Raw genomic sequence first — 56,515 nt, forward strand, 5'->3', positions numbered from 1 at the left:
GGAGCCAGTAAATTACTGCTTCCATCGCCATTTTAAGTTCTTTTGATAAACTTAGAGGGTGGACAAAATGTGTTGGTAAAAAGTCCCAAACCCCTTGATTTTACTGGCTTCAATAAGGTTATATCTTCTTAGAAAATCGTGTTCTAAGTGGAGGGAATAATCATGCTGGTAAGATGTATAAATTGTGGATTTTCTTGTCAAAAATATGGGAAAACTAAAGCTGGATCACAACGATGGCATTGTAAGCAGTGTAACATCACCTTTACACAAACTATTGATAATACTACTAAATGTTTTCATCGATTTCTAAATTGGTTATTTAGTAAAGAAACACAACAGGACATGCCTGGGCAGGGCCGTACATTTCGTAGACAGATAGCTGATTTCTGGCAAATATGGCCTATGCCGCCCAAAATTGAAACCTCGAGAGATGTGGTATTCGTTGATGGTATTTACTTAGCTAAAAAAGCTTGTATTTTGATCTGTTATGATGGTGAATATGTATTAGGGTGGTATTTATGTAGGTCAGAACAGTCTCGCTCATGGCAAGCTCTTATGCAGCGAATAGCGACACCCATTGTGGTCGTTTCTGATGGTGGACCTGGTCTTAGAAAAGCATTAAAAAAAGTTTGGCGTACCGCCAAGCTTCAACGTTGTATTGTTCATGCCGTATGGCAAGTGCATCGCTACACTACTAGACGACCTAAGACGTTAGCAGGCATTATGTTAAAAGATTTAGCAAGCGATTTATATAGTGTAAAAACACAGGAAGATGCACAAATATGGATTCAACGATTATTTAATTGGAGAGTGACTTTTAAAGAGTTTCTAAGTGAAATGACACGTGATAGTAATGATAATTTAAGAGCTACGCATGAACGCTTATTAAAAGCCTATAACTCTCTAGTGGTGTTAATTAATACAGAGACAATGTTTCGATATTTAGATGAAACATTGGTGTTAGATAAAGAATGTCCGAGGACTAATAACCCTATTGAAGGTGGGGTAAACGCACAACTCAGACGTTTATTGCGGTACCATCGAGGGATGTCTGTAGAAAAACGCATAAAAGCGGTCTTTTGGTGGTGTTATTTACACTCACCAAGACCGCTTCCTGCAAAAGAAATACTTAAGGTAATGCCAACTGATGCGAGTATTTCTAAAATATATAGATCTATGAATGAAAGAGCCCAACTTCAAGGCATAATTCCAACTTGGGGGGATGCCATTTCTTGGGGTGATTTGCATAACTATGACAAATTATCTTTCAATGATTGGGATTAAAGTACCAACACGTTTTGTCCTATAACCCTTCATAATCCTACTGGCGCGGATTGTGAAGGTGTTTTTCTTAATTAGTTACTACTAATGATAGCAGTGTATATACTTTCATTTTTGTTATTGCTTGATTTCAGCAGATGTATGCGCTGTTTTACTTATAAATCCAACGATAGCTGTAACGACAAATGCCATTGTAAAGGCTGGTAATGTAGCACCTATTGTACTTTCACTATGTAACATATAGTGGTATAAACCAACGGATACGGCCCAAATAAGACCTCGTACGAGATAAGCGGATAATGTTTGTACTTGTTGGCGATTGATAAAGTAGTCTGCCAATAAGATGGCAATCATCGGTGCAAATACAGAGCCGATGAGGTATAGGAAGTCTGTAATATCATCCATTGGATATAGAATAGCTGCAATAGTGCCCACAATAGTAACGATGACAGCGATACCTTTACTAGATGCACCGTTATAGATAGTCGTACTAGATACGCCTGCAGAGTAAGCGTCCATAAAGGTTGTAGTAACGGTAGAGAAGATGATAACGATGAGTCCAGCAAGGCCAAGTCCTGCATTCATCATGATAGTAATGATGGAATCACCACCGCCAAAGATAGCGGCACTAAGACCTAAGGTGTACATAACGATACTTGTTACAGTGTAGACTGTAGCACTTGTAAGTGATGCGGAGAAAGGTTTTTTACTTTCACGGGTATAATCACTGATGAGAGGTAGCCAAGATAGTGGCATGGCAATAGATAACTCAAGAGCAGCGATGAAACTCATGTTTCCGCTAGTTAGAAGGATACCTTCACTAGGCCACTGCGATATCATGTGCGCGCCCATGTAGAGGGTGAGCCCTAGCAATAGAACAGATACGATGGCTTGAATATAGCCCGTATTGTGGAGGCCGATGAAAAGCCATAAGATGACAAGTGATCCGATAGCTATCGTCCAAATTATAGGGGATAGAGGTGCTAGCTCTTGTAAGGCTAGCATGGCATCGTAGATCATGATGCTAGTCCAACCGATAAGTTGAAGCATATTTAAAAAGGCAAAGCCTTTAGCTCCTAGTGGTCCAAAGCTGAAGGCGGTTGTATTCATACTGCCTTGCCGTAAACGTCCACCAATGAGTCCTGCTCCAAAGAGCAATATACCGCCGATGATATGCCCCAGTATGATAGCATATAGACCTTGAGTGAGCCCTAAGGGGGCCAGATAAGTTCCTGTCATAATTTCCGCTATAGATAGAGCGGCACCAAACCATATCATGGCGAACTGTGGTTGTGTAATATATGTATTTTTCATACGTCCTCCTTGCCAGGAAGTCATAGAAAAAGCCGAGTTCATAGGAACTCGGCTTTTAATCCTCTATGTTCCCTACGTTGGCATTATCCAAATCAGGTTATGGGTTAAAGCGATAGCTTACTCTCAGCCCACTCTTGTGAGCACCCCGTTATGGCTTCATTATATGCGGATAATAGGAAACCGTCAATTCTTTTTGTTGCATAGATTGTATAATGATGTTATAACTAGAGTATAAAAATATATTGCCACTAGGGGTGCTTTTGCTGAGATTGACCATTCAAAACCCTAGACCTGATCCAGATAATACCGGCGTAGGGAAGTGGAGTGCAACATAATACTAAACTATTACGAGACCATTCCATTTGGAGTGGTCTTGTTTTATATGTTTGGAGGTATTATGAAAAAACTGATTATTGCTAGCATATGTGTGGCCTTAGGCGTAGTGTTATCTACTACATCAATTCCTGTTGGGCCGGCTCGTATTTTTCCGTTTCAACATATGATTAATGTTATTTTAGCCGTTGTGGTGGGGGCAAGATTTTCCGTAGGTGCTGCCTTTAGTACATCTTGTTTACGCAATGTATTGGCACTAGGTTCTCCTTTAGCCTTTCCTGGCAGCATGATTGGCGCTTGGTTATCGGCTTATTTATATAAGAAATATAACGCTCTATGGGCGGCGGCTCTAGGCGAAATCATTGGTACTGGCCTTATCGGTGCTCTCGTGAGTTATCCTATAGCCAATTTCTTGTTAGGTAAACCTTTGGCATTGTTGACTTTGATTACATCCTTCGCCATGAGCTCTGTAGCAGGTGCCTTTATTGGTTTCATAGTATTACAAATCTTATCTCGTCGTCATCTATTACATAAGGAGGCATAATGAAACTACATACTGCATTGACAATTGCTGGTACTGATCCTAGCGGTGGTGCTGGTATTATGGCCGATTTAAAATCCTTCCAAAGTCGTCACGTATACGGCATGGCTGTTGTTACCTCTGTGGTAGCCCAAAATACGACGGGCGTACATCATGTAGAACATCTGTCGCTAGAGAGTATTGACCGACAATTACACGATGTGTATTCTGACATTGAACCTCAAGCCGTTAAGACGGGCATGATTGCCTTGCCGGAGATGATGGATCTTATCTATCCTTATGTGAGTAAACCAATTCCTTATGTAATGGATCCCGTTATGATTGCCACTAGCGGTGACCGACTCGTATCAGATGAGGCAGTAAATTTCTTAAAATCCAAACTCATTCCGACGGCTACAGTGATTACACCAAACCGTAGTGAGGCTGAGGTCTTAGCGGACATGTCTATTGATTGTGAAAGTGACATAACAACGGCTGCGAATCGTATCTTACAGGACTTAGGACCTCAAGTAGTTATCATTAAAGGCGGTCACATCGGCGAAGATGCAACGGATTATGCTTTCACTAAAGATGGTAGTGTCCGTACTTGGACAAGCCCAAAATATGATACGGTGCATACTCATGGTACAGGCTGTACCTTCTCCGCAGTGATAACGGCGGAGCTCGCTAAAGGGCGTGATGTAATGGATGCCATTGGTATTGCCAAGGACTATATTGCACTTGCTATTAAACATAATCCTGGGCTGGGAAATGGATGTGGTCCCGTTAATCATATGGCTTATGGCCTGTTATCTAATGGACCTGAAACGATGGATGAGCTCTTGAAAAATGACGAGAGGAGATAGTGATATGACCTATGAAAATCCATATATGAATGGTCAAATTTGGCCTAAACTCAATATATTAGAAATCTTGCGCCAGAGAAACCCTCTCGTTATTTGTATTACCAATGATGTGGTGAGGACCTTTACGGCAAATGGTTTACTCGCCATTGGCGCATCACCGGTGATGAGTGAGTGTAGTGAAGATTTGAAAGACCTCATCATCCATGCATCGGCGCTACTCATCAATATTGGTACTCTTACACCAGACAAAGTTAGTTACTATAAAGAGGCCATAGCACTGGCAAAGAAATATGAGGTTCCTATCGTTTTAGATCCAGTGGGTTGTCATGCGGGGGCTTATCGTTTATCTGTAGTGTTAGACTTGATTAAGACTGGTGAGATCTCATTAGTGCGAGGTAATCAAAGTGAAATTAAAGCTATATACGATGCTTTAAGTCCTAATAATCAGGCAGATACATCCACTACCGGTAAAGGTGTAGATGGAGGACAGATCGAGGATAGTGCTGTTATCGCATATCGTCTAGCCCGCCTTATCAACTGCCCTGTTGTAGCTACTGGCGAAGAGGATTATGTTTCTGATGGAACTCGGGTATTTGCCGTTCCACACGGACACCCTATTATGACGGCTGTAACGGGCACGGGCTGTCTATTAGGGGCTGTATTGGCGGCTTTCTTCAGTGCTTATTATCCATGTAAAAACAGACTATCTATTGGTGAGTTTCTTGCCTATGCATTGGCTTACTATGGTTTGGCCGGTGAAAGTGCAGTGCAGGTAAGTGGCGTACAACCTGGTAGTTTTAGTGTAGCCTTTATGGATAGTTTATATACCGTCGATGATGCAGTGCTTATGTCTGAAAATCGTATACGGCCTGTGGTGGCACCTGATCAGTTACAAGTATATTTCATTGGTGGCACTCAAGATGTAGGCCTTAATGAAAATCGCTTGCTATCTGTCGTAGAGGATGCTTGTCGAGGCGGTGTGACTTGTTTCCAATTTAGAGAAAAGGGCGCAGGTACCTTAGTGGGGCAACAGAAACTAGAGTTAGCCCAACAGTTAAAACAAATCTGTGCTAAGTACAATGTGCTGTATGTTATTAACGATGATGTAGACTTAGCGATGGCCGTTAATGCTGATGGTGTACATGTAGGTCAAGAAGATATGCGTCTAGAAGAGGTGCGTAATCTTGTGGGCCATAAGGTGGTTGGTATTTCTATTCACTCTGTGGAGGAACTCCATAAGACCGATGTAATCTACGCTGATTGTGTAGGTGTAGGACCTATGTACGCTACAAGTAGTAAACCTGATGCACAAGAGCCGTGTGGACCAAATCGAATTACTGAGCTTCAAGCAGAAGGGCTAACATTACCATGTGTAGGAATTGGTGGCATCACTTTAGATAATGCGAAACCTATACTACAAGCAGGGGCCTCTGGTGTAGCTGTAATTTCTGCTATTGCTCATGCAGATAGTCCTTATGAAGCGGTGCAACAATTTAAATGTTTAGTTGATGGTATTAAGTAGTTAGTATATTAGATAATAGAATATACTCTTTAATAGTAAATAGAACACAAAAAAGACGATGACTTGAGTCATCGTCTTTTTATTAAGGAAGTTGTCAGTACTTACTGTAAGATTAAGTGTACTTACATGTATAGTTTCATTAAAATCTGTACTTACAGGTTGTTAGTTTAGTTAGTGTAGTACTTACAGATTAGATGGATTCAACGAAACGGTGGAAGAAAGCTTGTGGGTGAGCACATACTGGGCAAACTTTAGGAGCTTCTTCACCAACGTGTACATAGCCACAGTTAGCGCAGATCCAAGCTACTGGTTGGTCGTTGTGGAATACTTTGTTACCAGATACTTGAGCTGCTAATGCAAGGTAACGAGCTTCATGACGAGCTTCGATTTTACCAACTTCGCGCATTTGGTAAGCGATTTTTGCAAAGCCTTCTTTTTCAGCTTCGTCAGCGAAATCTTTGTACATTGTAGTATGTTCGTAGTTTTCACCAGCTGCTGCATCACGAAGGTTAGCTTCGATATCGGAAGATACGTCGCCACCATGAAGAGCTTTGAACCACAATTTAGCATGAGCGGATTCGTTGTGAGCTGTTTCTTCGAAATAATCAGCGATTTCGTTCATGCCAGCTTTACGAGCTGCTGCTGCGTAGAAAGTATATTTTTGGAATGCTTGGGATTCGCCAGCGAATGCTGCTTGAAGATTTTTTTCAGTGTTTGTACCTTTTAATTCAGCCATTTTAATACTCCTTTGTACTTACGATAATTTTCAAATTTGTTACTTAACTTATATATTCATAACCACTTGGTTGTGAATTCAAATAATAGAATACTTATTCTACAATTTTCGTGGGCGACTTCGCCTTGGTAAGAAAACTTATTCTTAGATCAAATAGACACTTGTCTAACTCTTAAAATAGTACTTACTTATTTGTGTTTTTCGGCACTTGCCGTCTTAACAGTTTTATATACAATGTGCTATCCGTATACTTAACGAATAATCATTGTTGACTATATTGTAACATACTAAATGAGAAATGCAAGTGTTTTTGTAAAATTTATTTCGAAAATTTTCTAAATGATAAATATTATCAACGTAGTAAGAATGCGGTTTCTTAAAGAATGAAAAGTATGGGATTTACAAAAAATAGTCATTTTGATATTGAGAATGATAACTAAATGAAAAATCATTATTGATTAGTTGTTGATATTATTTTCTTTAGATGTACTAATAATTCCTCATAATATAGAGCTTGTTAGCCAAAATTATTTTTGGCTTATAACTATAAAATGTTAAATATAATTACTGATCAACAGGTAAGCGACATATAAATCAAAGTTAGAAATTGTAAAACAGAACAGAATAAACTAAATAAGAACGGTAAATAGAATAAATAGAATAAATAGTATGTAGTTATCTATAAGATGGTTGAACTATAGAATTAAGACATATTTATAGAATCAATTGATTTATGTATAATAAGTATATACATACTAACGTAAAAGGAGGCGCTATGGCATTTGTTAGATATTATGTAGGCGATGTGGTGAAGATGAAAAAATCACATCCTTGCGGTAGTGACGAGTGGGAAGTGAAGCGTATTGGCACGGATTTTCTCATCGTATGTAACGGCTGTGGTCATCAACTGCTGATGCCGCGCCCTAAATTTGAAAAGGCTGTCAAGAAAATCGTTTCTCGATTGCCAGAGAATGAGTAAGGAGGTCTTATGGTACGACTTACCGACTATGTGACAAATGGGGGCTGTGCGTGTAAGATTGGTCCGCATATATTAAATCGTGTTTTGAAAGCAGTGACACCTGTTACAAATGATCAAGTCTTAGCCGATATGACCGGTTCTGATGATGCAGGTGTATATAAAATTTCTGATACATTAGCATTGGTACAGACCTTAGATTTTTTCACTCCTATGGTGAATGATCCCGTTTTATTTGGTAAAATTGCCGCTGCCAATGCATTAAGCGATGTATATGCTATGGGTGGAACTCCATTGACTGCTATGAACATCGTAGGCTTCCCAGTACCTCTTGTTGAGCAAGGAATATTAACAGACGTGTTAAATGGCGCGGGTTCAATCGTTGCCGAATCTGGTGCAGCTATCGTAGGTGGTCATAGCATAGAAAATAAAGAGCCTATCTTCGGTATGTCTGTGACAGGGCAAGTGAATCCTAATTGTATTTGGAAAAATAAAGGTGCCCAAGTAGGGGATGTATTGGTGCTAACAAAACGTATTGGAACAGGTATCATGAATAATGCGCTGAAAGCAGATTTATTCCCTATAGGCACAGAGCAAGCTGTCACTAGCATGAGTACGTTAAATCGGGTGGGAGCAGAGGTGGCTCACAACTATACTGTGCATGCTTGTACTGATGTGACTGGTTTTAGTCTTATGGGTCACTCTGTAGAAATGGCTAGTGCCTCTGATGTGACAATACACATTAAGGCTTACGACATTCCTCTCTTTGATGATGTTATCGAAGCGGCTCAAATGGGATTAGTACCAGCCGCATCCTATGGGAATCGAAAAGCTATAACAGACGTTCAAGTAGATCAGGCTTTGGACCCTGTATGGACGGATATTCTCTTTGATCCACAAACTTCTGGGGGCTTACTCTTCTCCGTACCTGCTAGCGAAGGGACTCAATTAGTTGATTCCTTACATCAGGCTGGTATCGACTGTGCGGCTATTATTGGTACTGTTGAAAGTTTCAGTGGGCTAGCGGTACGTGTTACAGAATAGATTTATAAAAAATACGTTTTTTACCATTGGCAAGCGATATTTAATTACAATATCATTAGCTGATAGCTGATAGGTAATACTTTTACAAAATATTTAATGTATATAATATAGAGGTGTATGATGAGCAATACAAATGAATTAACTGTAGATGTACGTGGTAGCTTGTGTCCAAAACCTGTGATTGAAACTAAGAAGGTTAGCGATGCGAATCCAGATGCTGTTATTACTACTATTGTAGATAATGAAGTGAGTCGCGATAATGTAGAAAAGTTTGGCAAGTCTCGTGGTTATGGTGTGGCTATCCGACAAGACGGTAAGGATTTCTACCTCACTATGACCCCTAATGATAATCCAGTAGCAGATGGTAGTTGTGAACCAATGAGTTATGGCAACCGTGTCATCTTGATGACAAAAGACTATCTTGGTGAAGGTAGTGAAGAATTAGGCCGTAACCTAATGAAAACGTTCTGGGTATGCATGCTTGAAGCCGATGTAAAACCATCTAAAATCTATTTCATCAACAGCAGTGTTAAGATGGTTGTAAATGATTCTGTTCATTTAGAAAATATAAAAAAACTAGCTGATCTTGGTGTTGAAATTGCAGCATGTGGCATTTGTCTCGATTATTTTGGGGTAAAAGAAGAGCTTGGCGTAGGTAGTATTACAAATATGTACGCTATTACGGACTCTATTCTTGGGGAGAATTTAGTTAAGTTATAATTCTTATCACTGATTTTTAACAGACAGATTTAGACGAGATACCTTAGCTTTAAATGGATAGTCAATGTTATAACAATGTAATGGTAGATGCTATGATAGGAGGTGAGGCCTTGGAAAATAAAAAATTGCTAGTCGTCTTTACGTCCTATTATTTTGGCGATAAAGCAGACAAGATACTAACAGAATTAGCGGTGCCTCATCAATTGATGGCTACACCTCCAGAGCTTTACGATATGTGTGGTTTATCTGTGCAAATAGATCCAAGTATTGTAGAGCAGGTTCAGACTATTTTAAAAGAACATAAGATTAGTACATCTGGCCTCTTTTGGTATGAAAAAGGTGAGCTAGCTGTACCATATAAAGCCTAGACATCGTCTAGGCTTTTTCTTGTTTTTTATTAAAATTTTCATTCTTCTGTAATTTAACGGCTAACTATGGTACTATAAATATATGATATTTTTTATCATTATGGAGGTATATATGAGCAAGTATGAAATAGAAAATGTAAAATTAACAGCCCCTAAATTGGATCGTAACGATTTAGAGTACGCTATGACCTATCGCTATGCTTGTAAGAAGTTTGATAGCAATAAGACAATCTCTGAAGAAGACTGGAATGCTATTTTAAGAGCAGCTCGTTTGGCACCTACATCCCTTGGTTTTGAGCCTTTTGAATTGCTAGTTATTCAAAATCCAGAAATTCGGGAAAAAATGAAAGCTCATGGCTGGGGCATTCATGCGGGCCTTGAAGCAAGTCATTTTGTGGTATTCTTAACACGTAAAAAGGTAGATTTAGAATTTGATTCTCCCTATGTACGTTATATTCAAGAAGAGGTTAAACAATTACCTGCTGAAGTAGATGCTATTTATAAAGAAAAATATGCTCAATTTACTACAAGTGATTATAAAACATTTGAGTCTGAACGTGCTGCTTTTGATTGGGCCTCTAAACAAGCGTATATCGTTATGGCGAATATGATGACTATGGCAGCGTATGAAGGCTTAGATTCTTGTCCATTAGAAGGCTTCAATCAAGATGACATGACAGAACTCTTAGGTGATGAACTTGGCCTATTCGATACTAAACACTTTGGCATAGCTGTAATGGCTGCCTTTGGTTACCGAGACGAAGAACCACATCGTAATAAAACGCGCCGTACTTTAGACGAAATTGTAACAGTAGTTGAGTAGATCATATATGTAGAACTAAATCGAAATTCTTCATTTAATCTTTAGAATTGAATGCTATATTATAAATATACAATAATTCTAAAATATTTATAAAAACTGCATTATTTGATAGGATTTATGAATATTTTGATTGAATAGGAAGGAGTGATTGTATGTTATGGTCAATTATTGTTGGTGGTTTTATCGGGTTCCTAGCTGGTGCCATCACTAACAAAGGCGGTGCAATGGGCGTTATCGCTAACGTTGTTGCTGGTTTAATTGGCTCGTCCGTAGGTCAGTCCCTATTTGGTACTTGGGGTCCTAGCTTAGCAGGAATGTCCTTAATTCCATCTGTATTGGGTGCAGTAATTGTTGTTGCTGTAGTCTCATTTTTCTTCGGAAAAAAAGGATAGCCCTTTACTTATAAAAGTAGATTTTATATGGTTAAACGTGATTTTACATGAAAGGAGTCACAATTATGGCATTAGATGATAAATTAGATCAAGTTAAAGGTGCAGTAAAAGAAAATGTTGGCAAATTAACTGATGACAAACAAATGGAAGCAGAAGGCGTTGTTGAAAATACAGTAGCAAAAGTAAAAGACGCTGCTAATGATATTGCAGATGATGTTAAGAAAGCTGCAGATGATGCTAAAGATGCTGTAGAAGGTGCGATTAGTGGCCTTAAAAATGCATTGGGCAATGATGACAAATAAAATTAAATAAAAGCTTTTTGTAGCATTAAAAAAACCAGTAAATCGTTCGATTTACTGGTTTTTATTGTTATTAATTTGTATTATACGTTGAAGCGGAAGTGTGTTACGTCGCCGTCTTTCATAACGTATTCTTTGCCTTCTAGGCGTACAAGGCCTTTTTCTTTAGCCGCATTTTGGCTGCCACAAGCTTGTAAGTCATCGAAGGATACGATTTCAGCACGGATAAAGCCTTTTTCAATATCGGAGTGGATTTTGCCTGCCGCTTGAGGCGCTTTTGTGCCATTTACAATTGTCCATGCACGAGCTTCCATTTCACCAGCCGTGAAGTAGTTGATAAGACCTAATAGTGCATAACTTGCTTTAATAAGCTTAGTTAAGCCGGATTCTTCAAGACCAAGATCTTCAAGGAATGCAGCGGATTCTTCGTCGGATAATTCTGCGATTTCAGATTCGATACGGGCGGAAACAACTACGATGCCAGCACCTTCAGCTTTTGCGTATTCTTCTACGCGTTTTACATGTTCGTTAGCGGAGTAATCAGCTACTTCGTCTTCGGACACGTTAGCAACGAAGAGGGATGGTTTAGCTGTGAGCAAAGTTAATTCTTTGATCATTTCTAATTCGTCTTCGTTAAGACCTTGTGCACGAACTGGTTTAGCTTCGCCAAGACCTTCGATGATGCGGTCTAACAATGGCAATTCAGCACGAGCATCTTTATCGCCAGATTTAGCGATTTTTTCAATACGTTGTTTGCGTTTTTCTACGGACTCAAGGTCAGCAAGACAAAGTTCAGTATTGATGATCTCGATGTCGCGGATTGGATCGATAGAACCTGCAACATGAGTGATGTTAGGATCCTCGAAGCAACGAATAACTTGAGCAATGGCGTCTACTTGACGGATGTGGCTAAGGAATTTGTTACCTAAACCTTCACCTTTGGACGCACCTTCTACGAGGCCTGCAATATCTACGAAGCGCATAGCAGCAGGAAGGATGCGTTTAGAACCAAACATTTCAGCCAATACAGCTAAACGGTTATCTGGAACGTCAACGACACCTACGTTTGGCTCGATTGTACAGAATGGATAGTTGGCAGCTTCAGCGCCTGCTTTTGTAATGGCGTTGAATAATGTACTCTTACCAACATTTGGAAGGCCTACGATGCCTACTTCTAAATTTGTGCTCATGGTACCACCTTTTATTAACTAATTGATTTCGTTCTTTGTGAAAGTTTCCGTAGAAACTCTATCAAATAAATATTATATCATATAGACGCTATAAATTTGTACTAAAAAAGTGACACCATTAGTCACATAGGTGACTAGTAGTGTCACTAAATACATTTACAGAAAGATTGATAAATAATATATTGATGTCGAGGCCTCTAGATGTGTCAGTTCTTGCTAATTAATCGCTACCATTATCATGGCGGCAAAATAGACTGACTATCTAGTACACCTAGCTTTCTACCGCTAGAATGAAAAAGGGCCTGACCCAGTAGAATCAAGCCGTTTCTTCAAATTTTTACCTATAGAAACAAGGCTGACGCTACTAAACATCTATGCCTCACTTCTTGTAATAGTATACCATATAAGAAGACAAAAACCCACACTGAGGTGTGGGTTTTTTGTTATATTTCTTATAGAGAATGTGCTCTCAAGTCCGCAGCAGATTGTGTAGAAATCCAAGCTGGTGGAATGTCGAATACTGTGTAGCAACCTGTTCCGCCGTGTTTAGCAAGGCGGTAGAGGCCACGTGCGTAAGCAACGAGGGCAGAACCTGTGAATTCAGGGTTGGAATCAAGTTTCAAAGAGTACTCGATAACGTGACGAGTGCCATCTGTACTTTCACCAGATCGAAGAACGAAGCCACCATGTGGAATGCCTTTGTGGTCGCGATCAAGTTCTTCTTGAGAAATGAAGTGAACTACAGTTTCGTAACCTACGAAGTAGTTTTCCATAGTTTTGATTTCGTTTTCAATTTTAGCTTTGTCCGCATCAGGAGCCGCTACTACGTAGCACTCACGAAGGTGACCTTTATAGCCATCAACGTCAGGAGTTTGACCGTTGCGGATTTCGTCTAAGTATTGTTCTTTAGGAACAGTGTATTGACGAGCATCAACTACGCCTTCAAGACGACGGATTGCGTCGGAGTGACCTTGGGATACGCCGCGGCCCCAGAATGTGTAGGATTTGCCTTTTGGCAAGATTGCTTCAGCGTAAACGCGTTGCAAGGAGAACATGCCTGGATCCCAACCACATGAAATCAATGTAGCAGTTTTAGCTTCTTTAGCTACTTTGTCTACATTAGCAAAATGCTCAGGGATACGTGCATGTGTATCGAAGGAATCGATACAGTTAAAGTATTTAGTTACCATTGGTGTTTGTTCGATAAGGTCTGTTGCGGAACCGCCACAAAGAACCATTACATCGATTTTACCTTTGAAATTAGGAATATCTTCCATAGAGTAAGTAGGTACACCAGACACAGTTTCAATACCTTGACGGCGAGAGAATACGCCTACGAGCTCCATATCAGGTTGTAATTGAACGGATGCTTCTACGCCACGAGCCAAATTGCCGTAGCCAACGATACCAATACGAATATTCATATTAGCCTCCTATATTAATCGATAAATTTAATAATTAACATAACTATTATAGCACAAAATAAATGTATTTAATATTTTTCTATAGAATTCATCAATCTAGATTGTAAAAGTAATATATCTATCAATATGACCATACATTTGAAAATCAGTTTAAGTTTAACTATATCGATACATTGCGTTTTGTTATAAAGATCAAACTAAATAATAATATATATTAAGGTATAGAAAAGACCGATTACCTTCCTATTATGGGATTGTAATCGGTCTTTTTATTTTATAGGTATTAGAATTGTAACGTTTTGATTCTTTCAACAGCGCGAATTGTATTTTCACGGCTACCAAAAGCTGTTAAACGTAGATAACCTTCGCCATGAGGGCCAAAGCCAGAGCCTGGGGTAGATACGATTTGAACCTTTTCAAGTAAGATATCAAATAATTCCCAGCTAGTCATGCTACCTGGTGTTTTGAGCCAAATATATGGAGCATCAACACCGCCGTATACAGTAAGGCCGATAGATTCTAGACCTTCTTTGATGATGCGGGCATTTTCTTTGTAGTACGCAATGTTAGCTTGTGTTTGTTCGCGGCCCTCTTTAGTGTAAACTGCTTCAGCACCGCGTTGAATGATGTAAGGTACACCGTTGAATTTAGTGCATTGGCGGCGGTTCCACATCGGATTGAGGGCTTGGCGTTCACCGGATTTAGTTTTGCCTGTCACTTCTTTAGGCACTACTGCATAAGCACAACGTGTGCCTGTGAAACCTGCTGTTTTGGAGAAGGAACGGAACTCGATGGCTACTTCGCGAGCACCCTCGACTTCGTAGATAGATTTTACAGTGTCCTCTGTGCTGATGAAAGCTTCGTAAGCGGAGTCAAACATCAAGATGGCGTCGTTGTCTTTACACCATTTTACCCATTCTGCAAGACGAGCACGGCTCAATACAGTACCTGTTGGATTGTTAGGGGAGCAAAGATATACGATATCTACTCTTTCAGAGGGAAACTCTGGAGAAAAATTATTTTCTGCATAAGTAGGGAGGTATACAACCTTTTGGAAGATACCGTCTACAGCTTCACCAGTACGACCACCCATAACATTGGAGTCTAAATATACTGGATACACTGGATCTGTAATAGCGATGACATTATCTTCGCTGAATAATTCTTGGATGTTGCCAACGTCAGATTTTGCACCGTCAGACACGAATACTTCATCGATTGCAATATCTACACCTAATGGTTTGTAATCGCCATTAACGATTGCTTGGCGCAAGAAGTCATAGCCTTGTTCTGGGCCATAACCGCGGAATGTTTCTGCTTTGCCCATCTCCTGAACCGCTTTGCTCATTGCATCGATAATTGCAGGAACAAGCGGTAATGTAACATCGCCAATACCAAGACGAATAATATCTGCATCTGGATGTGCGGCTTGGTACTCATTTACCTTTTTTGCAATATTAGCAAATAAATAAGAACCTTGTAGATTTAAGTAATTTTCATTGATATTAGCCATGATGATTCCTTTCTAAATGTAACTCTCTTTTACTATAGTAAAGGAGAAAAGGAAATATTGCAATAACTTTCTATAGAATTTATTAAAGGGATTCGTTATAGGACCCTTTAATTAAAAAAATGTTTTTATGTGGCAAAAAATACATATAAGATTTGGTATAATTTAAATGAAGAAAAAGTGAAGTTTGTAGTGTGTTTTATAAGGAGAATATCATGAAACAAAATTTATTTTCGGAATGGGTAGATAATGTTTTTGGAGGTTTTGAGTATTTCTTAGAAAGTGTTAATGGGGCTCCATTGTCAGCTGATATGTGGGCGCCTTTTTATGAGAACGGTCCAGAAGGTTTTTATCGCGACTCTATTCTAAATTCTTTAGGGGATAGTGCAATGGGTAAAACACCACTGGCTATGACTGAATGGATAGCAGCACAGCTTCTTTATCCTATTAAGACTAAGGGGCAAGAAGAATATAAACGACCTATAGATTTTTGGGATGAGCTTAAACCTTTAAGAAATAAGTCATATTTTACAGTTGATCATAACAAGAAAAAGTGTTTTAAGTTATATTCTGGAAAAATAGGCAGTAGAAATGAAGAGAATCTTGCTAAGCTTTTATATTTAAATGACTTTATTCCTAGTTTGGGCAATATTATTGATTACCAAGTTTCTTTAAAAGGGAAACAATCTGATAAAATTGGTAAAATTGATTTAGTGGGGTATTCAGAAGAAAATAGACGATTTTCTTTAATTGAATTAAAATATCATCCTGCTGGTAGTCATGAAACTTTACTTAGATGTGTATTAGAGATTTATACATATTATAAATTTTTAGATAAAGAACGATTTATAAGTGACTATATTGAGAATTATCCCCATAATTTAAAAGGGCATGCATCTGATAGAGATGAATTGGCTTTTGATTCTAATGCTAAATTTGAACTTATTATTTTGTTTGATGGTGGTGCTCAAGATATTTCTGAATATGCTAATGATGAGCAAACTCCTTTGTTACCACTAAATATTTATTACCCAAATCAAGCGACTTACTCAAAACAATTCATAGAGTTTATGGAGATGAAAGGAAACTTAGGTCAGGATTACTTATATATGCTCTGTAAAGAGATTGCTAGTAAAGAAGATATTATTTTCAGATTTTGTAAATTAGCACGTTCAGAGGATAGTACTAATGAAAAATTTGAAGCAGTTCAATTTATGGAAGATAAAGAAAAAATCATTCCTGTAGATTTTGATTGGCATATAGGCAAATATTATATCCAAGAACAGTTTATTATCGATTAAATATGAAGATTGAAATACACCGTGGCACTCATCAAATTGGTGGTAGTGCCATAGAAATTAGTACAGCATCTACCCGCATTATACTGGATTTTGGTAACGAATTGAGTCTAGATGAAAAGTACACACCTATAAATTTAGATATAGACGGTGTTACAAAAGGGTTACCAGATTGTGATGGTATTGTGATTTCACATTATCATATGGATCATTTAGGACAACTAACCTCTGCACTACCAGAAATACCATTATATATGGGTGAATTAAGCAAGGAAATCGCACTAATAGGTGCTGAATATCAAGATAGATGCTTATACTTGAGCTTATTAGGTGCTAATACATTTCGGGGCGGAGATGCCTTTTCTATTGGTGACATACGTATCAGACCTTTAGTTATCGACCATAGTGCTGCGGATAGTTATATGTTTGTCATTGAAGCGGAAGGTAAACATGTCTTATATACAGGTGATTTCCGGATGCATGGGTTGCGTCATCACATATTAGACCAATTAGTTAACACATATATAGGTGAGGTTGATGTATTAATTACAGAGGGGACTTCTTTGTCTAGAGACGCAGATAAATACATATCTGAAGCCGCAGTATTAGACGATATTTCTTCATATATTCAAGATGGGAAATATGTTTTTATTATGTGCTCCTCTACGAATATTGACCGTATTATGGGAATTTGGCAGAATATGCCAACTGATAAAGTTTTAATTTGTGATGCTTATCAGAAAAGAATATTAGACACTGTGATTAATAATGTATATTATGAAAGCTCTTTGTATCGTAGACATGATAGCCCACTAGTTCTTAGTAAAGGACCGTATCCTAAATATTATATGGATCATGGGTTTGTATCCTTGGTAAGAGGAACAGAAAGTTTTATTTCTCAAATTAAAGAATTTCCTAAAGATGATGTACGTATCATATATTCCATGTGGACAGGATATATTGAAGAAAACCTAGCATTGAAAACTTTGTTAGAGACCTACCCAACCTATATATGTCATGCCAGTGGTCATGTGTCTAAAGATGATTTGATTAAGTTTATAGAACTAGTTAATCCCGATGCTATTATTCCGGTTCATACTGATAATCCTGAGAGATTAGAGGAATTAGTACCTCATAGAAATGTGTATATCGTTAATGATAATGAGCCATTTATCATATAAATTTTTTAAGAAATTCTGTTTATGTTGTATAATAAATGAAAAGAGAGCCATCAACGCGTGGTGGCGTTAGGCTCATCTTATAAATAGTTTTAAGAGAATAGCCTAGCGTGCGAGTATTTTGAATACTCTGTTGCGTTAGGCTTTTACTTTTACTCTACTTTTGGCGTAGTATTTTACTACGCTTTTTTTGTTAGAATTATAAAAAAAATATATATCCATATGTATATTTTTGATATAATGAATATATATTAAGTATAGTGCGGTTTATATGATAGTTCATATAGTTGAATATGGAAGTGGTGACTGTATGCATACGGTTAGCAATAAAAGTTGGCTTTTTATTTCTATATTAAGTGCTTTGATGGCGTTTACGTCGTTATCGACGGACATTTATTTGCCCGCCATGCCTGCCATGGGGCGGGATCTAAATGGTGATGCGGAGCTTACGATTACGGGGTTCTTAATCGGGTTCTCTTTGGCTCAGCTCTTTTGGGGCGCCGTCAGTGATAAGATTGGTCGGAAGAAACCTCTCATAATAGGGCTAGTTTTGTTTATTATAGGCTCTGTAGGCTGTGCGCTAAGTTCATCGATGATTGAACTGTTGGCATGGCGCGTATTCCAAGCTTTTGGAGCTTGTGTAGGGCCCATGTTATCGCGAGCCATCATTCGAGATCTGTATGGACGGACTGAGGCGGCAAAGATGTTGTCTACACTGGCTATCGTAATGGCTATAGCACCCATAGCGGGCCCTTTGTTTGCCGGTCATTTGCTTGCGTGGTATACGTGGCATGCTATATTTTGGCTATTGGTTATTATAGGTGTGTTCATGCTATTGGCCGTTCTATTGTTGCCTGAAACACACCCCAAGGAAAAGCGTAGCCGAAAGGATCTGAGTCATACTTATATCAATTACTGGATCTTATTGCGTAATAAAGAATTTATGAAATACACGCTTTGTGTAAGTTCCTTCTATATTGCTATCTATGCTTTTTTAACTGGTTCACCCTATGTATACATCGATGTATTTGGAGTGCCTACAGAGTATTTTGGTTATTTATTCTCTCTTAATATCATTGGTGTAATGCTCATGAGTGCCGTCAATCGGCGCATTGTAAGTGCCATACGCCTCGATAAGTTATTGCGCTATACTACCATGTTTGCAGCCATATGTGTAACGATTGTTATGATTTTAATGTTTATGGGCGAACACTCTTTATGGCTTATTGTAATCGGCAGTTTCTTATTCTTCTCTATGAATGGTGTTATTGCAGCAGTTACCAATGCGTTAGCTTTAGAACGGGCTGGTAAGATGGCTGGCTCTGGTGCAGCTTTACTAGGGGCGATGCAATATGGTAGTGGTATTATTTCATCTTTGATGTTAACATTCTTACCAAATGATTCGGCATATCCTATGATGTCTGTTATTGCCATCTTTGTTATTATTTGTGCTATTCTAGCATTCCCTAGAGATAAACGATACGACCATTAATAATTGTGAAAGCAAGAACTCAAAATGGGTTCTTGCTTTCATCGTTTTTTTAGGTTATAATAGTAAGGCTTATTGATGGTAAGCACTTCCTACCCCTATGTGTCGATAGGGGCATTAGTCCGAAAGAGGAGGTGATTTTGTATGAACAAATACGAAGTCATGTTTATTGTGAAACCAGCTGAAGAAGAAGCAACTAACGCTGTTATTGAAAAAGTAGAAGCTTTAATTGCTCGTGTAGGCGGCACAGTAGAAAAGGTAGATCGTTGGGGCAAGCGTCGTCTTGCTTACGCTGTGAAGAAATTCACTGACGGTTTCTATGTATTGATCAACTTTGAAGCAGCACCTGCTGAAATCAAAGAAATCGATCGTGTATTGAAAATCAACGATGAAGTCCTAAGACATCTAATTGTTAAACACGAAGCATAATTAAAGCCTGGAGGAAAACATGAACTCTGTACAAATTCTAGGTAATTTAGCTCGTGATCCTGAAGTACGTTACACTAAAACAGGTCGTGCGGTAGCAACTTTCACAGTAGCTGCAACTAACACCTATATTGATTCCACAACAAATGAGACGAAAGAGCAAACTGCTTTCATCAACTGCGTTGCATGGGGCAAACTTGGTGAAGCGGCAGGCAATCTTCGTAAAGGCAGTCGTTGCTTTGTAGAAGGTCGTTTGCAAACTCGTTCTTACGAGACTCAGGACGGTCAAAAACGGTACGTTACTGAAGTGGTAGCGAACTTTGTGGGCCAATCCCTTGATATGAATACTAATTCTTTCGAAGGTGGTTCTAATTTTGATAGTTTCAGTACAGGCGGCGATGACGAAAACATCCCGTTCTAGTGTCAGGGACTCCTACTAATTCGAAAAGGAGGATTCGCAATGAGAAGAGATAGAGGCAGAAAGCCAAGAAGAAAAGTATGCGTTTTCTGTGCAGACCATATCGATCAAATCGACTATAAAGATGTTGCTAAACTTCGTCGTTTCACGACTGAACGCGGCAAAATCTTACCTCGTCGTATTTCCGGTACTTGCGCAAAACATCAACGCAAATTGACTACAGCTATCAAACGTGCACGTGCAATCGCTTTATTGCCATTCACTGCTGAATAATTGATGAATCAAGGCGGTATAACCATTTGGTTGTACCGCCTTTTTGCGTTCTTTTGGCAATAGTGTCTTATAGTGCATTTAAATCTTAAAGAGCAATGAGTTCTGTAAAGAGTCTAAATATAGTCTATAGAGCTGATTGTTCTTGCTGGCTATGCACTAAACACATAGTGGGATGTTAGCTTCATTAAATCTAAAAAAAATAGCATATTCATCGTATGCAATAAATATTCAATAAAATAGATATGGAGAGAATATCTTAAAATTTTATAATAATACCTTTAAAAACAGTATTTACATGACTAATCTATATAAATAAATTAATTAAACTTATGCATATCATCGTTAAAGCTTATGATTTTTATACTATAATGTGAGTATATGATTAGTACTGTAAAGTTCAGTGAAAGGTGGTAAGTACATGGGATTTTTGAAAAAGGATATATCCCGTCGCCAGTTTATTGGTGGTGCTTTAGCTTTAGCAGCCGCATCAGCGGTGCCGTCGTTTATACGAGGCGCTTACAAGCCAACACAGTCTGACTCATTACAAGTGTGGACTTGTGGCGGTTTGTCGGAAGCGTTCCTTGATTTAAACCAAGTTTATACGATGCACACGGGGCACAATATTCAGTATACTGGTGCCTTTGCAGGGGCTATTGGTAAATCCTTGTTAGCTGAGAAAAGTCGCACAGAAGTCTTTGGGGCTCGCGGTTTAGATCTAGCGAAAAATATGCGCAAAAAAGGCGTAAGTATGGCTTTTGAACCATTATGTTTTACGGATTACGTTATCGTTACACCTAAGGGGAATCCCGCAGGGATTCGGGACTTGAAGGATATGGCAGAGCCTGGTGTACGCGTTATGTTACCCTTGGGGGCATCGCCTCCTGGTAGTGCATCTGTAAAGGGGATTATGAAATTATCCGGTTTAACCGATGGCATTATGAAAAACATGATAGCCGAAAATGCTTGTGTAATCTCCATGATGTGTGACCTTGTAGAAGGTAAAGCCGATGTATCCATCATTGAAAAACGCCTTACCACACATGATCGGTTCAAGGATCGTATAGAGTACTTCTCTATACCTGCACAATTTGTGCCACCTGCACCGCTCACTTTCACTATTAATACAATGAAATATGTACAAGATCGTGCGTTGGCTGCCGATTATATTGAATTTACACGGTCTCAAGAAGGACAACAAATCTTAGAAAATCACGGATTCACATCCGTTCATAGTGCGAGAGGTCTCGATTTGATAGAAAGGTTTGGTGTAAAAGATGTGTAATCAATGTCCGTCATCTACCACCTGTGGAACTCAAGTTAGTTCTGGTGTATCTGGAAAACAAGCCCCTAAGAATTTAACCCTTTGGCGTCGGATCGTACAGTTTATTTTCCTCTTTATTATGGGGAAATGGGTATACTATGGTGTATTCCGTTGTCCTTACATTGTTCCCTTTGTGAATTGTGAAAGTTGCTCTATCATTTCTTGCTGGGGGCGTATCACGACGTACTTTTATGCGTGGTGGATTATCTTGCCGATTATGGTCGTATTATTTGGACGTGCTTTCTGTAGCTGGTTCTGTCCAAGTGGTTGGGTTAACCAAATGCTAGGAAAAATATCTATGGGACCACTAAGAAATCGTAAAAAGTATATGCAGTTCCTTCAACTTGGCATGGTAGCAACTATAATTTTAGGGCTCGTAGTATATTTTAAATTTGGTAATCCCCGCGTTATGATCCCAATTCGGACGAGCGATGAATATTTTAATGCTGTCATTTTATCTATGCAGTTCTCCGAATGGTATTGGGCGGCTCGGACTATAACGGTCGTTTCTATTATTGCTGGTTCCCTTATTATCGCCAATGCTTGGTGCCGCTTTGTATGTCCTTTTGGGGGCGTTATGGAGTTGCTTCGCAAAATTTCTATTTTTAGAATTTTTAAAACAAATGATTGCGATAACTGTGATGCGTGCTTGCGCGTATGTGAAATGGGAACACGACCAAATGAAATGAATTGCACCAACTGTGGTGATTGTTTACATGTTTGCCATAAAGATGCTATTAGATTTGGCCGGAAAGGTTAATTATGAAAGAAATTCAAGGACAAAGTTTCCTACAAAATCATCCTTGTTACAACAAGGCAGCTTCTGCTAATTGGGGGCGTTTACATTTACCAGTAGCGCCAAATTGTAATATTCAATGTAATTATTGTAATCGTAAGTACGACTGTGCCAATGAAAATAGACCGGGCGTGACGCAGCATGTCTATACGCCACAAGAGGCAGCTGCCTTTGTGCGCAAGGTGTTTGATGCTCGTCAGGATATCTCTGTAGTAGGTATTGCAGGGCCTGGAGATCCTATGTGTGATGCAGACAAGACGCTAGAAACCTTCCGCCTCGTAAAAAAAGATTTCCCCCATGTCATGCTTTGTTTATCTAGTAATGGCTTAGCAGTGCCTGATTATGTTAATGAAATTGCTGACTTAGGAATTACTCATGTAACGATTACGGCGAATGCTATTGATCCTGAGATTGCAAAACAAGTATATTCCATGGTTCGCTATGAGGGTAATATCTACAAGGGAATCGATGGGGCACGTATTTTATTAGAACGTCAGGCTGAAAGTATCCGAAAGTTAAAGGAAAAGAATATCATTGTTAAGATTAACACCGTGGTAGTGCCTGATGTAAATATGGACCATGTACCAGCTATCGCTAAACAAGCGGAAGCATGGGGTGTCGATTTGATGAACTGCATTGCTATGATTCCAGTTCATAATACGGCATTTGAAAACCATAGGGGACCGACCTCTGAAGAAATCGATAATATGCGTCAATTTATTGGTCACTATGTGCCGCAAATGACACACTGCAAACGCTGCAGAGCTGATGCTATCGGTCGTTTGTGTGAAGCATAAGTGGACTCGATATTCTAACTGCTGTAGTCTAAGCCTTATATGATTATTAGCTTTTAGGCTAGAAATAACTTTCATAACAAGTAAGTAATAAAATGTTTATGTTATAAGAAAAAGGCTATATACTCAAGGTATATAGCCTTAACAGTGATATCTATTATTTAGAGCTCTTTACGATTGTATTTAGAGCCGATAATGCAGATTCCACATCTTTATGTGTGTTGGCATAGCCAAAGGAGAAGCGTACGGTTCCTTCTGGATAGGTTCTTAGCGTTTGGTGTGCTCGCGGGGCACAGTGGAGACCAACACGCGTCATGATATGATAGGTGGATTCTAGTTCGTAAGCAATATTCGCCGGGTCCATACCATCAATTGTGATGGATACGACGGCAGTTCTATCTTGGATATTCTGCTTACCAACGATGTTAATACCATCTATTGATTGCAATCCTTCGAGGAAGGCTTGTGTTAACGCTAGCTCATGGTTATGAATATTTTCCATTCCTTGTGACTCAATATAGGCGAGGCCTTCATTGAGTCCAATGATGCCAGGTAGATTCAACGTACCTGATTCAAAGGCGTCGGGCATATGGGTAGGCATGGTTTCTAAATGTGAGAAGCTGCCTGTACCACCAGCAATAAGAGGGGTTAAGTTTTGAGCCATTTCTTTGGTCAATATAATGCCACCAATACCTTGAGGTCCCAATAAGCCTTTATGACCTGTAAAGCAAAGGGCATCAATATGACATGCTTTCACATCAATAGGAATAACACCTGCCGTTTGGGCTGCGTCTACAATAAATTGTAGATTATGAGCCTTGCAGATCGGGCCAATTGATTCGAGCGGTTGGATGGTTCCACATACATTGGATGCGTGATTGATAATTAGGGCTACTGTGTTAGGACGAATTAATGGCTCGATAGAGTCCATTTGGATCGATCCTGTGGAGTCGCATGGAATAGTATCAAAGGTAATGCCTTTATCTAGCAGTTGGGTAAGCGGTCTCATGACTGCATTATGCTCCATTGAGCTAACGAGCACATGATCACCTGCTTTCAATAGGCCCTTGATGACCATGTTTAAGCTCATTGTCACATTTTGTGTAAAGATGACATGTGCTGGATCATGGCCGTTGAATAAGGGATGTAGTCGTTGTCTTGTTGTATAGATAATATCCTCTACATCGTAGGCGAGGGCATAGGAGCCACGATTGATATTGATACCCCGGTTCGTTATATAGTCGGACATAGCGGTGGCGACTGTTGGTGCTTTGGGAAACGTGGTGCTCGCATTATCTAAATAGATATAGTTCATTGGTAATCTCCATGAATAATAAGATGTATTTATGGTTATTATATCATGAGTAGTATGCTTGATAAGGTAGGAGCATATGCTCATATAGTTTTAGTGTAGTTAGTTTGAAAGGAGTTTATTATGAGTGGGTCTCATGAAAAACGAAATTTAATTATTGCAGGCCTTATTATTGGTGCTATTGCAGGATTCCTCGTATTAGCTGGAAATCCAGGTAATATGGGCTTTTGTATTGCGTGCTTTGTTCGCGATACTGTCGGTGGTCTAGGTCTACATCGTGCCGCACCGGTACAGTACATTCGCCCAGAAATTATCGGTCTTATATTAGGGGCTTATGTATTGTCCATGATTCGTGGCGAACACCAAAGTAAAGGTGGTTCATCCCCAATTATTCGTTTTATTCTCGGCTTCTTTGTTATGATCGGTGCTTTGATGTTCCTTGGCTGTCCAATTCGTATGATTTTGCGTCTTGGCGGCGGTGATTTAAATGCTTTGTTCGGCATTGCTGGCTTTGCAGGTGGTATTGGATTTGGTACTATTTTCTTAAAACGGGGCTACTCCTTACAACGTACCTATGCGTTGAGCAAATTAGAATCTGCTATGATGCCGGCTATTCAGGTTGGGTTATTAGTACTAGTAGTAGCGGCTCCCGCATTTATCTTCTTTAGCCAAAAAGGTCCTGGCGCAATGCATGCTCCATGGCTCATTTCTTTGACGGCAGGCCTCGTAGTAGGTGGCTTATCTCAAGTTAGCCGACTTTGTACGGTTGGTGGCTTCCGCGATTTATTCTTGTTTAAAAAATCTATTCTTATCTTTGGCTATTTAGCAGTTCTCATTGGTGTATTCGTTGTAAATATTAGTTTTGGTAATTTCCATCTTGGCTTTGAAAACCAACCGATTGCACATACAGATGGATTGTGGAACTTCCTAGGTATGGCGCTTGCAGGTTTCTGTAGCGTATTGCTTGGTGGTTGTCCATTACGTCAATTGATTATGACGGGTGAAGGTAACTCTGACTCTGCTGTAACAGTACTTGGTCTTGCGGCTGGTGCAGCATTTGCTCATAATTTCGGTTTAGCTGCCTCTGGTGCAGGCCCTACATTAAATGGTCAAATCGCAGTCGGTGTTGGCTTTGCAGTGGCTCTTATCATTGCTATCCTTAATACAAAACGAGCAAATGCGTAGATTAGAAATGAGTGATTATGAAATATATTGCAACATTTTACTCTCACTTTGGCGCGATTCGCTTCAAGCGTGAAGCCCCTGAAGGGGTAACCAATATAGAACTCCGTCCAGTGCCGCGCGATTTGAGTTCCTCTTGTGGGACGAGTGCATCCTTTGATGCTAGTGAAAGCTTTACTTTTACAGAAGATCCAACAGAGGAGATTGAACAAATCGTAGCTGTTACAGAGGGTAGCTATAAAACTATATATGAAAGTCCAAATAAATAACTTTGAAATACAGATTTTGCATTATATTTAATGTAAGATTTTGTTATTTAGCCAATGATGTGTAATTTATGGTACATAAAAGTGGATATTCCTTTTGGGATATCTACTTTTTTGGTTTATACATAAAAAAATGTGTATCTATATTTTGGTAATTGATTGTTAAAAATTGATGCCGATAAGTTTTAGTTTGCTAAATTATTAATTAATTGATATCTTTGATGAGCCCAGTAATCATGTACGCTCGTCCATTCTTAAGGAGCAGTAATGATTCTATAAATTTTATAAATATATAAAACTTGTTAAAAAAATATAGATTTTTTTCGAATAGGACTATAAAAAATAGATGAAGTATTATATAATAATATCTACAGTATGTATTACAGTAGAATAAAATTGTTGTTAATGTATTCGTTTAATACAGTATTATACAATTAGTATTAATGATTAAGGGAGATTATAAGACGTTGAAAAGAGTATTAACCTTAACATTAGCCTTGGCCATCGTAGCCGGTGGCTATATGTTCGAGGCTAATGGGGCGGGAGAGCAGCCTTCTAAACAGGCACCGTCTATATCTGAGATAAACATATATACGCCTAAAGAACTCAATGCACGTCAAAAAGACTTGGTTGAAATTGGTCGCTATACAGCGTCTGGAGATCAAGGTGCATTAAAGAGTACAATTGCTTCTGCTATCGAGCGAGGTACGTTGACGCCGCAAGAGGTGAGTATTGCGATTCGTCAACTTTACTCTGCTGCTGGTTTGAAGCAAATGAATGCAGCTTTGGCTACATTTGATCAATTACGTGAAGAGCGTCCTGAGTTTGGCGCTGATTACGAAAAAATGGTTCCTAAGCAAACAGGTCTTAGTGCTTTATTGGGGAATGGCACTAATGGGGCTGCTTTAACAAAGCAGAAGACTGAAGAAGCTAAGGAAGGGGTTCAATATAATACGTTCCGTATGAAAAAGCCTAAACCTCAAAATCGTAATCGTTCTCGTCTAGGTAAATTAGACCGTGAATTGGTAGCGGCAGCAGCATTAGGTACTCGAGTTGGTAAAAATAATCTATTCAGTGCATCTGAAAAGAGTTTATCTGAGCTTGGCCTAAGTAAATATCAAATTGAAAATCTAGAATCTATGATTTTTGAATAAAATATAGACCTACTTCTTTGGAAGTAGGTCTTTTTTATAGGGGAGAGGAGGGAAATGTAATTGACGTTTAAGGTCCCCTTTTCTATAATTAATAGGATAGGTATATGGCCTGTAATAATAGATATAAATAATACATTATTGAAATAGATGTAAGGAGAAAGTATGCGCCTTCGTAGAAAACCGTGGATTGATGAAGCTATCCACGAATATGATTCTCATATCATTTTGTCTGGACATGAAGAACACAAAGGCAAATGGCGTGAGTTATTTGCTCATCCAGAGCGTCCATTATATATGGAGCTTGGTACTGGGAAAGGCCGCTTTATTGCGGGCATGTCTGAAGCATATCCAGATGCTAACTTTGTAGGTTTCGAAGTACAACTTGGCGTTATTTATTACGCAGCACAAAAAATCTTTGAAGGGGAACGCGACAATGCTAAGGTATGTCTCTTTGATATTGCAGGTATTGAAGAGGTTGTAGAACCTGGCGAAGTAGACCGCTTCTATATTAACTTCTGTGATCCATGGCCTAAAGCAAAACATGCTAAACGCCGCCTTACATATCACACATTCCTAGACCGTTATGCCCGTCTCTTAAAAGATGGTGGCGAAGTGCACTTCAAGACAGATAATGAAGGTTTATTTATGTTCTCTCTTGAAGAGTTTAAAGAATGCGGCTGGGAGCTTAAAAATGTAACATACGATTTACATAGTACGGATCTTCCAAATGTTAAAACTGAATACGAAGAGAAATTTAGTAAAAAAGGGCAACCTATTTTCCGCTTAGAAGCAGTTAAGCCAAAAGTACAAAAGGAGGCTTAATATGGAAACACCGAATAAGGGGGATAGTCGGTGGGGCTCACTCTTTAGAAATGATTTACAAGGTATGCTCTTGCCTATAGTACTCATTACTATTATTGGCAGTGTCAATATCTTTAGTGCCACCTATATCAGCTCTATTTATGAAAATACAGGGCTTTTAGGCTATTTCTGGAAACATATTGTCTTTTTGTTAATCTCATTGGCAGCAGGCATTATTTTATACCGCTATGACTATCGACAATTACAGAAGGATCATATGTTGCAACGCATTATGCTTGCTACGCTTGTTGGGTTAGTATTAGTACTCATCATGGGTGCCGTTATCAATGGTGCTCGTCGATGGATCTTAATCGGGCCTATATCTGTACAGCCTTCTGAGTTTGCTAAATTGGCGGCTCTTATATGGACTTCTGCTAAGTTGAGTAGCTTAAGAAAATGGGGTAAACCTCGACATACGAATCCGCTGATTAATATGAAAGGCTATTTTGGTGAGCGCATCAGTTATATGTTTCCTATGTTGAGTTGGCCAGCAGTATTTGCAGGGTTAACATTCTTTCAACCTGACTTGGGGACAACGATACTAATCTTTGGATTTTCCTTTATTCTGATTTATTTAGCCGGATTTGATGGAAAATTCTTTGGTGGTGCCTTTGCAGTAGCAGGTTTACTAGGCTTTATTGCGGCTCGTTCGTCGCCGTACCGGTGGGAGCGTATTCAATCTTGGTTTGACCCATGGCCTCATGCGCAAGATATGGGTTACCAAACTGTACAAGGTTTGTTAGCCGTTGGTTCTGGTGGCTTCCTAGGGGAAGGCTTTATGCAAGGTACATCCAAGTACTTTTATTTACCAGAAGCACATACAGACTTCGCTTTTGCTGTGTGGGCTCAAGAAATGGGGTTCCTTGGGGCTGTATTTGTTGTTATCTTGGTAGCAGCTTTCACCTACTATGGATTCCGAATTGCCAATAAGGCCCGAGATGAATTTGGTAAATGGCTAGCTATGGGCATTACCTTGCTCATTAGTGGTCAAGCCTTATTTAACATCGCCATGGTGTGTGGCATTATGCCTGTAACGGGTGTGCCATTACCATTTGTTAGTTATGGTGGTTCCTCTTTATTGATGAACTTTATGGCCATTGGTTTATTAGCGAGCATTGGCCGTCGTAATGTGGAAGGTGTAAAGCAGATCGGTACAATTGAGGATTTACCATCCTTACGTGAGGAAACGCAAAGCCGATTCAAACCGGCTGCTCCCAAAACTCCTAAAAAAACGGAAATGCCTGGTCCTTTTAGACCGAAAACGGCTAAAAAGCCAACTCGTAGACGACCTAGGTCTGAACGTTGATATTTAACTTATGTAGTATAAGGTGAATATATTTAGTGTGGATTTATATAGCATCTCTTAAGAGGTGCTGTATAAATACAACGTATTTCTATTGTGTGTGAGGAGAAAAGATGAAGGATTATATTGATATCCAAGAACGCCCGTCCTGGGGTCGAATGTTGCCACTTAGTTTTCAACATTTATTCGCTATGTTTGGTTCTACTGTATTGGTACCTTATTTACTGAAAGTAGATCCAGCTACGGCATTATTTATGAATGGTATTGGTACATTACTATACTTATTCGTGTGTAAAGGTAAAATTCCAGCTTACCTCGGCTCTAGCTTCGCCTTTATCGCTCCTGTAGCAGGCGTGTTATCTGCAGGTCTTGGCTATGAAGCTGCAAAGGGTGCCTTCGTTATATTTGGTCTTTCCTTTGTGATTTTATCTATTCTTGTTCGTTATATTGGTACTCGTTGGATCGATAAGTTATTCCCTCCAGCAGCGATGGGGGCTATCGTAGCTATTATCGGTTTGGAATTAGCGCCAGTAGCGATGAGTATGTCTGGCCTTATTGGTACTCAAGATTTAGGCATGAGCCACAGTCAAGCTATTTTTATCTCAATGTTTTCCTTGGTTGTTACCTTGCTTGGTACTGTTGTGTTCCGTGGCTTCTTAGCTGTAATCCCTGTTTTGATTGGCGTTGTTTCCGGATATATCTTGTCTGCCTTCATGGGCGTTGTTGACTTCTCTAGTGTAGAAGCAGCTCCATGGTTCTCTTTGCCGCAATTCTACGGCATGCCTGTATTCGATATCAATGCGATCATCATGATTATGCCAGCTCTCTTCGTTGTATTTGCAGAGCACGTTGGTCATTTGGTTGTAACTAGTAACATCGTTGCTAAAGACTTGATGAAAGAGCCAGGCTTACAACGTTCCTTGCTCGGTGATGGCCTCGCTAATATCCTTTCTGGTTTCTTCGGTGCTACACCAAATACGACATACGGTGAAAATATCGGTGTACTTGCTATCACTCGTTGCTTCAGCGTATGGGTAATCGGTGGTGCTGCAGTTCTTGCGATGATTGTTTCCTTCGTAGGTAAGGTTGCAGCTCTGATCCATGCTATTCCAGTACCAGTTATGGGTGGCGTATCCATTCTCTTGTTCGGTATCATCGCAGCATCTGGTTTGCGCATGTTAGTAGAACGTAAAGTAGACTACACAAACCCTGTTAACATGATTCTTACATCTGTTATCCTCGTTGTAGGTCTTAGCGGTGCAGAACTTGCGGTGGGGCCTGTAGTATTAAAAGGTATGGGCCTTGCCACTGTAGTAGGTATGGCGATGAGCATTACGTTGTTGATTCTTCAAAAAACAGGCGTTGGTAATGACCAATTGAAAAATACTGAAGTATAATTCAAGTTGCTAGTGAGGCTATCATATAAATCGTTGCGTTTATAAGCCCAATTTGTTTTTACTCCTTATAATAAACGACTACTAGATCAGATGTATATCTGTGAAAGTAGTCGTTTTTAGTTTAGGAAAAACTATGAAAATTATTATGGGATAGAAGTGGAGAGATAAAAAGCTATAAGCGTTGCTTACATTTATTAAAAAGACTTGACATAATTCGTTTACAATAGTAGACTTGTCTTAAAGGCATTTGTTTACATTTGTAAACGACTAGGAGGAAAGGAAAATGAGAACAATAGAACTTAATACTTATATTACAGATGCTGAGTGGGAAGTCATGCGTGTAGTTTGGGCAAATGATCGAGTAACTAGTAAAAAAGTCATTTCCGTATTGCAAGAAAAAATGGGCTGGACACAATCCACTATCAAAACGATCTTAGGTCGATTAGTTGGAAAAGGCGTACTAAATACAGAGCAAGAAGGTAGAAATTTTATTTACACTGCCAATATTGAAGAGAAAGAAGCCGTAAGGGATTATGTAGAAGATATTTTTAATCGTATTTGTAATAAGAAAGTCGGAAATGTAATAGGAAGCATCATTGAAAATCATGTTTTAAGCTTCGATGATATAGATCGACTAGAAAAAATATTAGAGATGAAAAAATCTTTCGCAGTAGAAGAAGTGGATTGCAATTGTCCAGAAGGACAATGCGAATGTCATTTACATCATCATTAACATAAGGAGGAATAAAAATGAGTAAGAATAAACATATGTTATTAGGTATTGGACTTACAGTCGTATTAACTGTAGTTGGATATATTACATTTTTAGAACCAATGATTAGTTATTCTAAAATAAACCAGAGTGCAGTTAATATAGATATTCAAACAAGTAAAACAAAAAGTACGCTTCCTATACCACCACTATTAGAGGATAAAAATCCAGATCCTAATATTGCGGATTTTACTTTAGAACCTCAAGAAGGAGAAACTTCATTTTTACCAAATACCAAGACACGAACTATGGGTTACAACGGAAGCTTCTTAGGCCCTGTCATCAGAGTAAGTAAAGGTGAGCAAGTAAATATGCACGTAAATAACAAGCTCAAAGAAGCAACTACAGTTCACTGGCATGGACTAGAGGTAGAAGGAGAAAAGGATGGGGGCCCTCATCAAGGAATTGAACCAGGAACAACTTGGGGGCCTAGTTTTACAGTAAATCAACAGGCTGCAACATTGTGGTATCATCCGCACTTTGGAGGAAATACTGCTACCCAAGTTTATAAAGGTTTAGCAGGACTATTCTATGTGGATGATGAAGTATCAAAAAGCTTAAATATTCCTAAGGAATATGGAGTAAATGATATACCTTTAGTAATTCAAGATAGAAGCTTTGGCAAGGACGGCAGTTTTATTTATAATACAAATATGATGGATGGAGCAACAGGGGATACTATCATAGTTAACGGAGCTATTAAACCTAATTTAGAGGTTAATAGAGTCAAGATGAGATTTAGAATAGTTAATGGTGCTAATGCAAGTAACTTTAATTTGAAGTTAGATAATAGAGATGGATTCTATCAAATAGCATCTGATGGTGGATTTTTAGAAAAACCGGTTAGCAAGAGAAATATTATGTTATCACCTGGGGAAAGAGCAGAGATAATAGTGGACTTTTCAAAGTATGAAAAGGGAACGCAGCTATCACTTATGAGTAATAAGGAAGTCATTATGACCTTTAATGTTAAAGGCGATGGGAAAGATGATACTGAAGTACCTAGCACTTTAACGAATATAGAAAGAATGTCAGAAGCACAAGCTACTAAGATAAGAAGCTTTGAGCTTCAAGGTATGGGTCACATGGTATCAATAAACGGTAAAAAGTTTGATATGAATAGAATTGATGAAACAGTGAAGCTTGGAGATACAGAGATTTGGGAAATTACAAACCCAGGATCTATGATGCATAAAATGGGGCACCCATTCCATATTCATGGCACACAGGTTCAAATTCTATCAAGAAACGGTAATGCGCCTTCTCCAGAGGAGAGCGGATGGAAAGATACTGTATATATTGAGCCTAACGAAAAAGTAAGACTTATAGTTAAGTTTAATAAGAAGGGTACTTATATGTACCACTGTCACATTCTTGAACATGAAGAAGCAGGTATGATGGGACAAATTAAAGTAGAATAATAAATAATATTTTATATCTTCATAATGCTCCCACAATTTAAGTGTGAGATTCTAAATCAAAACGATCTTAGGTCGATTAGTTGGAAAAGGCGTACTAAATACAGAGCAAGAAGGTAGAAATTTTATTTACACTGCAAATATTGAAGAGAATGAAGCCGTAAGAAATTATGCAGAAACTATTTTTAACCGTATTTGCAATAAGAAAGTCGGAAGTGTAATAGGAAGCATCATTGAAGATCATGTTTTAAGCTTCGATGATATAGATCGACTAGAAAAAATATTAGAGATGAAAAAATCTTTCGCAGTAGAAGAAGTGGATTGCAATTGTCCAGAAGGACAATGCGACTGTCATTTACATCATCATTAAGCATAAGGAGGAATTTAAAATGAATAATGACAACAGATATTCGTCCCATAATCACCATGATTATGACGACATGGATAAGTTAAAACACGAGCATGGAATCACAGATGAACATGGAGACCATAAGGATCAACATCACGACCATCATGCTGGGCATGATCACAGCGGGCACCATAAGGATCAACATCACGACCATCATACTGGTCATGACCACAGTGGGCACCATAAGGATCAACATCACGACCATCATGCGGGTCATGATCACAGTGGGCACAGAGGGCATGACCACCATCATCACGGAAGCTTTAAGGAACTTTTCTTAAAGTCATTGCCACTAGGAATCGTTATTATGCTCTTATCTCCTATGTATGGATTTGAACTACCATTCCAGTTTACTTTTTCGTATTCTGATATTGTAGTAGCTATTTTATCTACTATATTAATTATTTATGGTGGACGTCCATTCTATCAAGGCGCAGTTGACGAATTTAAACAAAAAGAACCTGGAATGATGACTCTAGTTTCTTTAGGTTTAAGTGCTTCATATTTATACAGTATTTATGCTGTGATCATCACCTACGTAACGGGTGAACATGTGATGGACTTTTTCTTTGAATTTGCTTCATTACTATTAATCATGCTATTAGGTCACTGGATTGAGATGAAAGCTATTGGAGAAGCAGGAGACGCACAAGCAGCATTGGCTAAGTTAGTGCCGAAAGATGCTCACGTTGTATTAGAAGACGATTCAATTGAAACACGACCAGTTGCTGACTTAAAGATAGGTGATTTAATTCGTGTTCAAGCCGGAGAAAATGTGCCAGCAGACGGGATTATCGAGCGTGGCGAATCACGTGTAAATGAAGCTCTTCTAACTGGGGAGTCAAAAGCAGTAAAAAAAAGGCCCTGGCGATGAAGTAATCGGAGGCTCAACAAATGGAGAAGGGGTACTTTATATTAAAGTGCTTGAGACAGGTGATCAATCCTTTATCTCTCAAGTACAGACTTTAATTAGCCAAGCTCAAAGTCAGCCTTCCAGAGCAGAAAATATTGCTCAAAAGGTTGCAGGATGGCTCTTCTATATTGCGGTCATTGTCGCACTAATAGCTTTTGTAGTGTGGATGATTATTGGAGATATCCCAACGGCAGTTACCTTTGCTATCACGACCTTAGTTATAGCTTGCCCACATGCATTAGGTCTGGCTATTCCATTGGTCACCGCCCGTAGCACAAGCTTAGGAGCCAGTCGTGGGTTACTGGTGAAAGACCGCCAAGCCTTAGAAATAGCTCAAGATGCAGATGTGATGATTTTAGATAAAACAGGTACTTTAACAACTGGTGAGTTTAAAGTATTAGACGTTGAACTTTTTAATAACAAATATAAGAAAGAGGAAATCATTGCCTTATTGGCAGGTGTTGAAGGAGGATCTAGTCACCCAATTGCTCAATCAATTATAAGTTTCGCCGAGCAGCAAAATATACGTCCAGCATCTTTTGATTCTATTGATGTGATTTCCGGTGCTGGAGTAGAGGGTAAAGCAGGTGGACACCGTTACCAATTAATCAGTCAAAAAGCCTACGGACGTAATCTGGATATGGATATTCCAAAAGGAGCAACTCTCAGTGTCTTAGTAGAAAACGATGATGCTATTGGTGCTGTAGCTTTAGGGGATGAATTAAAACCAACAAGCAAAGAGTTAATTAAAGTTCTTAAAAATAACAATATTCAACCAATTATGGCAACAGGTGACAATGAAAAAGCAGCTCAAGGCGTGGCAGAATATTTAGAGATTGAATATAGATCAAATCAATCTCCACAAGACAAATATGAGTTAGTAAAAACACTTAAAGAAGAAGGAAAAAAAGTTATCATGGTAGGTGACGGTATCAATGATGCTCCTTCTCTTGCCTTGGCAGATGTTGGAATAGCGGTCGGTGCAGGAACTCAAGTGGCGTTGGATTCAGCTGATGTCATCTTGACTCAATCTGATCCAGGAGATATTGAATCATTTATTGAATTAGCACACAAAACAACTCGTAAAATGAAACAAAATCTCTTTTGGGGAGCCGGTTATAACTTTATAGCTATCCCTCTAGCTGCAGGAATTTTGGCTCCTATTGGTATCACATTAAGCCCTGCATTAGGAGCAGTCCTAATGTCTGTGTCAACAGTCATCGTCGCCATTAATGCTATGTTATTAAGGTTAGATCCCAAAAATAACGGTTAACAGATTGAATGATTGAAACTCCTTAAAGTATCAAGATACAATAGTTTTATAGGAGAAAAAGAGATGTAAGTACTAGCTCTTTTAATACCATGAAAGTTGGTACTATAGAATCTTTATAAATTATTTTTAATATTGTATAATGAGTATATAAGTTGTATAAAATTAATTATAGAGAGGAGGGCCTATGGAGTTTTTAGTATGGATGGCTGTAGGGATTGCCCTAATGGCCGTGGAGCTCGTTGTTCCAGGCGGTATTTTGGGACTCATTGGTTATTGTGTTTTCCTTTGGGGTGTTTTTGTAGCTCTTGGAGAAGGAACGGTAGCGCTGTATGCAGTACTAGGATTAACGGCCTTACTAATTGTCCTTATCATCGTGTTCTTTAATCACTTTGAAAAGACTTGGATAGGCAAATTATTTACCTTAGGGCAACGGTCTACGACCAAGGCTGGCTATGTATCTAATGATGTATTAGAGGACTTAGCTGGTAAAGAGGGGGTAGCTCATACTACACTGCGCCCTGCAGGTATTGCTAAAATTGATGGTAATTTGGTAGATGTTGTAACCGAAGGGGACTTCATCGATGCCGGTTCACCGATTGTGGTACTGCGTGTTGTAGGCGGCCGCAATATTGTTAGAAAGCGCGATTAAGCTTTCACCACATCGTCGTATATAATGGAGGTTATTATGGATGTAGGTATTTTAATTTTGATTCCCATTCTACTGATTGGGATTATGGTGTTCTTGTATATTGTGCCATTAGGCCTTTGGGTATCTGCTCTTGCAGCGGGCGTTAATGTTGGTATCTTTACACTCGTAGGTATGCGCTTGCGTCGTGTAAATCCATCCCAAATCGTAATGCCTTTGATTAAAGCTAATAAAGCAGGCCTTGATGTAAACGTAAATCAGCTAGAAGCGCATTACCTTGCAGGTGGTGACGTTGACCGCGTCGTAGATGCATTGATTGCCGCTGAGCGCGCATCTATTCCTTTGACGTTTGAACGTTCTGCAGCTATCGACCTTGCAGGTCGCGATGTATTGGAAGCAGTACAAATGTCCGTTAATCCTAAAGTGATCGAAACACCAATTATCTCTGCAGTAGCAAAAAATGGTATCGAACTCAAGGTTCGTGCTCGTGTAACGGTACGTGCTAATATTGACCGCCTTGTTGGTGGTGCTGGTGAAGCTACTATTATCGCCCGTGTTGGTGAAGGTATCGTAACGACTGTAGGTTCCTCTGAAGAGCATACAGATGTACTAGAAAATCCAGATCATATCTCTCGTACTGTATTGGGGAAAGGGCTTGATGCAGGTACTGCATTCGAAATCTTATCCATTGATATTGCTGACGTTGACGTAGGGCGCAACATTGGTGCTCAATTGCAAACTGACCAAGCGGAAGCAGATAAGAAAATCGCTCAAGCTCGTGCCGAAGAACGCCGTGCAATGGCTGTTGCGACAGAACAAGAAATGCGTGCGAAAACACAAGATATGCAAGCTAAGGTTGTGGAAGCACAAGCTGAAGTTCCTAAAGCATTGGCAGAAGCTTTCAGAAACGGTAATCTTGGCGTTATGGATTACTACAATATGAACAATATTATTGCAGACACTAAAATGCGTGAAAACTTAGCAGATAGTGAATAGGAGTAGCTATGGACTCTATTTTGTCTACAGTGCTATCCGTCTTTTCGCATAACCCTATCATTGTTTTAGGTATCATCGCCTATGTTGCTTTTTCTATTATAAGAGGCAAGAATAACGAAGAATCTGATGAGTATGAAAGCTATGAAAGTTCAAGTTCCGGAATGACTTGGGAGGATATGGAACGCGAATACGGCATCTCCATAGAACGTAAGGTTGAAGAACCTTCATCGCAGGACTCAATCCTTACAGTAGATAACACATCATTTGAAAATCGTCCGAAAGATGATGTGTCTACACCTGCTACAGCAACTCAACAAGATCTTGAGGTTTTACCTAAGAAACGCACTAGTAGCTCATCAAGCTATACGAAGAATACGACTCGCTTAGACCGTGAGACTGTTACAGAGGCTCCTCTAAATGAGCGATTAGCCGAGTTTAAACGAGATAAAGCATCTAAAGAGGGTCGTGTCCTTGTTGAAAAGGTGGGCGTTATAACTGCTCCAGCTGTAACCTCGACTCGCAGTCGTAAATCTAATCATGCTCTAAAAGAGGGGATGAAGTGGTCTATTATTTTAGGTAAGCCTAAAGCCCTTGAGCGAAGATATCGCTAGTTAAAATATCAGTATAATAAATGGACTGGTAATTAGTTAGTACATAGATATATTGATGGTTTGTGCACAGATATTGTGATAGCAACTAGAATTACACCTATCGTATGCGGTGCATATAATTACATATTGAAAGAGGTTTCTATTGGTCACCTATGTGACTATTAGGAACCTTTTTTGTATTGTCTTTTCTTGATGGAACTTTCACAATAATAGGGAAGGGAGTTCGTCCATAAGGAAAGGTGATGTTATGTATCGTAATGTGCGCGTTATACCAAAACAGTTATTAGAGCAATTATATGTAGAGAAGCAGTGGAGTGTTCGCGATGTGGCAGACTATTTTCAGTGCAGTGTAGATACTATTATGCGCCGTATGAAAGCGTACGATATTGAGCGGCGGCCTCTTAAAAAGGAAATTAATATGGTTCACGTACAGGCCTTGTATGAGACAGGAAAGTGGTCCCTACATTCCTTGGCAAAGCGGTATGATGTGTCCACTACGACCATGGCAAGCCGAATGAGAGAATATGGTTTAGTTTGCCAGCGATCGAGTAAAAATGTATCTGTAGATGTAGTGCGCATTTGTAGGGCCTATAAAAGTGGGAATAGTACAGATGCTATTGCTCGAATGTATGGCGTATCTCGTTGGAAGGTGCACCATGTGTTGCGACATATGGGTGTTTCTATGACACCTAAGGCTCGTAAATCTCAACGAGTAGAGGAGATGGCTTATTTATATATGCAGCACCACATGAGCACCGATGATATCGGTTTAGCCTATGGCGTTCGTGGCTCTACAGTGGCAATGTATTTGCGCGACCGAGGCATAGAAATACGGGCCAATACTCTAGATTTAGACGAAAATAAGATTAAAAATCTCCGCGCTCAAGGGTATGGGGTGGCTAAGATTGCACAGGTGATGGGCTGTTCTGCCACCGCAGTACGAAAACGATTAGCTATGAAAAAATATATCTCTCCTTGATGTAGTGTAGTAGATACTATATACTTAAATTTATACAATGATGGGAGGATTATTATGTTCGAAATTATCTCTGCTTTAATACCGTTTTTATTACTGGGCTTAGCGGCCGCTGGTTTATCTCGCGTCTCTGGTGTCGCTTTGTCGATGGTTATAGTGCCTACATTATTAATTTGGGGTGCCACTGCCGTTGATGTAATCGCCTTTATGTTGCTCTTTGTAGTGTACAACAACTTTACTATGGAAACACAAGATGTTCGCTTGGATTATAAAGATCTTGTGTTATTCCCGAAATGGCGCTTGTGCATTCCCTTTATTTTGAGTTTGGTTGCTGCATTCTTTGTACCTGCAGCAGGTATTGCCATTTTTATGGCCTGCTTCGTATTAGAATTGCTAGCTACAGTATATAAACGCATTCCTGAAAATAAACGACCTCGTTTACACCGTGTCGTTGTCACATCTATCTTGAGTGCTGTAGTCACAGCGGTAGGCGCTTATGCAGGTCCTAAAATTCCTGGTGACTACTACTTCATCTGTGCGGGCTTGGCGATTTTAATCATTACAGGCTTTGCTTGGTACGCAGGCAAGCATCGAGATGCCTTTAGAGGTCCTTGGGAAACTATTTGGGCTGACTTTAATCTGTTCTTAGGCATGTTTGGTGTAGAGGCATCTTACTATCCAGCTGCTCTTACCCGTTCTATTCCAAATCCTATGGATCGCATGTTGCCTATGATTACTGTAGTGGGTGGTTATGCAGGTCTCGTGGTAGTATTTGGTCTCTATAATATTTTCTCTATTCCTTCTTTGATTACCGCTATCGGTGCTGCCGTAGGCATTCGCCTCTTTGGCTTATATGAATTCCCTCGCAATGGCAGCTTCTCCTACTTAGCGATTGGTTTTGCCGTGGCTGCAGTAGTATGCTTGTACCTCGTATCTCCAACACCACTTGGCTTTGACCATATCAATACCTTGGTATCTCAGCCAATCGGTCAATAATGGTTAGTATTTGAGTGTTAGGCATTTATAGGATGGATTAAATTCGCCAGCAGTGATCTGATTCATTTGTTATCAACTGTGACATAGTTCATTTGTTATGGTGAAAGTTGAGTTCATAATAGATTGTGAAAGGAGTTGATGCTCTGTGGCAGAAACAATTGAAACGAGACCATTTCCGCCATTCTTACCAAAGAATACGACGGTAATGATGATGGGGACATTCCCACCAACTTCCGAAAAGCGTTCTATGGATTTTCATTATCCTAACTTTCAAAATGATATGTGGCGCGTGTATGGCTTAGTATTCTTTGACGATAAGGAATACTTTAGAAAAGGTGAGGAAAAAGCCTTTGATGCGGATAAGATCAAAGCGTTCTTATCTGAAGCGGGGATTGCTTCTTGTCCTACTGTTTTGAAAGCTATACGTGAAAAGGGCAATGCATCGGATGCATTTCTTAAGGTCGTTGAACCTGTACCGCTTGCAGAGGTATTGGACCGAATTCCACACTGTAAACATATTGGTACCACCGGTGGTAAGGCCACAGAAATTTTGTTAAGCCTTTTGCCAGAAAAGGTTAAACTACCTAAAACAGGGGAGACAATTCCCTTTGTGTTTAACGGTCGTGAATTGACGTTAACACGATTGCCATCTACATCTCGTGCATATCCATTAAGCCTTGCCAAAAAGGCTGAAGCCTATAAAAATTTCTTTAAGGCTTGTGGTTTAACAACTAAATAGATTAAAACTAAATACATCTAAGAATGACACCTTTAATGGTTGAAGTTGAGTCTTTTGAACTCGCTATTAACTGTTAAGGGTGTTTTATTATCGTAAATTTATATAAGATTTAAAAATGATAAAAAGTAGAAATGATATTGTGTTATGTCTATTGTTATAAAAAATATTTATAAGATATATAACATTTTAATTCTTGTTTTTTGAAATGAGAGGTCTATAATTAACCGTTGTCACGAATTGGTTGACAATCATTTTGGAAAATGGAGTTGATATTATGGATAAGGCTAAAGAGGCCTTATGGACAAGATCCTTTGTCCTCGATACTTTGATTAATTTCTTAGTATTTTTGATTTATTATTTATTAATCGTTATTATTGCGGTAGTAGCAAAGGATAATCTTCATGCCACAGCAAGTCAAGCTGGCTTGGCCGTTGGTATTTATATTATTGGTACTGTTGTTGCTCGTTTGTTAGCAGGGCGGTTTATTAGTAGCTTAGGCTGTCGTAAGATGTTGTACTTAGGTTTGTTGATTTACTTGATTTCAACAGCTATGTACTTCTACACACCTAATTTATTGATGCTCGACAGTGTTCGTTTCTTAAATGGTTTTGCTTACGGTATTACATCTACAGCTACAAGTACAATCGTAGCCTCTATTATTCCAATGTCACGTCGTGGTGAAGGGATTAACTACTATGGTTTGTCTACATCTCTTGCCGCTGCAGTAGGTCCGTTTTTAGGTATTTTGATGCTTCATAGCCTTGGCTATGACTTTATCATCGCCTTCTGTGTTGCTCTTATCATTCTTTGTGGTATCGGTTCCGTTATCATGAAATTTGATGAACCTAAGCTCGATATTGATTCTGAAGAACATAAAGGCATTAAAATTTCTGATTATATCGAACCACGTATGAATTCTATTAGTCTTGTTTCTATACTAGTAGGTTTTGCATACTCTGGTGTTATCGGCTTTATGGCCGCTTATACAAAAGATTTAAACCTTATCTTAGCAGGTACATTCTTCTTCGTTGTATATGCTGTAGTTATTACGATAACAAGACCATTACTTGGTATTGTATTTGATATGAAAGGGGAAAACTTCGTTCTTTACCCTTGCTTCATATCTTTAGCACTTGGTATTTTCTTGTTGTCCATCGCTCACTCTACATGGCTTATACTCTTATCTGCTGTGTTTGTTGGTCTTGGTTACGGTACATTTATGTCAAACGGTCAAGCAGTAACTGTTAAAATCGTTCCTGTTCACCGCATTGGTGTTGCCACATCTACATACTTCATTGCCTTAGATATGGGCTTAGGTTTTGGTCCATACATTTTAGGTGCTATTAAAGAGGCGGTTGGTTATACAAGTATGTTCCATGTTACTGTTGTAGTAGCACTTCTAGCATTCGTTGCTTATTATTTCCTCTATGGCCGTTATGTAGGTACTGAAAAAGATCTTTCTTTGAAAGCTCGCGCTGAAGAAGAACAAATTAGAAATCGTAAACATAATGGAAAATTAGCATAACATTAGCTATATTACTTATAATCACATAACAATAAAAAGGACTATACGAGATATCTCGTATAGTCCTTTTTATTGTTATGGTATCTTAGTATTCCATTGTATTCTATACTACTAGTTTAGTATTTAAATATCCTTCAAATACCATCTAGTAGTATAGGTGTATGAGAAATTACATCGTAACCTATTATTTCTCAATATTAACGATGTTTACGATAACTTCAACAGCTTTTTTCATGTCATCGATACATGCAAATTCATGTCGACCGTGTAGGTTTTCTACGCCTGTAAAGATATTTGGTGTAGGAATGCCCATGAAGGAGATTTTAGAGCCATCTGTACCGCCACGGATAGGATCGCAAAGAGGAGTGATGCCAGCTTTTTCCATAGCTGCTTTAGCTACGTTAACACATTCCATATTATCTTTGATAACATCGTACATGTTGTAATATTGGTCTTTTACAGATACTTCACAGACTTCACGGCTGTAAATATCGTTTAATGTTTGACCTGCTTGCAAGAAGAATGCTTTTTTTGCTTCAAATAATTCTTTATCGTGGTCGCGGATGATGTAATTCATTTTACCAGTGTCTACTTGGGTTTCCATGCTCATAAGCATGAAGAACCCTTGGCGTCCACAGGTGTGTTCCGGAACGGCAGCACCTGGTAGTAAAGCATCAAATTGCATAGCTAATTTTGCACAGTTAATCATGATGCCTTTGGCAGTGCCTGTATGAACCGATACACCTTTAAGGATAACGGTACCACCTGCGGCATTAAATGTTTCGTATTCAAGCTGACCGAGGCTTTCACCATCGATAGTGTAAGCATAGTCTACAGGGAATTGTTTAACATCAAAGTGATCTGCACCAGTACCGATTTCTTCGTCTGGACCGAAGGCACACATGATTTTGCCGTGTTTGATTTCTGGATGAGCTACAAGGTAGGCGAGGGCTTCCATAATTTCGCAGATACCAGCTTTATCGTCACCACCGAGTAAAGTAAGGCCATCTGTTACAACTAAGGATTTACCAATATAATTTTTTAGATTAGGGAAGTCTGCACGACGGGTAAAAATTTGATGTTCTTCGTTAAGGCAAATATCACCGCCATCGTAGTTTTCTACGATGCGAGGCTTGATGTTTTCTGCATTGTAATCAGCTGTGTCCATATGAGCAATGAAGCCGATAGCAGGGGCTTTTTCGTCCGTATTAGCATTGAGTGTACCGATGACAAAGCCGTTTTCACGATTGTAAATAACTTCGTCCAAGCCGATTGCTTTTAAGTCGGGCACGAGTACGTTCGTTGCAAAATCTACTTGTGATTGTGTACTAGGAATAGTAGTGCTTTCCTCGTTAGAGCGTGTGTTTATACTTGTGTAGCGGACAAAACGTTCAACCATTGATTCCATAATAAAGCCTCCTCGTAAGTAAACATACCTGTTATACATGGCAGTATTCAATACTGTTACATATAGCGATTCTTGATTTACTTTCATTGTAGAACAGGGGCGATAAAATTGCAAAACAATTATTTATAGATGAAGCGATATTTTATTCGCATAATGCATAGAAAACCATTGAACCATGCATAGTACCATGTTAGTATAAAGGTGAATAGTTATACGTTTGTACTTTTTTATGTTAGGAGGTTTTACTATGTCGGACGAAACTCGTTCAATTCCGCCCGTAGAACCGGTATTAGATCCTAAGAAGGATTACGTAGAGATTAACTCATATGTAGTATTCTGGGGCCTATTCTATGCGGCAATTTTCACACTGGCCGTAGGTTATCTATGTTTGAAAATTGGTCAAACAGTAGATGCCTTTGCACCAGTATCTGTACTTGCAATGGGTACAGCAGTTATCTTGAAACGTAAGAATGCTTTTGCTGAAACGGTTCACATTCAGGCTATCGCTAGTTCTAGTACGAACACATTAGCGGGCGCTATGTTCTTCTTGCCAGCTCTGTACATTTGGAATGTTACGGATGTATCCTTTGTGCAAATGGCGATTCCTATCATCCTTGGCGGCGTTTTAGGTGTTTTATTATGCGTTATGTTCCGTCGCTACTTCGTTGAGGAAATGCACTATGTGTATCCGTTCCCAGGTGGTCGTGCTGCTGCAGAAGTATTGATGAGTAATGAAGGTAGCAAAGCAAAGCTGATGATTGGCTCCGGTCTCATTGCTCTTGTGTATGACTTCATTCTTAATAGTTTAGGCTGGTGGGAAGAAGTTATTCGTACTACTACCTTTAAATGGGGCACGGCTCTTGCTGATCAAACTAAATTGACTGCAGCCGTAGATACTGACGCAGCATTGCTCGGTCTTGGTTACTTTACAGGTCTTCGCTATGCAGCGATTATCGCAGCAGGCTCCTTCTTCTCTTGGTTCGTATGTATTCCAATCGTGTACTATTTAGCTCCTGAACATATCATGCAAATTGGAGGTCAAGCTGTTCCTTTAGCAGAGGCTCCAATTCGTAAGGTGTTCCTTGATTATGTTCGTCATATTGGTATCGGTATGCTTGCTATGGCAGGTATCATCGGTCTACTCAATATGTCTAAAGTTGTAGCTAGCGTTGTTAAAAATGCGGTGCTTGATATCTTTAGCTCTAAAACGACTGATGTTCATTTACTTCGTACACAACGTGACGTTCCTACATCTTGGATTGGTGCTGGCATCTTGTTATGTACAGTTCTATTCGCTGCATACTTCCACTTTATGTATGCTGAAACTTTCAGTCAAACAGTGGTAGCATTCTTAATTGTTCTGATTATGTCCTTCCTATTATCTGTAGTAGGTATTAGCTCTATCGCTTATACAGGTACAGAACCAGTATCTGGTATGACAATCTTTATGATTATCATCTCCGCTGTATGCTTAACAGCTGCAGGTATGACTGGTAAAGTAGGCATGATTGCAGTCCTAATGATGGCATCCTTCATCGGTACAACTATCGGTATGGCTGGTAACTTCATGTCTGAGCTTAAAGTAGCTCATATGACAGGTGCTACACCTAAGAAAATGGAACAATGGCAAATCGTTGGTACCGTTCTTTGTGCCGTCCTTTCTGTAGGCGTTATGATTCTCTTGAACGATGCATATGGCTTCGTAGGAGACCATGCATTAAATGCTCCACAAGCAAACGCTATGGCTGCTATCATTGAGCCAATGATGACTGGTGGTAGTGCTCAATGGCCTCTATACATGGCTGGTGCATTATTTGCTATTATCTTGTGGATGGTAAAAGTTCCACCTTTGGCATTTGCTCTTGGTACGTACTTGCCAATGGAAATCAACACACCATTACTTATCGGTGGTTTGATTGCATACTTCGTACAAAATAGTACAAAAGATAAAGCGTTGGCAGATCTTCGCTTCGCTCAAGGTAGTACAATTGCCTCCGGTCTCGTAGCTGGCGGCGCTATTGGTTCCTTGTTCAGTGCGGTGCTCCGTATTGTAGGTGTTGATGTATTTGCAGAAGCTTGGGTTGAAACTCCAGAAGCAACATACCTCAGTATCGTAATGTACTTATTACTTTGTGCATTCTTGTACAAAGTAGCTATGTACGTAAAAGCTAAAAAAGCGTAAAAAGCGTAAAAAACGTAAAAAACGTAATAACTACCGCCTTTACCAAGTTTTATCTATGCTTGGTGAAGGCGGTCTTTTTATATAGGTAGGAAATTTTTTTGATATAACTAAAAACTATGTGAATTAAAACCTATTTATATGATTGGAATAATTGACCTTAACTATATCGAATGTTATCATAATACTATTACAATATCAGTAAAGGTATTATTTGATTTTTATATACGCCTGTTATTTATAGAAGATAAGTTTCTTTCCATTAAGAGAAGATTTAAAATGAGGGGGAAGTATGAAGTTTAAGAAAATCGCAGCTCTGTTAGGAGCTTTCACCATTGCTAGCAGCTTGTTTATCGCTGGTTGTGGCAATACAGTTACGAGTCAAAAGACATGGCGCGTCGGTACTGATGCGACCTATGCACCATTTGGCTTTAAAGATAAAGATAGTGGCAAGTTAGCAGGTTTTGATATCGATATTATCAATGCTATTGCAAAAGAAGAAGGTATTGAAGCGGATATTCAAAACTTGAACTTTGATGCGCTGTTACCAGCGTTACAAAGTAATACCATCGACATTGCTATTTCTGATATGACCATTTCTGAAGATAGAGCAAAATCTGTTGATTTTAGTAAACCATACTATATTGCAGGTAATGGTCTCGTTGTTAATATAGATAACACAAATATTAATAGCTTTAAGGATCTAGAAGGCAAGCGCATTGGTGTATCTATTGGTTCTACGGGTGCAGAGATTGCTAGCAAGATTCAAAATGCTGATGTACGCCAGTTTAATATCATCGTTGATGCCTTTTTAGAACTACAAAATAAAGGTGTCGATGTAGTTATTAACGATACACCGGTAAACGAATATTATGTTAATGGGAAGGGTAAAGGTATCGCAAAAGTCACTGGAGAAGACTATGATGCGGCACCACTTGGTATTGCTGTGAAAAAAGGTAATACAGAGGTCCTTACTAAAATTAACGATGGTCTAGCAAAGATTAAAGCAAATGGTAAATATGCTGAGATTTATAAAAAATGGTTTGGTAAAGAACCGCCAGCAGAGGTATTAAAATAGTTTGTAGATAGTACTGAAACGTGTTATTTGATATAATACGCTTGGTAAGCCTCAAGTTGTAAGAGGCTTTAGAATGGGTGATATGATGGCTAAACGAAGTGCATTTTTAGATATTATTAAGGATAAGGGCGCCCTCGTCTTAGATGGGGCTTTAGGGACTGAATTAGAGCGTTATGGTTGTAATATTCAGCATAAGCTGTGGTCCGCAAAAGTTCTCATGGAACAGCCTGATGTTATCAAAAAAATACACATTGCGTACTTAGCTGTTGGAGCAGACATCATTCAAAGTTCTGGTTATCAAGCTACTGTAGCGGGTTTTAAAGGCTTAGGCTATGGTACAGAAGAGGCGATAGAGCTCGTTAAATTATCTGTTCGCCTAGCCGTTCAAGCTCGTAATGAGTTCTTAGAGGCTAAGGCTAGCGGAGCACTTACGTTACGGGGCATTACACTTGGTGAAGAGACTCCGGATGGAGTTAAGTATTTTTCTGAAGGCGCATTGCCTAAACCGTTGGTAGCGGCCTCTGTAGGTCCTTATGGGGCCTTTTTGGCTGACGGATCTGAATACCGTGGATATCCTGATGTACAAACAGAATACCTTGAGGTATTCCATATCCCTCGGTTAGCATTGTTCGCGGAAGAGAATCCAGATATATTATCCTTTGAGACGATACCATCTTATGACGAGGCCATTGCTATTGCTCGTGCTATGTCCGATCCTTTTACATCAAAAGGGATTCCTGCGTGGATTGCCTTTGCTTGTAAGGATGAACATCATGTAGCTAGTGGGGAGACTATTATTAAATGTGCTGAAATGATTGATAAGGTTCGTCCTGTAACAGGTATTGGTATCAATTGTACTAAACCTGAATATGTAGAGTCCCTGATTAAGGATATTCGTACCGTTACGGACAAACCTATTGCGGTATATCCAAATCTTGGTGAAAGCTATGATAGTAAAACTAAGACTTGGTACGGTGATCCAGCATCCTTTGTAGACTACGTAGATGTATGGCGTAAGGCGGGGGCTGAAATCATTGGTGGCTGCTGCAGAACGACACCTGAGATCATCGGTGATATTGCTAAGAAAATCCATAATTAATATGGTGAAATACATATAATATAAAAGGCTATTCGAATGATATGTACCCCCTTTACTGGACAACCAGTAAAGGGGGTACATATCAGAATTAAATTCGAATAGCCTTTTTGTATAGATATAAATAAAAAAGCAGTGCTTAAGCACTGCTCTTACTATGGCGGAGAGACAATAAATAGAGCTAATAATTAGCTTAATTACTGTATTTGTGAGTGCTAGTATTCACAAAGGGGCAGTAAAGGGGCAGGCTTAACTGTTACGGCTATTTAATTTCTCTACGATATCATCTTTCATTTGTTGCGTTACATGCGTATAAATGCTCAACGTAGTGGCGGGGTCATTGTGGCCAACTCGTTGCATGATAGCTTTTAACGGTACGCCTAACTCAGCCAATATGCTAATATGCGTATGTCTAAAAATATGAGTTGTTAGGTGTTTACCCTCTATATGTACCTGCTTTAATATCTTGTTGATATATTGCATGTCATAGGGGTTGCCACGTTTCGCCGTAAATATATAGCCCTGTTCCTCGTAGCCCTTAAACCATAATGATTGGCGTTTGTTATCTGTTATGATCGAGTTTAGTATTTTAACGCATCTAGTATCAAGGGTTACATCTCTAACTGAATATATATTTTTAGGCGTTCCCCGCTTTATATCGCTACCATTTTTATAATAGTACTGTAATGTACCATTTATATTTATGGTGGCTTTTTCTTTGTCATAATCACAATACCGCAATGCCAATAATTCACCTATGCGTAAGCCCGTTAAACTCATAAATTCGATGAGCAGGGCTATTCTAGGGGCTATCTTTGTGAGTTGAGCTAGTACGCTTTTAAGTTCACCCGCATCAAGAAATTTATTTTTCTTTTTGGCTATATCAGTATGACTAAAAGGCTTTTTCTTTATGGTGATATCCTCTATTTCATGAATATCTTTAATAAGCCGTCTACGTTTAGCATGCTTAAATATAGCCCTAGTGATTGTGAGTAATGATTTAGCGTATGAATACGATAGTCCCTCTTTGTAGTACACGCTATAAGCCATGTTTTCAATCATGATAGGTGTTACTTTCACAATAGGGATACTAGTATCAATATAGGTAAAAATCTTTTTAATATATAACTTGTGATGTAAATGAGTAGATATCTTTACTGTAGGCTCAGTATGTTCTAACCATAATTGAGCGACCTCATACATCGTTATATTAGGGTCTAGGTGTAATTCTTTTATTACATCTTTAATTTTGTTTTGTAGTTCTATGTTCGCTTGCTTGCGTGCATAGGCGCTGTTACTGTTTAGCGTTATGGATACCTTGCGAGTATCGCCATTCGGTAGCTCGTACCGCTCACAATACTTATAGCGTGTACCCTTGCTATTTGTGAGTGTTTCTACCCACATAATGAACCGCCTTTCTGTATTGGCGGAAAACTTTATAAATTAAATATAACGCTCGGCTTTTCGAATATAGGATATATATCATCATTCATATTTAATAATCCTAATTCCTTTACTGGTGTGTTATCCAGTAGCTCTTTTATTTTTGTTCCGATTGTTGTAGATAGCTGAATTTCTAATTCTCTAGGCAATTCGCCATAATCAAACATAAAGAAAGCGTAATTATTGTCACTTTCTAACGGTGTAACATCTATATTTAAATAGTTCTTAGTTGTACTCATGGTCAGTGTACATTCTAAGCTATATTTATTGTTTTTAGTTTCAACATTTAAATACATTGTCCCATGTAGCCTTGATTTGTTTACTGTTGACAACTGACTATCTATATCTAAAGAGCTTGAATAATCTTCTTTAAGAACTTCAATATCAGTAATTGTAACAGTTATATCTATAGGAGCATAAATAAATAGTTCGCCAGGCGTAATATTTAAATATTTACAAAGGGTATTTATCGTTTCTAACTGGATGCCTTTTGGTTCTCCTGTTGCGAGCGTAGTTAGTGTTGATCTACTGATGCCAGTATCGTTGAATACCTTTGAAATTTTTAAATTATTTTCCGCTAGTTTTACGTTTAAATTGCTTTTTATCATATAATCACCTCATTTATATTGTAGCGATATTACTACAAAAAAGCAATAAAAAGTAAAAAATATATTGACTTATGTAAAATACAAGCGTATTATAAAAATGAAAAATGTAGTAATATCACTACATAAATAGACGACAAAATATAAAAAGGAGTGAGTTAAATACATGAAATTCAAAACAAATATTAAAGCGTTAGAAAAAGCATTATTAGAAAATGGTGCATCCTATACCACATTGCAAAAGCGTACAGGGCTTTCAAGTAAGACTATTTTTAAGGTGTATCATGGCAAGCCTGTTATACCGTCAACATGTGTTAAAATTGCCGATGCTTTAGGGGTGCATGCATCTAACCTATTTGAAAGAGCTGACTAGTTCGCATCATCTTGTGAGTATAACAACCTATAGCCGATTTAACTCAATCATATAATCACACTCTACCCATTATGGGTTGCATCACTCACAAGGTAGGGGGCTTTGTAGGTACTCCTAAATAGTTTGATGTAAGAGGGTCATTCGAACCCCGATACTCATCTAGTAACGTAATATTTTATAATGCGTTTCGGTTTCGAAATGTGGCCATATATTATTATGGGAAAATCGAAATTGATGCGGGTATTGTGAATGTTACCATAGATAAAAATATTCTTAGGTATAATCTATCAAGACGATGCTTAAAACGCCCGTACAGGCTAAATAAATGAATTGTTTTTCTTTGGGAAAGGATAAATTTGTATGCAACAGCTAGAAACAACACAATTTACAGTAACGCCAATCATGGCACAGCCTAAACAACTGACATTACTGTTTAACCTATCTCGTACAGCGGTAGGCAAATTTATTAATGAGATGCTACTTACAGAGGAGTTTAAAGCAGGTGTAACACGCATTAGCCACAATTTAACTCTTGTGAATGTTGAGCTATTTATGGAATTTCTAAAATCAAAAGACATGGCAAATTTTAAATAGGGCGCAATCATAAACAGGGAAGTTATACAAATTAGCACTTATAAATTGAGCAGTTTAAAATAGGGGGAAAGATCATGCTTAAAGAAAAATTGACATTAGATGAATATAACGAGTTGGGCGAGTTTTCTGTAAATCAAATTGGTAAATTCGAAAGCGGAGAAATCGACATATATACTTTGGTGTCCATAATAACACTAAATGCATTTAATAAGGGGTGTCAGTCTGCAGAGGTGTGATATATGGAAAATAGGCAAAATAAAAGCGCCCATGATGGGGGTAACATCATGAGCGTGAAAAAGCAAGGTACCTCTAGCCACTCACAAGGCGATACGGGAGACCTTTGTCATTATTATAATATACCGCTTGAAATGCGTAAATACTGTAATTGGCTTGTGAGAAAAGGCAAGATACCATACAGCCCAATAACGCATAAGCAGGGGAATAGCCAAAGTATATGCGGTACATTTAAGCAAGCCATGGATGCACTCAAAACAGGACGATATGACGGGCTAGGCTTTCATTTTGACGGTACGCCCTTTACAGGAATAGACCTGGATCACCATGTAGAAAATGAGGCTTTGGATGAGTTGGCCATGCAGGTGTTTATTGAATGCGAGTCATATACAGAGTACAGCCCCTCGGGTACAGGGTTACATATCATTGTGAAAGGTGATACCCCTCAAAGCGTTAAAAATAGCCCTCTAGGGTTCGAGATGTACTCACAAGGGCGATACTTTACCATGACAGGAAACAGAGTACAGGGCGTGGCTAATTGTGAGTATATTCCATATCGACAAGATGCCATACAAACGCTATTCGATACCTTTTCAATTCATAATGTAGATAATGGCCAGAGCGATGCAGGCGGTTCTTTGAATGGTATAAGCCTAGAGCCTGTATATCATGAAAAAGATGTATTACAGCTTGTAAACCGCATCAAAAACAGCAGGCAGGGGGATAAATTCACAAAGCTATTTGATGATGGCGATATATCCGACTTTGGGGGCGATGCCTCTCGAGCTGATGCGGGTTTACTTTCAATCTTATATATGTGGTGCAGGGGCGATGCGCAAAAGATGCATGATATATTTTGTCTCTCAGCCTTAGCAAAACGGGATAAATGGCAAGTAGGCAATACAGGACATAACCCGATGTATTATAGAGTACTTACGATACGCCACGTTATAGCGCATTTAGACCGCAAGCGTAAAGAGGCCGATAGATTAGCCCAACAGGAATTTATTAATAGTTTTTACGATTAGGGGGATACATGGGAAAAGCAACAATGAAAATTGATACATGGGCGTTTACCAATGAAAAAGGGGGGATACTACCCTCTAAATTAGGACGGCTCATTATAGAACAGTGTAATATTGTACACATTAAAGCAACGCCTACCATGAATAATATTGATGCCTTAACAACTCCTTTATATGGATATAATACAAAATATGGAGTATATGAGGGCTTAACTACAAAAGGAAGAGCCCCATTAGAGAAAATTATTTATGATTATGTGGGCGACTTAGAAATAACCTCAAATAAGATAAACGATACTATCCGTTATATCAATGCTAACGCTAACGTACTGCCTTTTATTGATACAAACATCATAGCATTTAGAAATACGTTATATGATGTAGAAAATGATGCAGTGCTAGAGAAAGCGCCTAGCATAGTAACTACAACACGTATGACAAACGTTGAGTATAATCCTGCCATAGCAGAGCATGATCAACTAGATACGTTTATGTTTAATCTATTCGGTGGTCAAGAAGATGATGTGGAAATGATGCGGTTTATATACGAGGTAGTAGGCTATTGTCTTGTGAATAATACATTCGCTCAAAAATTTTTCATTCTGTATGGTGAGGGCGGTAATGGTAAAAGCTCATTCTTGCAATTACTCACAAGCCTATTAACCGAGGTCAATGTATCTAATATTGCGTTGATTGATATTGACGGAAATAAATTCCGATTAGCTGAAATCATGGGGAAATTTGCCAATATCGGCGATGATATAGACGGCGGTTCTATACTAAGTACATCAAACATTAAAAAGATTGTTACAGGTGATACAATCGTTATAGAGAATAAAGGTTGTAAGCCGTACAGCTACAACCCGCACGCCAAGCTGTTTTTTAGTTGCAATTCTATCCCTCGTATTTATGATACATCCACAGGGATGCAGGATAGACTTGTAGTTATCCCTATGATTAATCGCATTAGGAATACAAGCATCGCAAGCCCTTATATAGTGCAGGAGATTGTAAATAGTAATGGCTTAACTGTATTACTTAATAGAGCATTAGAGGGCTTACGGCGTTTACGCTCACAAGGTGCATTTACTGAACCGCCTAGAGTAGTAGCGCTCACAAAGTCATACTTAAAAGATAATGATCAAGTAGCTCAATTTTTAGAGGATATTGAAAACGGGGAAGTACAGAAAACCCCTGTATATGGTTCTGCATTGGGTGCTGATGCGGAAATTAATATATTAAAATGCACAAAGGACGTATTTGCTAGAGAGTTATATTTGATATATCAGAATTGGGCGAAAGAGAGCGGGTATAAGTCGCTAGGTAAGCACGAGTTTGGTAAGCGTATGAAAGCACTAGGTTATACGAATGACAAAGCAATTCGGGGAATAGCCAGTACTAATCCTTATAAAGCGTGGCAACTTGTAACTGAAAAATAGCGCTTGTATCTAAAATGTGACTAAATTTGTGACTAAAAAAATGCTCACAAAGTTCATAAAATAGCATGTGTTACTTTTGTAACCTATTTTCTATAATTAATTAAATAAATATATATATATATATAAGAAATGAGTTGAAAAAAGGGGTTACACATGTTACAACGCTATTATTGTGTTTTCATACAATATCAGAGATAGGCACAGAGGGGGTTAAAACGTAACAGATTTAACCTGTGAAATTGGTTAAAAAAAAGTCATAAGTACCGTTTTGGCACTCGAGATACTACATACAGAGCATTGTGAGTATTAGAAATAAGCTATAATTTACCACTTCGCCCGCATAGGCGGAATGGTACTTGTGAGAAAGGGGTATACGCAAATGAATAATATTAATCTATTGGGAAATCTAACAAAAGACCCCGATGTACGTTATACGAAAACAGGCAGGGCAGTAGCTACATTTACACTAGCCTGCACTAATACATATATTGATAGTGCTACCGATGAAACAAAGGAACAAACGGCCTTTATTAATTGTGTAGCATGGGGAAAGCTAGGCGAAAGCGTTGGGAATTTGCGAAAAGGTAGCCCTTGCTTTGTGAATGGTCGTTTACAAACTCGCTCATATAAAACTAAAGAGGGCGATAGCAAATACATCACCGAGGTTATAGCGAATTTTGTAGGCGAAACATTGAACGCTAATGATCATTCATTTTAATAGCGGGGTATGAATTAAGCAGGTTGCAACTCGGACAAAAAAGTCTAAGTTGTGTATGAACCCGCTCAAAATAGAGCGAGTTAAAAAGGGGGCTGTATGAACGCAAAAGAGTATAGGGCGTATCGAGAGGAGCAGGAGTATCTACAAAAACAAACCCGCCAAAGCACACAGAAAAAAGCCTCTATGAGCGATATTTATATAACCCCTAGTATGATTAGACCTAAAATAAAAGAAAATCCCTCTAAGGGGCTAATTAGAGCCACATTAAAGGGGTATAGTAATCTTAATATAGAAATTGAAAAACTACGTGCTATCATTCACAATTACAAAGCTCCTGCAGGTGTGGCCATATACGGAAATACAGCAATACATACAAGCACCAAAAGGGATCTATCTGATACGCTTGCAAAAGTAGAGGATAATAAACGTAAATTTGCTAGATTGGTATTTATGGAGCGGTGGCTTGAAAATGCTGTATATGGGTTACATGGTTTACGAGCGGAATACATTATATATATAATAGATGTGTATCTACGAGGTAAGAAAGAACCCGAACGGCGGAAAGTTGCCCGCATCATTGATGCAATTCATGAAAAAGGGTTAGAGTTACCTACGATAGAGCAGGCTCAAATAGTAATAAATGAGAATGGCAAGGGATAACACACGTTATCATACAATATCACAGATTTTATAATTATTCCGATAAAATCGTATAAAACAATCAAGATATACATAAAATTATAGCTCAAATATACATGCGTTTGAGTAATGTTTAATTATCCGCATGGTTAAGCCGTTCTTGTGAAAAATTACTTCCGTATTTACTACCAATAAGCATACATTATCGGAAGTAATGGAAAATTGATAACTAAAACGCATAGAATAGCAGGCGTTATCATATGATAGATATTGAGAATTAAACCCCTCACCCTTATAAGGTGTAGGGGCTTATTTTATGTCTTGTGAGTGATGCGGTTAAAAGGGGCTAGGTTGTATCTAGGCCGTTTGATCATCGTGTAATTTTGAAACAACTCGAATAGGGGGCGTATTTAATTCGTACCCTTATAAGGGGAGGCGCTTTAACTGGACAGCCTTATATATGTTGATAAATGTTAAGGTTATTTTTATATAATGCTCAAGTGTTTGATGACATATGATGACCAATAAAAGGGGGTCGGTATTGACGCCCCCCCTTTTTTTACTGATGCGGTCAAAGATGCAAATTCAGTATGTGCAAAAATTGCACGCCCTGCAGATGAGAGGAAAGCATATAACTGTTAATAAATGCCAAGGTTATTTTTATATGATACTCAAGCATGATGACAATTAAAGGCAGAGAATTGGCTGACATGGCAAATCACCACCTTATACTGTTGACATATCCAAACATATAAAAGCCCCTCTTAATGTTGATCATCATCAAGAGAGGGCTAGAGGTGATTATATGGGGTTAAAGTAATGCCGAGTTTTCCGACCCCATAAAAAGGGGCAAGAAAAGAGGGTATTATGCTAAGTGAGGCTAGTATTTCCTTATATTTCGAATGCCCTAAAAAAGGGGCAGTAAAGGGGCAAAAGGGTGAAATTATGACGATGTCATACGATATCTAGGAATATCAATAAAGCAGATAAACCCTAATAAAAAAGCCCCTACGATAGCATACGCAATCATAGGGAACCCCTTTAAAAAATGGCGGAGAGACAGGGATTTGAACCCTGGGTACGGGATAACCGCACACATGATTTCCAATCATGCTCCTTCAGCCGCTCGGACACCTCTCCATGTATTCTGTTGTGTAACAGGTACTTGTATAGTATATGAAAAAGATAGATTTATGTCAAGTGAAAAATAGGGTTATAGGACAAAACGTGTTGGTACTTTAATCCCAATCATTGAAAGATAATTTGTCATAGTTATGCAAATCACCCCAAGAAATGGCATCCCCCCAAGTTGGAATTATGCCTTGAAGTTGGGCTCTTTCATTCATAGATCTATATATTTTAGAAATACTCGCATCAGTTGGCATTACCTTAAGTATTTCTTTTGCAGGAAGCGGTCTTGGTGAGTGTAAATAACACCACCAAAAGACCGCTTTTATGCGTTTTTCTACAGACATCCCTCGATGGTACCGCAATAAACGTCTGAGTTGTGCGTTTACCCCACCTTCAATAGGGTTATTAGTCCTCGGACATTCTTTATCTAACACCAATGTTTCATCTAAATATCGAAACATTGTCTCTGTATTAATTAACACCACTAGAGAGT

54 protein-coding genes, 1 tRNA gene, 3 pseudogenes and 2 riboswitches are annotated in these 56,515 nt (G+C 38.8%); of the genes and pseudogenes, 47 read left to right on the top strand and 11 right to left on the bottom strand.

The genetic code is table 11. The features are described from left to right. The first annotated feature begins 162 nt into the window (after positions 1-162). Positions 163-1,284 (top strand): IS256-like element ISVat2 family transposase, encoded by a 1,122-nt coding sequence (locus VEHSUH06_RS03185; RefSeq protein WP_105097717.1) that lies wholly within the window; start codon positions 163-165, stop codon positions 1,282-1,284. Positions 1,285-1,398: 114 nt separating this feature from the next. On the opposite strand, the gene cytX is transcribed toward VEHSUH06_RS03185, so the two are convergent. After that, a complete protein-coding gene (gene cytX, locus VEHSUH06_RS03190) occupies positions 1,399-2,595 on the bottom strand; it encodes a putative hydroxymethylpyrimidine transporter CytX (RefSeq protein ID WP_105097738.1) in 1,197 nt (398 codons plus the stop codon). Positions 2,596-2,647: 52 nt separating this feature from the next. Next, positions 2,648-2,753: riboswitch (TPP riboswitch) on the bottom strand. Positions 2,754-2,835: 82 nt separating this feature from the next. Then, positions 2,836-2,930: riboswitch (TPP riboswitch) on the top strand. 62 nt (positions 2,931-2,992) lie between these two features. Between cytX and thiW the strand changes: the two genes are divergently transcribed. From thiW to thiM, 3 genes are read left to right on the top strand one after another with little or no spacing between them, the layout of a single operon-like run. After that, positions 2,993-3,472 carry an energy coupling factor transporter S component ThiW gene (thiW, locus tag VEHSUH06_RS03195; RefSeq protein ID WP_105081595.1) on the top strand — a complete coding sequence of 160 codons (480 nt, stop codon included), beginning with the start codon at positions 2,993-2,995 and terminating at the stop codon, positions 3,470-3,472. Then, on the top strand, positions 3,472-4,314 hold the full coding sequence (gene thiD / locus VEHSUH06_RS03200; protein WP_105097739.1) for a bifunctional hydroxymethylpyrimidine kinase/phosphomethylpyrimidine kinase: 843 nt from the start codon (positions 3,472-3,474) through the stop codon (positions 4,312-4,314). The genes thiW and thiD overlap by 1 nt, the downstream gene beginning before the upstream one ends. Positions 4,315-4,318: 4 nt before the next feature. Beyond that, positions 4,319-5,836, top strand: a complete 1,518-nt coding sequence (gene thiM / locus VEHSUH06_RS03205; RefSeq protein ID WP_105097740.1) for a hydroxyethylthiazole kinase — start codon at positions 4,319-4,321, stop codon at positions 5,834-5,836. Positions 5,837-6,026: 190 nt separating this feature from the next. Here the strand turns inward: thiM and rbr are convergent, their stop codons facing one another. Continuing rightward, positions 6,027-6,572 (bottom strand): rubrerythrin, encoded by a 546-nt coding sequence (gene rbr, locus VEHSUH06_RS03210; protein WP_054748060.1) that lies wholly within the window; start codon positions 6,570-6,572, stop codon positions 6,027-6,029. A 775-nt stretch (positions 6,573-7,347) separates the two neighbouring features. On the opposite strand from rbr, the gene VEHSUH06_RS03215 reads away from it, so the two are divergent. The 7 genes from VEHSUH06_RS03215 to VEHSUH06_RS03245 all read left to right on the top strand — a co-directional run bounded on the left by VEHSUH06_RS03215 (position 7,348) and on the right by VEHSUH06_RS03245 (position 11,197). Next, complete coding sequence (locus VEHSUH06_RS03215) at positions 7,348-7,551, top strand: DUF951 domain-containing protein (RefSeq protein ID WP_004693828.1); 204 nt, start codon at positions 7,348-7,350, stop codon at positions 7,549-7,551. 9 nt (positions 7,552-7,560) lie between these two features. After that, positions 7,561-8,592, top strand: a complete 1,032-nt coding sequence (gene selD / locus VEHSUH06_RS03220; RefSeq protein ID WP_009351952.1) for a selenide, water dikinase SelD — start codon at positions 7,561-7,563, stop codon at positions 8,590-8,592. A gap of 120 nt (positions 8,593-8,712) precedes the next feature. Continuing rightward, positions 8,713-9,312, top strand: coding sequence for a sulfurtransferase-like selenium metabolism protein YedF (gene yedF / locus VEHSUH06_RS03225; RefSeq protein ID WP_043006023.1), 600 nt, complete (start codon positions 8,713-8,715; stop codon positions 9,310-9,312). A 110-nt stretch (positions 9,313-9,422) separates the two neighbouring features. Continuing rightward, the gene (locus tag VEHSUH06_RS03230; protein ID WP_009352053.1) at positions 9,423-9,680 is read left to right on the top strand and encodes a DUF3343 domain-containing protein; all 258 of its coding nucleotides are present in this window, start codon (positions 9,423-9,425) and stop codon (positions 9,678-9,680) included. A 112-nt stretch (positions 9,681-9,792) separates the two neighbouring features. Next, positions 9,793-10,503 (top strand): NAD(P)H-dependent oxidoreductase, encoded by a 711-nt coding sequence (locus VEHSUH06_RS03235; protein WP_105097741.1) that lies wholly within the window; start codon positions 9,793-9,795, stop codon positions 10,501-10,503. A 152-nt stretch (positions 10,504-10,655) separates the two neighbouring features. Next, positions 10,656-10,895 carry a GlsB/YeaQ/YmgE family stress response membrane protein gene (locus tag VEHSUH06_RS03240; protein WP_009351847.1) on the top strand — a complete coding sequence of 80 codons (240 nt, stop codon included), beginning with the start codon at positions 10,656-10,658 and terminating at the stop codon, positions 10,893-10,895. A gap of 65 nt (positions 10,896-10,960) precedes the next feature. Further along, positions 10,961-11,197, top strand: a complete 237-nt coding sequence (locus VEHSUH06_RS03245; protein WP_009351877.1) for a CsbD family protein — start codon at positions 10,961-10,963, stop codon at positions 11,195-11,197. Positions 11,198-11,277: 80 nt separating this feature from the next. On the opposite strand, the gene ychF is transcribed toward VEHSUH06_RS03245, so the two are convergent. The 3 genes from ychF to VEHSUH06_RS03260 all read right to left on the bottom strand — a co-directional run bounded on the left by ychF (position 11,278) and on the right by VEHSUH06_RS03260 (position 15,321). After that, positions 11,278-12,384, bottom strand: coding sequence for a redox-regulated ATPase YchF (gene ychF, locus VEHSUH06_RS03250; protein ID WP_105097742.1), 1,107 nt, complete (start codon positions 12,382-12,384; stop codon positions 11,278-11,280). 452 nt (positions 12,385-12,836) lie between these two features. Next, positions 12,837-13,808 (bottom strand): diaminopimelate dehydrogenase, encoded by a 972-nt coding sequence (locus tag VEHSUH06_RS03255; protein WP_105097743.1) that lies wholly within the window; start codon positions 13,806-13,808, stop codon positions 12,837-12,839. Positions 13,809-14,091: 283 nt separating this feature from the next. Continuing rightward, positions 14,092-15,321, bottom strand: a complete 1,230-nt coding sequence (locus tag VEHSUH06_RS03260; protein WP_105097744.1) for an LL-diaminopimelate aminotransferase — start codon at positions 15,319-15,321, stop codon at positions 14,092-14,094. A 212-nt stretch (positions 15,322-15,533) separates the two neighbouring features. Between VEHSUH06_RS03260 and VEHSUH06_RS03265 the strand changes: the two genes are divergently transcribed. The 9 genes from VEHSUH06_RS03265 (at position 15,534) to VEHSUH06_RS03305 (ending at position 23,314) form a co-directional block, all read left to right on the top strand. Beyond that, positions 15,534-16,619: a hypothetical protein gene (locus tag VEHSUH06_RS03265; protein WP_105097745.1), complete on the top strand. Its 1,086-nt coding sequence runs from the start codon at positions 15,534-15,536 to the stop codon at positions 16,617-16,619. A 2-nt stretch (positions 16,620-16,621) separates the two neighbouring features. Beyond that, positions 16,622-17,797 (top strand): MBL fold metallo-hydrolase, encoded by a 1,176-nt coding sequence (locus tag VEHSUH06_RS03270; protein WP_105097746.1) that lies wholly within the window; start codon positions 16,622-16,624, stop codon positions 17,795-17,797. A gap of 307 nt (positions 17,798-18,104) precedes the next feature. Beyond that, the gene (locus tag VEHSUH06_RS03275) at positions 18,105-19,286 is read left to right on the top strand and encodes a multidrug effflux MFS transporter (RefSeq protein WP_105097747.1); all 1,182 of its coding nucleotides are present in this window, start codon (positions 18,105-18,107) and stop codon (positions 19,284-19,286) included. A gap of 141 nt (positions 19,287-19,427) precedes the next feature. Then, positions 19,428-19,712 carry a 30S ribosomal protein S6 gene (gene rpsF / locus VEHSUH06_RS03280; protein WP_004693799.1) on the top strand — a complete coding sequence of 95 codons (285 nt, stop codon included), beginning with the start codon at positions 19,428-19,430 and terminating at the stop codon, positions 19,710-19,712. Between the two features lie 19 nt (positions 19,713-19,731). Further along, positions 19,732-20,130: a single-stranded DNA-binding protein gene (locus VEHSUH06_RS03285; RefSeq protein WP_004693797.1), complete on the top strand. Its 399-nt coding sequence runs from the start codon at positions 19,732-19,734 to the stop codon at positions 20,128-20,130. Positions 20,131-20,169: 39 nt separating this feature from the next. After that, positions 20,170-20,400 carry a 30S ribosomal protein S18 gene (gene rpsR, locus VEHSUH06_RS03290; protein ID WP_004697977.1) on the top strand — a complete coding sequence of 77 codons (231 nt, stop codon included), beginning with the start codon at positions 20,170-20,172 and terminating at the stop codon, positions 20,398-20,400. Between the two features lie 418 nt (positions 20,401-20,818). Further along, positions 20,819-21,682, top strand: a complete 864-nt coding sequence (locus tag VEHSUH06_RS03295; RefSeq protein WP_105097748.1) for a substrate-binding domain-containing protein — start codon at positions 20,819-20,821, stop codon at positions 21,680-21,682. Beyond that, the gene (locus tag VEHSUH06_RS03300; protein WP_105097749.1) at positions 21,675-22,481 is read left to right on the top strand and encodes a 4Fe-4S binding protein; all 807 of its coding nucleotides are present in this window, start codon (positions 21,675-21,677) and stop codon (positions 22,479-22,481) included. The genes VEHSUH06_RS03295 and VEHSUH06_RS03300 overlap by 8 nt, the downstream gene beginning before the upstream one ends. A gap of 2 nt (positions 22,482-22,483) precedes the next feature. Beyond that, complete coding sequence (locus VEHSUH06_RS03305; RefSeq protein ID WP_105097750.1) at positions 22,484-23,314, top strand: radical SAM protein; 831 nt, start codon at positions 22,484-22,486, stop codon at positions 23,312-23,314. Between the two features lie 154 nt (positions 23,315-23,468). On the opposite strand, the gene VEHSUH06_RS03310 is transcribed toward VEHSUH06_RS03305, so the two are convergent. After that, positions 23,469-24,626: an aminotransferase class V-fold PLP-dependent enzyme gene (locus VEHSUH06_RS03310; protein ID WP_105097751.1), complete on the bottom strand. Its 1,158-nt coding sequence runs from the start codon at positions 24,624-24,626 to the stop codon at positions 23,469-23,471. Between the two features lie 120 nt (positions 24,627-24,746). Here VEHSUH06_RS03310 and yedE point away from each other — a divergent pair, with 120 nt between their 5' ends. The 17 genes and pseudogenes from yedE to VEHSUH06_RS03395 all read left to right on the top strand — a co-directional run bounded on the left by yedE (position 24,747) and on the right by VEHSUH06_RS03395 (position 42,060). Next, the gene (gene yedE / locus VEHSUH06_RS03315; RefSeq protein WP_105097752.1) at positions 24,747-25,808 is read left to right on the top strand and encodes a YedE family putative selenium transporter; all 1,062 of its coding nucleotides are present in this window, start codon (positions 24,747-24,749) and stop codon (positions 25,806-25,808) included. Positions 25,809-25,825: 17 nt separating this feature from the next. Beyond that, the gene (locus VEHSUH06_RS03320; protein ID WP_105097753.1) at positions 25,826-26,074 is read left to right on the top strand and encodes a DUF3343 domain-containing protein; all 249 of its coding nucleotides are present in this window, start codon (positions 25,826-25,828) and stop codon (positions 26,072-26,074) included. A gap of 464 nt (positions 26,075-26,538) precedes the next feature. Beyond that, positions 26,539-27,225 carry a carboxymuconolactone decarboxylase family protein gene (locus VEHSUH06_RS03325; RefSeq protein ID WP_009351854.1) on the top strand — a complete coding sequence of 229 codons (687 nt, stop codon included), beginning with the start codon at positions 26,539-26,541 and terminating at the stop codon, positions 27,223-27,225. Between the two features lie 162 nt (positions 27,226-27,387). Beyond that, complete coding sequence (gene trmB, locus VEHSUH06_RS03330) at positions 27,388-28,047, top strand: tRNA (guanosine(46)-N7)-methyltransferase TrmB (protein ID WP_009352075.1); 660 nt, start codon at positions 27,388-27,390, stop codon at positions 28,045-28,047. Position 28,048: 1 nt separating this feature from the next. Continuing rightward, a complete protein-coding gene (locus VEHSUH06_RS03335) occupies positions 28,049-29,392 on the top strand; it encodes an FtsW/RodA/SpoVE family cell cycle protein (RefSeq protein WP_105097754.1) in 1,344 nt (447 codons plus the stop codon). Between the two features lie 110 nt (positions 29,393-29,502). Next, a complete protein-coding gene (gene uraA, locus VEHSUH06_RS03340) occupies positions 29,503-30,786 on the top strand; it encodes a uracil permease (RefSeq protein WP_105081451.1) in 1,284 nt (427 codons plus the stop codon). A gap of 283 nt (positions 30,787-31,069) precedes the next feature. Then, the gene (locus tag VEHSUH06_RS03345; RefSeq protein WP_105097755.1) at positions 31,070-31,519 is read left to right on the top strand and encodes a CopY/TcrY family copper transport repressor; all 450 of its coding nucleotides are present in this window, start codon (positions 31,070-31,072) and stop codon (positions 31,517-31,519) included. 17 nt (positions 31,520-31,536) lie between these two features. Next, the gene (locus tag VEHSUH06_RS03350) at positions 31,537-32,979 is read left to right on the top strand and encodes a multicopper oxidase family protein (RefSeq protein WP_105097756.1); all 1,443 of its coding nucleotides are present in this window, start codon (positions 31,537-31,539) and stop codon (positions 32,977-32,979) included. A 55-nt stretch (positions 32,980-33,034) separates the two neighbouring features. Then, positions 33,035-33,346: pseudogene (locus VEHSUH06_RS03355) on the top strand (CopY/TcrY family copper transport repressor); the annotation flags it as partial. 97 nt (positions 33,347-33,443) lie between these two features. After that, positions 33,444-35,571: pseudogene (locus VEHSUH06_RS03360) on the top strand (heavy metal translocating P-type ATPase). Positions 35,572-35,755: 184 nt separating this feature from the next. Further along, positions 35,756-36,220: an NfeD family protein gene (locus VEHSUH06_RS03365; RefSeq protein ID WP_105097757.1), complete on the top strand. Its 465-nt coding sequence runs from the start codon at positions 35,756-35,758 to the stop codon at positions 36,218-36,220. 36 nt (positions 36,221-36,256) lie between these two features. Next, a complete protein-coding gene (gene floA, locus VEHSUH06_RS03370; protein WP_105090174.1) occupies positions 36,257-37,213 on the top strand; it encodes a flotillin-like protein FloA in 957 nt (318 codons plus the stop codon). A gap of 8 nt (positions 37,214-37,221) precedes the next feature. Beyond that, complete coding sequence (locus tag VEHSUH06_RS03375) at positions 37,222-37,824, top strand: hypothetical protein (RefSeq protein WP_105097758.1); 603 nt, start codon at positions 37,222-37,224, stop codon at positions 37,822-37,824. Positions 37,825-38,071: 247 nt separating this feature from the next. Continuing rightward, the gene (locus VEHSUH06_RS03380) at positions 38,072-38,803 is read left to right on the top strand and encodes a hypothetical protein (RefSeq protein WP_009351895.1); all 732 of its coding nucleotides are present in this window, start codon (positions 38,072-38,074) and stop codon (positions 38,801-38,803) included. A gap of 54 nt (positions 38,804-38,857) precedes the next feature. Beyond that, positions 38,858-39,796, top strand: a complete 939-nt coding sequence (locus tag VEHSUH06_RS03385; RefSeq protein ID WP_105097759.1) for a hypothetical protein — start codon at positions 38,858-38,860, stop codon at positions 39,794-39,796. A gap of 145 nt (positions 39,797-39,941) precedes the next feature. Continuing rightward, on the top strand, positions 39,942-40,535 hold the full coding sequence (locus VEHSUH06_RS03390; protein WP_105097760.1) for a DNA glycosylase: 594 nt from the start codon (positions 39,942-39,944) through the stop codon (positions 40,533-40,535). A gap of 274 nt (positions 40,536-40,809) precedes the next feature. After that, on the top strand, positions 40,810-42,060 hold the full coding sequence (locus VEHSUH06_RS03395; RefSeq protein ID WP_105097761.1) for an MFS transporter: 1,251 nt from the start codon (positions 40,810-40,812) through the stop codon (positions 42,058-42,060). Between the two features lie 184 nt (positions 42,061-42,244). On the opposite strand, the gene pepT is transcribed toward VEHSUH06_RS03395, so the two are convergent. Continuing rightward, the gene (gene pepT / locus VEHSUH06_RS03400) at positions 42,245-43,468 is read right to left on the bottom strand and encodes a peptidase T (protein WP_105097762.1); all 1,224 of its coding nucleotides are present in this window, start codon (positions 43,466-43,468) and stop codon (positions 42,245-42,247) included. A 247-nt stretch (positions 43,469-43,715) separates the two neighbouring features. Here pepT and VEHSUH06_RS03405 point away from each other — a divergent pair, with 247 nt between their 5' ends. The 3 genes from VEHSUH06_RS03405 (at position 43,716) to mmuM (ending at position 47,824) form a co-directional block, all read left to right on the top strand. Continuing rightward, a complete protein-coding gene (locus tag VEHSUH06_RS03405) occupies positions 43,716-45,650 on the top strand; it encodes an OPT family oligopeptide transporter (protein ID WP_105097763.1) in 1,935 nt (644 codons plus the stop codon). A 289-nt stretch (positions 45,651-45,939) separates the two neighbouring features. Further along, entirely contained in the window at positions 45,940-46,725 is a 786-nt protein-coding gene (locus VEHSUH06_RS03410) for a basic amino acid ABC transporter substrate-binding protein (RefSeq protein WP_054748105.1), read from the top strand. 85 nt (positions 46,726-46,810) lie between these two features. Further along, positions 46,811-47,824, top strand: coding sequence for a homocysteine S-methyltransferase (mmuM, locus tag VEHSUH06_RS03415; protein WP_199179722.1), 1,014 nt, complete (start codon positions 46,811-46,813; stop codon positions 47,822-47,824). Positions 47,825-48,070: 246 nt separating this feature from the next. Here the strand turns inward: mmuM and VEHSUH06_RS03420 are convergent, their stop codons facing one another. Both VEHSUH06_RS03420 and VEHSUH06_RS03425 read right to left on the bottom strand, forming a co-directional pair. Further along, complete coding sequence (locus VEHSUH06_RS03420; RefSeq protein ID WP_105097765.1) at positions 48,071-49,225, bottom strand: site-specific integrase; 1,155 nt, start codon at positions 49,223-49,225, stop codon at positions 48,071-48,073. Between the two features lie 32 nt (positions 49,226-49,257). Further along, positions 49,258-49,872: a helix-turn-helix transcriptional regulator gene (locus tag VEHSUH06_RS03425; RefSeq protein ID WP_105097766.1), complete on the bottom strand. Its 615-nt coding sequence runs from the start codon at positions 49,870-49,872 to the stop codon at positions 49,258-49,260. A gap of 163 nt (positions 49,873-50,035) precedes the next feature. Between VEHSUH06_RS03425 and VEHSUH06_RS03430 the strand changes: the two genes are divergently transcribed. The 7 genes from VEHSUH06_RS03430 to VEHSUH06_RS03455 all read left to right on the top strand — a co-directional run bounded on the left by VEHSUH06_RS03430 (position 50,036) and on the right by VEHSUH06_RS03455 (position 54,912). Then, positions 50,036-50,242 carry a helix-turn-helix transcriptional regulator gene (locus tag VEHSUH06_RS03430; RefSeq protein WP_105097767.1) on the top strand — a complete coding sequence of 69 codons (207 nt, stop codon included), beginning with the start codon at positions 50,036-50,038 and terminating at the stop codon, positions 50,240-50,242. A 360-nt stretch (positions 50,243-50,602) separates the two neighbouring features. Then, positions 50,603-50,836: a hypothetical protein gene (locus tag VEHSUH06_RS03435; RefSeq protein ID WP_105097768.1), complete on the top strand. Its 234-nt coding sequence runs from the start codon at positions 50,603-50,605 to the stop codon at positions 50,834-50,836. Between the two features lie 74 nt (positions 50,837-50,910). Further along, positions 50,911-51,072, top strand: a complete 162-nt coding sequence (locus tag VEHSUH06_RS10700; RefSeq protein WP_158251712.1) for a hypothetical protein — start codon at positions 50,911-50,913, stop codon at positions 51,070-51,072. A 48-nt stretch (positions 51,073-51,120) separates the two neighbouring features. Then, positions 51,121-52,098, top strand: coding sequence for a hypothetical protein (locus VEHSUH06_RS03440; protein WP_146251394.1), 978 nt, complete (start codon positions 51,121-51,123; stop codon positions 52,096-52,098). A gap of 8 nt (positions 52,099-52,106) precedes the next feature. Then, positions 52,107-53,534: a phage/plasmid primase, P4 family gene (locus VEHSUH06_RS03445; RefSeq protein WP_105097770.1), complete on the top strand. Its 1,428-nt coding sequence runs from the start codon at positions 52,107-52,109 to the stop codon at positions 53,532-53,534. A 379-nt stretch (positions 53,535-53,913) separates the two neighbouring features. Beyond that, entirely contained in the window at positions 53,914-54,252 is a 339-nt protein-coding gene (locus VEHSUH06_RS03450) for a single-stranded DNA-binding protein (protein WP_105097771.1), read from the top strand. Positions 54,253-54,348: 96 nt separating this feature from the next. After that, positions 54,349-54,912 carry a hypothetical protein gene (locus VEHSUH06_RS03455; protein WP_105097772.1) on the top strand — a complete coding sequence of 188 codons (564 nt, stop codon included), beginning with the start codon at positions 54,349-54,351 and terminating at the stop codon, positions 54,910-54,912. A 1,028-nt stretch (positions 54,913-55,940) separates the two neighbouring features. Here VEHSUH06_RS03455 and VEHSUH06_RS03460 read toward each other — a convergent pair. Next, positions 55,941-56,031: transfer RNA gene (locus VEHSUH06_RS03460), tRNA-Ser, on the bottom strand. Between the two features lie 98 nt (positions 56,032-56,129). Further along, a pseudogene (locus VEHSUH06_RS03465) lies at positions 56,130-56,515 on the bottom strand (IS256 family transposase); the annotation flags it as partial.

The organism is Veillonella sp. S13053-19, from assembly GCF_002959835.1.
Lineage (GTDB): Bacteria > Bacillota > Negativicutes > Veillonellales > Veillonellaceae > Veillonella > Veillonella rogosae.

Bases quoted from the DNA above. Each gene is read 5' to 3' on its own strand.
- VEHSUH06_RS03185 (WP_105097717.1), top strand. From the start codon at position 163: ATGCTGGTAAGATGTATAAATTGTGGATTTTCTTGTCAAAAATATGGG.
- cytX (WP_105097738.1), bottom strand. From the start codon at position 2,595: ATGAAAAATACATATATTACACAACCACAGTTCGCCATGATATGGTTT.
- thiW (WP_105081595.1), top strand. From the start codon at position 2,993: ATGAAAAAACTGATTATTGCTAGCATATGTGTGGCCTTAGGCGTAGTG.
- thiD (WP_105097739.1), top strand. From the start codon at position 3,472: ATGAAACTACATACTGCATTGACAATTGCTGGTACTGATCCTAGCGGT.
- thiM (WP_105097740.1), top strand. From the start codon at position 4,319: ATGACCTATGAAAATCCATATATGAATGGTCAAATTTGGCCTAAACTC.
- rbr (WP_054748060.1), bottom strand. From the start codon at position 6,572: ATGGCTGAATTAAAAGGTACAAACACTGAAAAAAATCTTCAAGCAGCA.
- VEHSUH06_RS03215 (WP_004693828.1), top strand. From the start codon at position 7,348: ATGGCATTTGTTAGATATTATGTAGGCGATGTGGTGAAGATGAAAAAA.
- selD (WP_009351952.1), top strand. From the start codon at position 7,561: ATGGTACGACTTACCGACTATGTGACAAATGGGGGCTGTGCGTGTAAG.
- yedF (WP_043006023.1), top strand. From the start codon at position 8,713: ATGAGCAATACAAATGAATTAACTGTAGATGTACGTGGTAGCTTGTGT.
- VEHSUH06_RS03235 (WP_105097741.1), top strand. From the start codon at position 9,793: ATGAGCAAGTATGAAATAGAAAATGTAAAATTAACAGCCCCTAAATTG.
- VEHSUH06_RS03240 (WP_009351847.1), top strand. From the start codon at position 10,656: ATGTTATGGTCAATTATTGTTGGTGGTTTTATCGGGTTCCTAGCTGGT.
- VEHSUH06_RS03245 (WP_009351877.1), top strand. From the start codon at position 10,961: ATGGCATTAGATGATAAATTAGATCAAGTTAAAGGTGCAGTAAAAGAA.
- ychF (WP_105097742.1), bottom strand. From the start codon at position 12,384: ATGAGCACAAATTTAGAAGTAGGCATCGTAGGCCTTCCAAATGTTGGT.
- VEHSUH06_RS03255 (WP_105097743.1), bottom strand. From the start codon at position 13,808: ATGAATATTCGTATTGGTATCGTTGGCTACGGCAATTTGGCTCGTGGC.
- VEHSUH06_RS03260 (WP_105097744.1), bottom strand. From the start codon at position 15,321: ATGGCTAATATCAATGAAAATTACTTAAATCTACAAGGTTCTTATTTA.
- VEHSUH06_RS03265 (WP_105097745.1), top strand. From the start codon at position 15,534: ATGAAACAAAATTTATTTTCGGAATGGGTAGATAATGTTTTTGGAGGT.
- VEHSUH06_RS03270 (WP_105097746.1), top strand. From the start codon at position 16,622: ATGAAGATTGAAATACACCGTGGCACTCATCAAATTGGTGGTAGTGCC.
- VEHSUH06_RS03275 (WP_105097747.1), top strand. From the start codon at position 18,105: ATGCATACGGTTAGCAATAAAAGTTGGCTTTTTATTTCTATATTAAGT.
- rpsF (WP_004693799.1), top strand. From the start codon at position 19,428: ATGAACAAATACGAAGTCATGTTTATTGTGAAACCAGCTGAAGAAGAA.
- VEHSUH06_RS03285 (WP_004693797.1), top strand. From the start codon at position 19,732: ATGAACTCTGTACAAATTCTAGGTAATTTAGCTCGTGATCCTGAAGTA.
- rpsR (WP_004697977.1), top strand. From the start codon at position 20,170: ATGAGAAGAGATAGAGGCAGAAAGCCAAGAAGAAAAGTATGCGTTTTC.
- VEHSUH06_RS03295 (WP_105097748.1), top strand. From the start codon at position 20,819: ATGGGATTTTTGAAAAAGGATATATCCCGTCGCCAGTTTATTGGTGGT.
- VEHSUH06_RS03300 (WP_105097749.1), top strand. From the start codon at position 21,675: ATGTGTAATCAATGTCCGTCATCTACCACCTGTGGAACTCAAGTTAGT.
- VEHSUH06_RS03305 (WP_105097750.1), top strand. From the start codon at position 22,484: ATGAAAGAAATTCAAGGACAAAGTTTCCTACAAAATCATCCTTGTTAC.
- VEHSUH06_RS03310 (WP_105097751.1), bottom strand. From the start codon at position 24,626: ATGAACTATATCTATTTAGATAATGCGAGCACCACGTTTCCCAAAGCA.
- yedE (WP_105097752.1), top strand. From the start codon at position 24,747: ATGAGTGGGTCTCATGAAAAACGAAATTTAATTATTGCAGGCCTTATT.
- VEHSUH06_RS03320 (WP_105097753.1), top strand. From the start codon at position 25,826: ATGAAATATATTGCAACATTTTACTCTCACTTTGGCGCGATTCGCTTC.
- trmB (WP_009352075.1), top strand. From the start codon at position 27,388: ATGCGCCTTCGTAGAAAACCGTGGATTGATGAAGCTATCCACGAATAT.
- VEHSUH06_RS03335 (WP_105097754.1), top strand. From the start codon at position 28,049: ATGGAAACACCGAATAAGGGGGATAGTCGGTGGGGCTCACTCTTTAGA.
- uraA (WP_105081451.1), top strand. From the start codon at position 29,503: ATGAAGGATTATATTGATATCCAAGAACGCCCGTCCTGGGGTCGAATG.
- VEHSUH06_RS03345 (WP_105097755.1), top strand. From the start codon at position 31,070: ATGAGAACAATAGAACTTAATACTTATATTACAGATGCTGAGTGGGAA.
- VEHSUH06_RS03350 (WP_105097756.1), top strand. From the start codon at position 31,537: ATGAGTAAGAATAAACATATGTTATTAGGTATTGGACTTACAGTCGTA.
- VEHSUH06_RS03365 (WP_105097757.1), top strand. From the start codon at position 35,756: ATGGAGTTTTTAGTATGGATGGCTGTAGGGATTGCCCTAATGGCCGTG.
- floA (WP_105090174.1), top strand. From the start codon at position 36,257: ATGGATGTAGGTATTTTAATTTTGATTCCCATTCTACTGATTGGGATT.
- VEHSUH06_RS03375 (WP_105097758.1), top strand. From the start codon at position 37,222: ATGGACTCTATTTTGTCTACAGTGCTATCCGTCTTTTCGCATAACCCT.
- VEHSUH06_RS03380 (WP_009351895.1), top strand. From the start codon at position 38,072: ATGTATCGTAATGTGCGCGTTATACCAAAACAGTTATTAGAGCAATTA.
- VEHSUH06_RS03385 (WP_105097759.1), top strand. From the start codon at position 38,858: ATGTTCGAAATTATCTCTGCTTTAATACCGTTTTTATTACTGGGCTTA.
- VEHSUH06_RS03395 (WP_105097761.1), top strand. From the start codon at position 40,810: ATGGATAAGGCTAAAGAGGCCTTATGGACAAGATCCTTTGTCCTCGAT.
- pepT (WP_105097762.1), bottom strand. From the start codon at position 43,468: ATGGAATCAATGGTTGAACGTTTTGTCCGCTACACAAGTATAAACACA.
- VEHSUH06_RS03405 (WP_105097763.1), top strand. From the start codon at position 43,716: ATGTCGGACGAAACTCGTTCAATTCCGCCCGTAGAACCGGTATTAGAT.
- VEHSUH06_RS03410 (WP_054748105.1), top strand. From the start codon at position 45,940: ATGAAGTTTAAGAAAATCGCAGCTCTGTTAGGAGCTTTCACCATTGCT.
- mmuM (WP_199179722.1), top strand. From the start codon at position 46,811: ATGGCTAAACGAAGTGCATTTTTAGATATTATTAAGGATAAGGGCGCC.
- VEHSUH06_RS03420 (WP_105097765.1), bottom strand. From the start codon at position 49,225: ATGTGGGTAGAAACACTCACAAATAGCAAGGGTACACGCTATAAGTAT.
- VEHSUH06_RS03425 (WP_105097766.1), bottom strand. From the start codon at position 49,872: ATGATAAAAAGCAATTTAAACGTAAAACTAGCGGAAAATAATTTAAAA.
- VEHSUH06_RS03430 (WP_105097767.1), top strand. From the start codon at position 50,036: ATGAAATTCAAAACAAATATTAAAGCGTTAGAAAAAGCATTATTAGAA.
- VEHSUH06_RS03435 (WP_105097768.1), top strand. From the start codon at position 50,603: ATGCAACAGCTAGAAACAACACAATTTACAGTAACGCCAATCATGGCA.
- VEHSUH06_RS10700 (WP_158251712.1), top strand. From the start codon at position 50,911: ATGCTTAAAGAAAAATTGACATTAGATGAATATAACGAGTTGGGCGAG.
- VEHSUH06_RS03440 (WP_146251394.1), top strand. From the start codon at position 51,121: ATGAGCGTGAAAAAGCAAGGTACCTCTAGCCACTCACAAGGCGATACG.
- VEHSUH06_RS03445 (WP_105097770.1), top strand. From the start codon at position 52,107: ATGGGAAAAGCAACAATGAAAATTGATACATGGGCGTTTACCAATGAA.
- VEHSUH06_RS03450 (WP_105097771.1), top strand. From the start codon at position 53,914: ATGAATAATATTAATCTATTGGGAAATCTAACAAAAGACCCCGATGTA.
- VEHSUH06_RS03455 (WP_105097772.1), top strand. From the start codon at position 54,349: ATGAACGCAAAAGAGTATAGGGCGTATCGAGAGGAGCAGGAGTATCTA.